The organism is Zoogloea sp., assembly GCF_030157465.1.
Classification (GTDB): domain Bacteria; phylum Pseudomonadota; class Gammaproteobacteria; order Burkholderiales; family Rhodocyclaceae; genus Zoogloea.
In genome coordinates, this window is the sequence record NZ_JAOAUU010000056.1 from 1 (window position 1) to 57671 (window position 57671).

The 57671-nt window shown below is 65.9% G+C and carries 42 protein-coding genes and 1 riboswitch (1 of these 43 running past the window's edge); of the genes, 25 read left to right on the top strand and 17 right to left on the bottom strand.

Annotation, left to right across the window (positions count from 1 at the left end; translation table 11 throughout):
- Positions 1–911, top strand: a 911-nt coding sequence (locus Q1W26_RS06295) for a phosphoglycerate kinase (RefSeq protein ID WP_300437325.1), incomplete at its 5' end; no start/stop codon positions are given.
- A 202-nt stretch (positions 912–1113) separates the two neighbouring features.
- Positions 1114–2286, top strand: coding sequence for a diguanylate cyclase (locus tag Q1W26_RS06300; RefSeq protein WP_300437327.1), 1173 nt, complete (start codon positions 1114–1116; stop codon positions 2284–2286).
- A gap of 31 nt (positions 2287–2317) precedes the next feature.
- Here Q1W26_RS06300 and Q1W26_RS06305 read toward each other — a convergent pair whose 3' ends face one another.
- From Q1W26_RS06305 to Q1W26_RS06315, 3 genes are all read right to left on the bottom strand, one after another.
- Entirely contained in the window at positions 2318–3988 is a 1671-nt protein-coding gene (locus Q1W26_RS06305) for a tetratricopeptide repeat protein (protein ID WP_300437329.1), read from the bottom strand.
- A gap of 276 nt (positions 3989–4264) precedes the next feature.
- The gene (locus Q1W26_RS06310; protein WP_300437332.1) at positions 4265–4951 is read right to left on the bottom strand and encodes a PEP-CTERM sorting domain-containing protein; all 687 of its coding nucleotides are present in this window, start codon (positions 4949–4951) and stop codon (positions 4265–4267) included.
- Positions 4952–5038: 87 nt separating this feature from the next.
- A complete protein-coding gene (locus tag Q1W26_RS06315; protein ID WP_300437335.1) occupies positions 5039–12217 on the bottom strand; it encodes an SdrD B-like domain-containing protein in 7179 nt (2392 codons plus the stop codon).
- Between the two features lie 824 nt (positions 12218–13041).
- On the opposite strand from Q1W26_RS06315, the gene Q1W26_RS06320 reads away from it, so the two are divergent.
- Genes Q1W26_RS06320 through Q1W26_RS06330 form a run of 3 tightly spaced genes read left to right on the top strand, consistent with a single transcriptional unit; the run spans position 13042 to position 18364 of the window.
- Complete coding sequence (locus Q1W26_RS06320) at positions 13042–15189, top strand: type I secretion system permease/ATPase (protein ID WP_300437338.1); 2148 nt, start codon at positions 13042–13044, stop codon at positions 15187–15189.
- Positions 15186–16523: an HlyD family type I secretion periplasmic adaptor subunit gene (locus tag Q1W26_RS06325; RefSeq protein WP_300437341.1), complete on the top strand. Its 1338-nt coding sequence runs from the start codon at positions 15186–15188 to the stop codon at positions 16521–16523. Before Q1W26_RS06320 ends, Q1W26_RS06325 begins: the two co-directional genes overlap by 4 nt.
- Positions 16523–18364 carry a TolC family protein gene (locus Q1W26_RS06330; RefSeq protein WP_300437344.1) on the top strand — a complete coding sequence of 614 codons (1842 nt, stop codon included), beginning with the start codon at positions 16523–16525 and terminating at the stop codon, positions 18362–18364. Before Q1W26_RS06325 ends, Q1W26_RS06330 begins: the two co-directional genes overlap by 1 nt.
- Positions 18365–18419: 55 nt before the next feature.
- On the opposite strand, the gene Q1W26_RS06335 is transcribed toward Q1W26_RS06330, so the two are convergent.
- Positions 18420–18587: a hypothetical protein gene (locus tag Q1W26_RS06335; protein ID WP_300437347.1), complete on the bottom strand. Its 168-nt coding sequence runs from the start codon at positions 18585–18587 to the stop codon at positions 18420–18422.
- Here Q1W26_RS06335 and Q1W26_RS06340 point away from each other — a divergent pair.
- Positions 18586–19236, top strand: coding sequence for a PEP-CTERM sorting domain-containing protein (locus tag Q1W26_RS06340; RefSeq protein WP_300437350.1), 651 nt, complete (start codon positions 18586–18588; stop codon positions 19234–19236). The genes Q1W26_RS06335 and Q1W26_RS06340 overlap by 2 nt on opposite strands.
- Before the next feature lie 68 nt (positions 19237–19304).
- Here the strand turns inward: Q1W26_RS06340 and ubiD are convergent, their stop codons facing one another.
- The 8 genes from ubiD to Q1W26_RS06380 all read right to left on the bottom strand — a co-directional run bounded on the left by ubiD (position 19305) and on the right by Q1W26_RS06380 (position 28723).
- Entirely contained in the window at positions 19305–20777 is a 1473-nt protein-coding gene (gene ubiD, locus Q1W26_RS06345) for a 4-hydroxy-3-polyprenylbenzoate decarboxylase (protein ID WP_300437352.1), read from the bottom strand.
- A gap of 72 nt (positions 20778–20849) precedes the next feature.
- Positions 20850–22172, bottom strand: coding sequence for a TolC family outer membrane protein (locus Q1W26_RS06350; protein ID WP_300437355.1), 1323 nt, complete (start codon positions 22170–22172; stop codon positions 20850–20852).
- 29 nt (positions 22173–22201) lie between these two features.
- On the bottom strand, positions 22202–22525 hold the full coding sequence (locus Q1W26_RS06355; RefSeq protein WP_300437357.1) for a rhodanese-like domain-containing protein: 324 nt from the start codon (positions 22523–22525) through the stop codon (positions 22202–22204).
- A 13-nt stretch (positions 22526–22538) separates the two neighbouring features.
- On the bottom strand, positions 22539–23192 hold the full coding sequence (locus tag Q1W26_RS06360) for a protein-L-isoaspartate O-methyltransferase (protein ID WP_300437360.1): 654 nt from the start codon (positions 23190–23192) through the stop codon (positions 22539–22541).
- A gap of 125 nt (positions 23193–23317) precedes the next feature.
- Positions 23318–26458 (bottom strand): efflux RND transporter permease subunit, encoded by a 3141-nt coding sequence (locus tag Q1W26_RS06365; protein ID WP_300437363.1) that lies wholly within the window; start codon positions 26456–26458, stop codon positions 23318–23320.
- A gap of 4 nt (positions 26459–26462) precedes the next feature.
- Entirely contained in the window at positions 26463–27572 is a 1110-nt protein-coding gene (locus tag Q1W26_RS06370) for an efflux RND transporter periplasmic adaptor subunit (protein ID WP_300437366.1), read from the bottom strand.
- Positions 27569–28216, bottom strand: a complete 648-nt coding sequence (locus Q1W26_RS06375; protein WP_300437370.1) for a TetR/AcrR family transcriptional regulator — start codon at positions 28214–28216, stop codon at positions 27569–27571. The genes Q1W26_RS06370 and Q1W26_RS06375 overlap by 4 nt, the downstream gene beginning before the upstream one ends.
- Before the next feature lie 60 nt (positions 28217–28276).
- The gene (locus Q1W26_RS06380) at positions 28277–28723 is read right to left on the bottom strand and encodes a DMT family transporter (protein WP_300437373.1); all 447 of its coding nucleotides are present in this window, start codon (positions 28721–28723) and stop codon (positions 28277–28279) included.
- A 280-nt stretch (positions 28724–29003) separates the two neighbouring features.
- On the opposite strand from Q1W26_RS06380, the gene Q1W26_RS06385 reads away from it, so the two are divergent.
- From Q1W26_RS06385 to Q1W26_RS06395, 3 genes are all read left to right on the top strand, one after another.
- A complete protein-coding gene (locus Q1W26_RS06385; RefSeq protein WP_300437376.1) occupies positions 29004–29732 on the top strand; it encodes a superoxide dismutase in 729 nt (242 codons plus the stop codon).
- Positions 29733–29800: 68 nt separating this feature from the next.
- Entirely contained in the window at positions 29801–30352 is a 552-nt protein-coding gene (locus tag Q1W26_RS06390; RefSeq protein ID WP_300437379.1) for a flavin reductase family protein, read from the top strand.
- 11 nt (positions 30353–30363) lie between these two features.
- Complete coding sequence (locus Q1W26_RS06395; protein ID WP_300437382.1) at positions 30364–31539, top strand: polysaccharide pyruvyl transferase family protein; 1176 nt, start codon at positions 30364–30366, stop codon at positions 31537–31539.
- 133 nt (positions 31540–31672) lie between these two features.
- On the opposite strand, the gene Q1W26_RS06400 is transcribed toward Q1W26_RS06395, so the two are convergent.
- Positions 31673–32131, bottom strand: coding sequence for a hypothetical protein (locus Q1W26_RS06400; RefSeq protein ID WP_300437386.1), 459 nt, complete (start codon positions 32129–32131; stop codon positions 31673–31675).
- Between the two features lie 154 nt (positions 32132–32285).
- Here Q1W26_RS06400 and Q1W26_RS06405 point away from each other — a divergent pair, with 154 nt between their 5' ends.
- The 6 genes from Q1W26_RS06405 to Q1W26_RS06430 all read left to right on the top strand — a co-directional run bounded on the left by Q1W26_RS06405 (position 32286) and on the right by Q1W26_RS06430 (position 42118).
- Positions 32286–33689 (top strand): PLP-dependent aminotransferase family protein, encoded by a 1404-nt coding sequence (locus tag Q1W26_RS06405; protein WP_300437389.1) that lies wholly within the window; start codon positions 32286–32288, stop codon positions 33687–33689.
- Between the two features lie 269 nt (positions 33690–33958).
- Positions 33959–34279, top strand: coding sequence for a transporter substrate-binding domain-containing protein (locus Q1W26_RS06410; protein ID WP_300437392.1), 321 nt, complete (start codon positions 33959–33961; stop codon positions 34277–34279).
- A gap of 14 nt (positions 34280–34293) precedes the next feature.
- A complete protein-coding gene (locus Q1W26_RS06415) occupies positions 34294–37221 on the top strand; it encodes a hybrid sensor histidine kinase/response regulator (protein ID WP_300437395.1) in 2928 nt (975 codons plus the stop codon).
- The gene (locus Q1W26_RS06420) at positions 37218–38219 is read left to right on the top strand and encodes an LLM class flavin-dependent oxidoreductase (RefSeq protein WP_300437398.1); all 1002 of its coding nucleotides are present in this window, start codon (positions 37218–37220) and stop codon (positions 38217–38219) included. Before Q1W26_RS06415 ends, Q1W26_RS06420 begins: the two co-directional genes overlap by 4 nt.
- A gap of 174 nt (positions 38220–38393) precedes the next feature.
- A complete protein-coding gene (locus Q1W26_RS06425) occupies positions 38394–39284 on the top strand; it encodes a transporter substrate-binding domain-containing protein (protein ID WP_300437401.1) in 891 nt (296 codons plus the stop codon).
- An 8-nt stretch (positions 39285–39292) separates the two neighbouring features.
- On the top strand, positions 39293–42118 hold the full coding sequence (locus Q1W26_RS06430; RefSeq protein ID WP_300437404.1) for a hybrid sensor histidine kinase/response regulator: 2826 nt from the start codon (positions 39293–39295) through the stop codon (positions 42116–42118).
- 8 nt (positions 42119–42126) lie between these two features.
- Here the strand turns inward: Q1W26_RS06430 and Q1W26_RS06435 are convergent, their stop codons facing one another.
- Both Q1W26_RS06435 and Q1W26_RS06440 read right to left on the bottom strand, forming a co-directional pair.
- Positions 42127–42618 (bottom strand): hypothetical protein, encoded by a 492-nt coding sequence (locus Q1W26_RS06435; RefSeq protein WP_300437406.1) that lies wholly within the window; start codon positions 42616–42618, stop codon positions 42127–42129.
- Between the two features lie 241 nt (positions 42619–42859).
- Positions 42860–44335, bottom strand: coding sequence for a carbonic anhydrase family protein (locus tag Q1W26_RS06440; RefSeq protein ID WP_300437408.1), 1476 nt, complete (start codon positions 44333–44335; stop codon positions 42860–42862).
- A 149-nt stretch (positions 44336–44484) separates the two neighbouring features.
- Positions 44485–44580, top strand: a riboswitch (TPP riboswitch).
- 37 nt (positions 44581–44617) lie between these two features.
- Here Q1W26_RS06440 and thiC point away from each other — a divergent pair.
- From thiC to Q1W26_RS06490, 10 genes are all read left to right on the top strand, one after another.
- A complete protein-coding gene (gene thiC / locus Q1W26_RS06445; RefSeq protein ID WP_300437410.1) occupies positions 44618–46534 on the top strand; it encodes a phosphomethylpyrimidine synthase ThiC in 1917 nt (638 codons plus the stop codon).
- 402 nt (positions 46535–46936) lie between these two features.
- On the top strand, positions 46937–47521 hold the full coding sequence (locus Q1W26_RS06450) for a GspH/FimT family pseudopilin (protein WP_300437412.1): 585 nt from the start codon (positions 46937–46939) through the stop codon (positions 47519–47521).
- Positions 47522–47540: 19 nt separating this feature from the next.
- Positions 47541–47999, top strand: a complete 459-nt coding sequence (gene pilV / locus Q1W26_RS06455; protein ID WP_300437414.1) for a type IV pilus modification protein PilV — start codon at positions 47541–47543, stop codon at positions 47997–47999.
- Positions 47996–49027, top strand: a complete 1032-nt coding sequence (locus tag Q1W26_RS06460) for a prepilin-type N-terminal cleavage/methylation domain-containing protein (protein ID WP_300437416.1) — start codon at positions 47996–47998, stop codon at positions 49025–49027. The genes pilV and Q1W26_RS06460 overlap by 4 nt, the downstream gene beginning before the upstream one ends.
- On the top strand, positions 49024–49527 hold the full coding sequence (locus Q1W26_RS06465; RefSeq protein ID WP_300437418.1) for a PilX N-terminal domain-containing pilus assembly protein: 504 nt from the start codon (positions 49024–49026) through the stop codon (positions 49525–49527). The genes Q1W26_RS06460 and Q1W26_RS06465 overlap by 4 nt, the downstream gene beginning before the upstream one ends.
- 14 nt (positions 49528–49541) lie before the next feature.
- Positions 49542–52892, top strand: a complete 3351-nt coding sequence (locus Q1W26_RS06470) for a PilC/PilY family type IV pilus protein (RefSeq protein ID WP_300437420.1) — start codon at positions 49542–49544, stop codon at positions 52890–52892.
- A gap of 49 nt (positions 52893–52941) precedes the next feature.
- Complete coding sequence (locus tag Q1W26_RS06475; RefSeq protein ID WP_300437422.1) at positions 52942–53391, top strand: type IV pilin protein; 450 nt, start codon at positions 52942–52944, stop codon at positions 53389–53391.
- Positions 53392–53539: 148 nt separating this feature from the next.
- Positions 53540–53923: a DUF6394 family protein gene (locus Q1W26_RS06480; protein WP_300437424.1), complete on the top strand. Its 384-nt coding sequence runs from the start codon at positions 53540–53542 to the stop codon at positions 53921–53923.
- 4 nt (positions 53924–53927) lie between these two features.
- Positions 53928–55655, top strand: coding sequence for a potassium channel protein (locus Q1W26_RS06485; protein ID WP_300437427.1), 1728 nt, complete (start codon positions 53928–53930; stop codon positions 55653–55655).
- Positions 55656–55704: 49 nt separating this feature from the next.
- Positions 55705–56067, top strand: a complete 363-nt coding sequence (locus Q1W26_RS06490) for a hypothetical protein (protein ID WP_300437430.1) — start codon at positions 55705–55707, stop codon at positions 56065–56067.
- Between the two features lie 54 nt (positions 56068–56121).
- Here the strand turns inward: Q1W26_RS06490 and Q1W26_RS06495 are convergent, their stop codons facing one another.
- A complete protein-coding gene (locus Q1W26_RS06495) occupies positions 56122–56439 on the bottom strand; it encodes a DUF2322 family protein (protein ID WP_300437433.1) in 318 nt (105 codons plus the stop codon).
- 12 nt (positions 56440–56451) lie between these two features.
- Positions 56452–57671, bottom strand: the 3' portion of a protein-coding gene (gene purB, locus Q1W26_RS06500) for an adenylosuccinate lyase (protein WP_300437435.1). Its footprint extends 148 nt past the window's final position; only the last 1220 of its 1368 coding nucleotides appear in the window; its start codon lies off the right edge, out of view; the stop codon is at positions 56452–56454.

Here is a 57671-nt window from a genome sequence, read left to right on the forward strand (position 1 = left end):
TGATCCAGAACTGGGTCGACGGTGGTTTCAGCGTCGCCCCGGGCGAAGTCGTGCTGCTTGAAAACTGCCGCTGCAACAAGGGCGAGAAAAAAGACAACGAAGAGCTCGCCAAAAAGATGGCCGCCCTGTGCGACGTCTACGTGAACGATGCCTTCGGCACCGCCCACCGCGCCGAAGCCACCACCCACGGCATCGCCCGCTTTGCCCCGGTGGCCTGCGCCGGCATCCTGATGGGCGCCGAAATCGATGCGCTGGGCAAGGCCCTGCACGCCCCCAAGCGCCCGCTGGTGGCCATCGTCGGCGGCTCCAAGGTGTCCTCCAAGCTCACGATCCTGCGCTCGCTGGCCGAAAAGGTTGACCAGCTGATCGTAGGCGGCGGCATCGCCAACACCTTCCTGCTGGCCTCCGGCAAGCGCATCGGCGAATCCCTGGCCGAGCCCGACCTGGTCAAGGAAGCCCACGCGATCATGGACATCATGAAGGCCCGCGGCGCCGAAGTGCCGCTGCCGACCGACGTGGTCGTGGCCGACGAAGTCTCTGCGCTGGCCCGCGCCAACAAGATCTCCGTCGACGACGTGTCGGCCCACGACCGCATTCTCGACATCGGCCCGAAGAGCGCCGCGCGCCTCGGCGAAATCATCGCCAATGCCGGCACCATCGTCTGGAACGGCCCGGTCGGCGTGTTCGAGCTGCCCCAGTTCGCCGGCGGCACCAAGATGATGGCCTCCGCCATCGCCCACTCCGAAGCCTTCTCCATCGCGGGCGGCGGCGACACCCTGGCAGCCATCGCCAAGTTCAACATCTCTGACGACGTGGGCTACATCTCCACGGGCGGCGGCGCCTTCCTCGAATTCCTCGAAGGCCGCACCCTGCCGGCCATTGCCGCCCTCGAAGAGCGCTTCAAGGACTGAACCGCACTGCGCTTCAGCGCCCCGACATGCGGCCTGCGGGCCGCATGTTTTTTATTGGCGCCCGGCAACCCGACCCCGCCGGCACCTCAGCACTTTCTTGATTTCAAAAACGTGAAAAAACGGCGCACCGCGCCGATAATCAGGTCATCGAATTATTGCGCTGCGCCCCCCGCGGGGTTTTCCCCTCCGGACGCACCCGGCCATGCCAATTCCTGTCAGCGCCCTGATTGGCTCCACCCGCAGGCTCGTCAGCGCCATCGTGCTGTTCGTGGCGCTGGACCTGAGCGTGCTGCTGATCAACCTGTGGCTGGCCGAGCAGATGGCCCAGGACGCGGTGGCAATCAACCTGGCCGGACGCCAGCGCATGCTGTCCCAGCAGACCACCAAGGCGCTGCTGCTGGCCACGAACGCCCCCACCGCCAACGGCTCCGACGCGGCGAACCTCGAGCTTGAAGCCGCCTTCGGGCTTCTCCTGCAAACCCAGAAGGCCTTCGCCCAGGGTGGCGAAACCCGCGGCGGCGACGGCAAGACGGTAACCCTGCAGGCCGTTCATGGCGAGGCGGCCCGTGTTGTTGCCCGGGCCCAGGAGATCATCGCACCCCTGGAGCAACTGCTCTCGGCGCCCGTCCCCGTAGGCGGGTCGCAGGCACCCAGGCTGAGCCAGGCGGCCGACTACATGGTGAATCACAACCAGGATCTCCTGTCGCTGATGAACACCCTGACCACCGCGCTGGAACATGACTCGGTGCGCCGCGCCCGCAACCTGCGGGCCATCCAGACAGGCGCTTTCGTACTTGCGCTGGGCAATTTCCTGGCCATCGTCATCGGCATGCTGAGCCAGTTTCGCCGGATCGAACACGACAGCCAGCAGTGGCGCGAGCTGGCGCGCCGGGACGCCCTGACCGGCCTGGCCAATCGCAAGGCCTTTACCGAAGCGGCCCAGGGCGTGCTGGCCCGTGCCCAGGGGGATGCCGGTCAAGGCGCACTGCTGATGCTGGATCTGGACGGTTTCAAGCCGATCAACGACACGCTGGGGCACGCCACCGGCGACCGGGTTCTGATCGCCCTCGCCCGCGCCCTGGAATCCACGGCCCGCGCCACCGACGTGGTGGCACGCCTCGGTGGCGACGAGTTCGCGGTGCTGTGCCCCAAGCTCCACGGCCAGGACGACATCACCCACTTCTGCAACCGCCTCCTCACCGCCATCACCGACCTTCCCGGGCAGGTCTGCCCCGGCAAGCGGCTCGGCGCCAGCATCGGCATCGCCCTCTACCCCGAGAGCGGCTACGAACTCGGCCACTTGCTGGGCCTGGCCGACAAGGCCATGTACGCCGCCAAGAACTCCGGCGGCAGCCACTGGGAGATCGCCGCCTGACCGGCCGCCCTCCGCGGCAAATCGCTGCGGCTTAGAGCTGGGCCTCCCGGCGAATCTTCCAGTCGCCGCCTTCCCGAACCCATTCGAGCTGCTTGCGCCCGGCATCGCTGTAGTTGCCGGAGCGGTAGCGCTGCTCGAAGCTGACCGATACCACGTCACCCTCCACCTTGTAGCTGGGCGTGCCAAGCTGCACCTGGATGTCACCCTTCTTGTCGAGCTTCACCCGGCGATCGGCCTCCCAGGCGCTGCGGGCGCGCTTGTCGGCGGGCACGAAGTTGCTGCCGTAGAAGGCCAGATAGCGACTGGCGTCCTTGGCCTCCCACGCCTGGCGCCAGGCTTCGAGACGGCTGGCGACGAGCGGGGTCGGGTCGGTCGCCGGCCGGGCTGCGGCGGGGGCAGGCGCAGGCGGCGTAACCGGAGCAGGAGCAGGAGCCGCGGCCGGCGGGGCCGTTTTCACCGCCACCGGTACAGCCGCGGCGGCAGCCACCTGCACGGGCGGGGCGGCCTGCGACGTTCCGAGCTGGGCGTGATGCTGGCGCAGGGCCACGTTGGCAGGCTCGAGCGCCAGGCCGCGTTCAAAGGCCTGGCGGGCCGCCGGCAGTTCGTTACGGGCCATCAGCACGACCCCGAGGGTGTCGTGATAGCTGGCCCGTTTTTCATCCTTGGCCACCGCTTTCCGGGCCAGCGCCAGGGCCTCGTCGAGCTTGATCCGCTGGCTGGCCAGCACGAAGGCCAGATTGTTGGCGAGACGCACGTCTTCCGGTTCGATCTTGATGCCGGCCCGGTAGGCGGCCTCGGCGTCTGCCAGGCGCTTCATGCGTTCGAAAGCCTGGCCGCGCAGCGCGTGGGGCAAGGCGCTGGTCGGGGCGAGGCTGGCCGCGCGGGCATAGGCCTCGACGGCCTGATCGCCCTTGCCGAGGGCCAGCAATGCATCGCCGCGGCCCAGCATTGCACCGGCAAAATCCTTGCGGACGGCCAGCGCCTTGTCGAAGGCGGCCAGCGCCCGGTCGGCCTGGCTCAACTTGAGGGCAATCAGGCCCTGGGCGTGCAATCCAAAGGGGTTGGCCGGATCACGCCGCACGGCTTCGTCGATGGAACGTCCGGCCTCTTCGATCTTGCCCTCGGCCGACAGGGCCAGCCCCAGGCCAAGGTGGGCCTGGGCCAGCTCGGGGTGCTGCTTGAGCACTTCGCGCAGCTGGGCAACGGCGAGGGCCGGCTTCTTGAGTTTTTCAAGATAAAGGGAGGCCAGATCGAGCTTGAGCTGGACGGTGCCCGGCTGGCTGGCGATCGCGGCGCGGTAGCTTGCCTCGGCCTCGGCCGGCAGGCCCTGCTCCACCAGCAAACGGGCCTGCGCCTGAAGCACGCCGGCCTGGCCGGGGGCCATGGCCACGGCACTGCTCATCCAGTCGCGGGCCAGCTTGCCCTGCCCCTGCCCCTGGGCCGCCGCGGCGAGCCCGACCATGGCCTCCACGGAGCGGGGATTGAGCTTGTAGGCCTCGCTGAAAGCCTTTTCGGCCTGCTCGAACTGCCGCAGCCGCAGCGCCAGTTGCCCCTTGTTGAGCGCGTCCAGGTCGGCGCGGGCCGGCTCGGCAGACAGGCTGGGCTGCGGTGTGCTGACCAGCGCCCCGGCGCAGGCGCCACCGGCCAGGAGGGCAAGGCCGATCCCGAGAATGCGGGCCGGAAGGAGACGGGTTCGATTCATGACAACCTCGATAACTAAAACGACTCGGGCCGCGGCAGCAGCCGGGCCGGCGCGCAGATGCGGGCAGCGCGTCGAAAGATAGCCCACGCCGGGGGCATCCGACGATCGCATATTTCACAGCCAGGGGCAGTCGGCCTGCCCATTCGGGTGCGGGCGCGATTTATTGCCGGGTCACGGCAGGATCGGGCGTGCGCCAAAATGGAAAAAAGGGGGCAAGCCCCCTTTTTCCTTGCCCAACAGGCTTGAACACGGACGCGATGAAGCGCCCGTTCAAACTCAGGCCTTGTTGCGGCGACGCACCACGGACAGGCCGGCCAGACCCAGCGCGCCCAGCATCAGGGTGGTGGGTTCAGGAACCTTCTGGCTCGGCGTGGCCGAGATCAGATCCTGGCTGGAGTTGCTGGACCAGGTCGTCAGCGAGAAGCTGCCGGTGGAGGGGGCGCCGCTACGCAGGTCTTCGAGGTAGACCCAGGCGATGTCCCAGGCTTCGGTGAGGTCGGCAGCGGTGTGGGTGGCATCGGGAATGCCCACCCAGTTCTTCAGACTGCCGGTGTCGAGGTTGCTGTCATCGAGGGCTTCCCACAGGGCGATCTGGAAGCCGGCGACTTCAACCGCGCTGTTCAGATGCACCTTGCTGTAGCTCTGGTTGAAGAGGGTCTGCACGGCGCCCGGAACGCTGGTGCCGGCGGTGAAGTCGGCGCCGGTGGTCAGGGCGGCGTTGGAGATGCCGGCCAGCAGCTCGTAGCAGAAGGCGGTGAAGCTGCCGCTGTTGATGTCGAAAACAGTGGTGTCGACCTGGTGGGTGGTGGTGCCGGCAACGCCAACGACATCGACGTTGAAGCCCAGCAGGACGTTCTGATCCGGTGCCATCACCAGCGAGTCGGCGTGGGCGGAGGCGCTGGCCAGCATGCCGGCAGCGGCGAGGGCCAGGGCGGCTTTCTTGAAGAGGGGGAAGTGATTCATTTGGGGCTCCTGCGTTAAAAAGTGGGGTGTTGCAAATCAAGTTCCGCCGCGCCGGCCGGAACAATCCGACCGGCGCGAGGGGGTCGCTTAGGCGGCCATCAGTGCGTATTGCTGCTCTTCGTAAAGGCTGGAGAGCTGACCCAGGGCGGCGACGGCGCTGTCGTTGCCGACGGCCGAAGCGGTCGTCACGGCAGCTTCGCCCACCGAGACGCTGGCACCCAGGACGAGGTCGAGGCTGCGGTCGTCACCCAGCAGGGATGCCAGGTTGGGCAGTTCGACGCCGGCTTCGTTGGCATCGGCCAGGGAGACGTTGAAATACACGTCGGCCATGTCGATGCTGCTGCCGTCGGCCATCACCGCGCTGGAGCGTTCCAGGTGCAGGTTGCCCTGGGCATCCACCGCCGGCAGATCGATGTGATCGACCTTCAGGCTGGCCACACCGGCTTCGGCGAGCGTGCGCAGTTCGCCGGCGTCGGTCTGGTGGTTGCCGTTGAGGTCCTGCCAGACGCGCAGGTCAGCGAAGTGGGCATCGCTGGCATCGACGAATCCGTCAGCGTTGCTGTCGAAAGCGCCCAGCTTGGCAAAACCGTCGCCCTTGCTGGTGCCGCCGAACAGTTCGGAGAGGCTGTCGATCTTGCCGTTGTGGTCGATGTCGATCGCCAGGAAGGCATCACCGGAGGAAATCCAGCCGCTGTCGATCGCCTTGCCGTTGCCGAACAGGTCGAACTTGCCGGTGGAGTCTTCACGGGCGATGGTCTGGATGCCGTTGCGATCCAGATCGAGGACGATCGGGGTGATCGCCGCGTCCCAGGTCATGTCGGCTTCGCCGGACACCAGGGTGGTGAAGGCCGTGTAGGCCTGGTCCGTGGTGCTGTAGGCATCGGAGTCCCGGCTGTTGTCGGTGCCCACGTCTTTGGTGCCCCAGAACCAGTTCGACATGTCGATGCCCTTGTAAACCGTGGCGCTCTTGTCGAAGCAGAGCTGGTACGAACCCGGGTTGAGGTTGGTGAACTTGTAGTTGCCGTAGGCATCCGTGTAGGTGCTGGTCCAGCTCTGGGTGGTCGCGCTCCACAGCCAGACCTTGACGTTGGCAATGCCTGCCTCGCCGGAGTCCTGCAGGTTGTTGTGGTTGATGTCGTCCCACACCTTGTCGCCAATGCTGGCCTTGCGATACAGGCCGCCATCCACCGAAAGGTCGTTCTCGCCCGCCGAAAGCGTGACGAGCGCGGTCTTGCCGGCGGCGTCGATGTCGGAATCGACGGCGTCGTTGGTGCCCTGGTTCTGCTTGGTGATGTAGTAGCCGGTCGGGGCAACCACCTGCACCTTGTAGTCGCCGGGGGCAAGGTTGCTGAACAGGTAGTTGCCGTTCGCGTCGGTCGTGGCGGTGGCCACCACGGTGCCGGCGGAGTTGAGCAGCTTGACGGTGACGCCCTTGATGCCGGCTTCACCCGCGTCCTGCAGGCCGTTGTAGTTCATGTCCTCCCACACCTTGTCACCGATGCTGGCGGTTACCGGCGGGCAGTACAGGCCGGCATCCACGGACAGGTTGTTGCTGCCCTGGGTGAGGGTGTAAATGCCGGTGGTGCCGGAGCTGTCGATGTCGCTGTCGAGCGCATCGTTGCCGCCCACATCCTTGCCGGTGATGACGTAGCCGTTCGGGGTGACGACCTGGATCTTGTAGTCGCCGGCCGCGAGCTGGCTGAACAGGTAGTTGCCGTTGGCGTCGGTGGTGGTGGTGGTGATCACCGAACCGGCGCTGTTGAGCAGCTTGACGGTGACGCCGGCAATACCGGCTTCGCCTGCATCCTGCACGCCGTTCATGTTGGCGTCGTTCCACACCTTGTCACCGATGCTGACATCGGTGGCGCAGAAGGCCGATGCGGTGCTGACAACCAGCTGATCGATCTTGAAGTTGTCGTTGCAATCACCACCCGTGGTGTTGGCTGCAATGACCAGCACGTTGCCGGCAAAGCCGTTGGCGTTCAGGTCGGCCCAGCGGGCGGAGCTCAGCGTGGTGCTGTTTACCTCGGTGAAGCCCATGCTGGAGAGCACGGCATCGGTGAGGGCGATGTGGCTGTCGAAGGCGCCATTCACGTTGCCGATCCACACCTTCACGTCGCTGTCGCCAACCACGTAGCCCAGGTAGGTCTTGTCGACCACCACGGTCTGGGAGAACTCGAACAGGACGTAGTTGTCACGGCCGACGTTATCCACCGTGTGCGAATCGCCGCTGCCGCTGCCTTCGCTGCTGTCGGTCACGCCGAGGCCGCCGCCGTAGGCGCCCAGGAAAGCCTTGGACCAGGAGCCGTAGGTCTTGTCGCGGCTCCAGGCACTGGCGTTCACCGAGATGCCGTTGTTGCTGTAGCCGTAGATGTTGCCGTCAGTGCCATCGGTGGCGGTGTTGCCACTGAAGTCGAAGGTAGCCGTCACCTTCTGCACGGTCAGGCCGGCATCCCAGCTCATGTCGTTCTCGCCGGACTCAAGCACGGTCTGCGCGGTCTTGCCGGCGCCGCTGGAGGCGGTGCTGACGAGGCTGACGTTGTCGATGATGCCGCCAACGCTGTCGTCGTCACCCGCCTGCTCGCGGAACTCGACACGGCTGCTGGCGTCGGCTGCCGTCACCGTGAAGCTGTACTTGGTGAGCGCGGTCGAGGTCGGATCGATGGTGGCGATCTTCGCGCCTTCCCACCAGACTTCCACGGTGTTGGTGGAAGCGGCATAACCGGCACGCTGGGCCAGATCGACGCTCAGCTGGTAAGTCTGGCCGGCCACCGTGGCCACGTTCTGGTAGAAGCCGGTGTTGGAGCCCACGCAGTTGGCATCCAGCTCGGCCACCATGGCGCCGGTCACGGCGGAGACGCCGTAAGCGCCAGCGGTGCCCACTTCGATGCTGTCGCCATAGCCGGTCCAGCCGGTCGTGCCGGACTCGAAGCTGCCATTGACGATCAGGTTGGTGCCGGACACGCTGCCTGCCCCCACGTCGGAGTCGATGGCGTCGTTGGTGCCCTGGTCCTGGCTGGTGAAGGTGTAGCCCGCGGGCGCCACCACCTGAACCGAGTAGGTTCCCGGCATCAGATCCTTGAACACGTAGTTGCCGCTACCGTCGGTCAGTGTGGTTGCAACCACGTTGCCGCTGGCGTCGAGCAGCTTGACGACCACGCCCGGCACGCCGGCTTCGGTGCCATCCTGCAGGCCGTTGTTGTTGCAGTCAGCCCACACCTTGTCGCCGATGGAAGCCTTCTGGTAGAGGCCCGCATCCCACGACAGGTCGTTTTCGTTGGCAACCAGCGTGGTGTTGATGGTCTTGCCGGTGGTCGGGTCGAAGTCGCTGTCGGTCGCGTCGTTGCCGCCCTGGTCTTTCGGGCTGACGAAGTAACCGGCAGGCGCCACCACCTGGGCCGCGTAATCGCCCGGGGTGAGGTTGTTGAACAGGTAGTTGCCGTTGGCATCGGTGGTGGTGCTTGCAACCACGCCGCCGGTGCTGTTGAGCAGCTTCACGGTAATGCCGGCCAGGCCGGTTTCACCTGCGTCCTGCACGCCGTTGGCGTTCTTGTCGAGCCACACCTTGTCGCCGTACGAAGCGGTTTGCTGGTACAGGCCGGCATCCCACGACAGATCGTTCTCGCCGGATTCCAGGGTCGTGGCGATGGTGCTGCCAGTGGCCGGATCGATGTCCGAATCCAGCGCATCGTTGCCGCCCAGATCCTTGCCGGTGATGCTGTAACCCGCCGGAGCAACGACCTGCACCGAGTAGCTGCCCGGGGTCAGGTTGCTGAACAGGTAGTTGCCGTTGGCATCCGTCGTGGCCGTGGCCGCAACACCGCCCGCCGCGTTGATCAGCTTCACGGTCACGCCGGCGATACCGGCTTCTCCCGTGTCCTGCACGCCGTTCTTGTTGGCATCCAGCCACACACGGTCACCGATGGAAGCCTTCTGGTAGAGGCCCGCATCCCAGCTCAGGTCGGTTTCGCCGGCGCTGAGGGTGGTCGTGATGGTCTTGCCGGTGGTCGGATCGATGTCGGAATCCAGCGCATCGTTGCCGCCCAGATCCTTGCCCGTCACCGTGTAACCGGCCGGTGCGACGACCTGCACCGCGTAGTTGCCCGGAACCAGGTTGCCGAACAGGTAGTTGCCGTTGGCGTCGGTGGTGGCGGTCGTCACCACGTTGCCGGCGCTGTCGAGCAGCTTCACGGTGACACCGGCAATGCCGGCTTCGCCCGCGTCCTGAACGCCGTTGGCGTTCTTGTCCAGCCACACCTTGTCACCGATGGCCGCAGTGCGCTCGTCGATGAAGTTGTTACCCGGATTGGTGGCGCCCGGGGTCACCGTCACGGCGATGCTGTTGGGGTTGCCGCCGTCGATGTCGCTGACGTCGGTGAAGCCCGGCTTGTTGGTTTGTTCGACCGTGTAGGTGCCGGCCGGCACGTTCGCGAAGCTGTAGTTGCCGTTGGCGTCGGTGGTGGTGGTGGCTACGGGAGCGCCGCTGGCGTCCTTCAGCACGACCGTGACGCCGGCGATCGGGGTGTCGCCCGTGCCGTTGTGGTCCAGGTCTTCCAGCACGGTGCCGGTGATGGCGCCCGGGTTGGCGACGATGCCGGCGTCCCAGGTCCGGTCGGATTCACCGGAGTCGAGCACGGTCTGGATGGTCTTGCCGTCCAGGCTGTTGGCGTCGGAGTCGGTCACGTCACTGCCGCTGTTGGCGGTGGTGAAGCTGTAGCCGGCCGGCAGCGTGGTCTTGTCGAACTGGACGCTGTAGGTGCCGGGGCGGAGGTTCGTGAAGAGGTAGTTGCCGTTGGCGTCGGTGGTGAGCGAGGCGCCCACCGGGTTGCCGCTGGCGTCCAGCAGGGTGACCTTGACGCCTTGTACGCCGGCTTCGCCCATGTCTTGCTGGCCGTTGCCGTTGGTGTCGAACCACACGCGATCGCCCAGTTCGGCCAGCTTGTAGAGGCCGGCGTCGACGTTCGGGTTGTTCTGGCCGGAGGTCAGGGTGACTTGCGCGCTTTGGCCGGCCGCGTTGATGTCGGAGTCCAGCGCTTCGTTGCCGCCCAGGTCCTGGCCGGTGACGACGTAGCCGCTCGGGGTTTGCACGGCGACCGAGTAGGTGCCGGCACTGACCGTGAAGCTGTAGTTGCCGTTGGCGTCGGTGGTGGCGGTCTGGGCCACGCTGCCGTCGGCGTTCTTCAGTTGCACGGTGACGCCGGCAAGGCCGGCTTCACCGGCGTCCTGCACGCCGTTGGCGTTGGTGTCGAGCCACACACGGTCGCCCAGGGTGGCGGGACGCTCGTCGACGAAGTCGTTGCCGGTGCTGCTCTGACCCGGTTGCAGGCTGACGGCGATGCTGTTGGGGTTGCCGCCGTCGATGTCGCTGACGTCGGTGTAGCCCGGCTTGTTGGTTTGTTCGACCGTGTAGGTGCCGGCCGGCACGTTCGCGAAGCTGTAGTTGCCGTTGGCGTCGGTGGTGGTGGTGGCTACGGGAGCGCCGCTGGCGTCCTTCAGCACGACCGTGACGCCGGCGATCGGGGTGTCACCCGTGTTGTTGTTGTCCAGGTCTTCCCGGACGGTGCCGCTGATGTTGCCCGGCAGGCGCTCGTCGATGAAGGTGTTGCCCGGATTGGTGGCGCCCGGGGTGACCGTCACGGCGATGCTGTTGGGGTTGCCGCCGTCGATGTCGCTGACGTCGGTGAAGCCCGGCTTGTTGGTTTGTTCGACCGTGTAGGTGCCGGCCGGCACGTTCGCGAAGCTGTAGTTGCCGTTGGCGTCGGTGGTGGTGGTGGCTACGGGAGCGCCGCTGGCGTCCTTCAGCACGACCGTGACGCCGGCGATCGGGGTGTCGCCCGTGCCGTTGTGGTCCAGGTCTTCCAGCACGGTGCCGGTGATGGCGCCCGGGTTGGCGACGATGCCGGCGTCCCAGGTCCGGTCGGATTCACCGGAGTCGAGCACGGTCTGGATGGTCTTGCCGTCCAGGCTGTTGGCGTCGGAGTCGGTCACGTCACTGCCGCTGTTGGCGGTGGTGAAGCTGTAGCCGGCCGGCAGCGTGGTCTTGTCGAACTGGACGCTGTAGGTGCCGGGGCGGAGGTTCGTGAAGAGGTAGTTGCCGTTGGCGTCGGTGGCGAGGGGGCCATCCACCAGGTCGCCCGCAGCGTTGTAGAGGCGCACGATAACGCCGGCGACACCGGCTTCGCCCGTGTCCTGCTGGCCGTTGCCATTGGTGTCGAGCCACACGCGGTCGCCGATTTCGGCAGTGCGGAACAGGCCGGCGTCGATGGTGGTGTTGTTGTCACCGGCGGCCACGGTTACCAGCGGGCTGTTGCCGGCGTCGTCGATGTCGCTGTCGGTGGCGTCGCTGGGGCCCATGTCGGCCTCGGTGACCTTGTAGCCGGCCGGGGCCACGATAGCCACCGAGTAGGTGCCGGCATTGACCGTGAAGCTGTAGTTGCCGTTGGCGTCGGTGGTGGTGGTGGCCACCGTGCTGCCCGCGATGTCCTTGAGCACGACGGTGACGCCGGCAAGGCCGGTTTCACCGGTGTCCTGCACGCCGTTGCCGTTGGTGTCTTCCCACACGCGGTCGCCGATGATGGCGGTGGCGGGGTAAGGCACGTTGAAGGTGATGGTGTTCGGGGTGAGATCGAGGTCGTTGCCGCCGCAGCCGTCGGTGCCGCCGGTGTCACGCACCTGGAAGTCGAAGCCGATCGGGCCGCCGGCATCCACCGGGGCGGTGTAGCTGAGCTTGCCGGCTTCGATGTCGGAAGCCAGGATTTCCTGGCCAGCCGTCACGGCCACGCCGTCGAGCAGCAGGGTGCCGTGGGCCGGCACGGTGGTGAAGACCACCGACTTGAAGGCGTCGCCTTCGACCGGGTCGTTGAAGCCGAAGTCGGCCAGGCCCAGCACGTAGCTGTCGCCGTTTGCCAGCGCAACGGTTTCGTCTTCGCCGGTGGGGGCGTCATTGACCGGCGTGACGTTGATCGTCAGGTTGAGGATGAAGGAGTTGCCGGAGCTGTCCGAGCCCAGCACACGCACCTGCTGGATGCCGTTGAAGTTCGGCAGGTAGGACATATCGACTTCGAACGTGTCCTTGTCGACCGCGGAGAAGAAGCCGGGCGCAGAGACCGTGACCCACGTGGAGCCATTGAAAACGTAGAGCGTGATGCGGGCGGGCTCAACGGCGCTGTAGTTGGGATCTGCCTGCTTGAGCAGGTCATACAGCTCAAAGGTCTGACGAGTGTCTTCGCAAAGGGTGACGCTTGTTCCGTAACGCGTAATAGCCATGAACGACCTCCATTTTTCTGTTTTTGGTTTCGCCGGGCACGAGCAAAACCGCGGCGAGTCGAGAAAATCGAGGTAATAACAGCAATTTGCGGGCCACCCCTGCGGAATTAATTGTCAAAAACATCAAATACCGTTCATCTCAATAACTTATGGGCTTCGTGCTCCATTTTTACGTGTGTCAAAAATCACAAATCATTATCCGGTGTAAAAAAAACCGACAGCCCCTTTTGCAAGAATGCATCGCACGACACACGACGCCACGTTTCAAAGGCCCTCCAGACGAGCCCAACAAAACAACCAAGTCATTGTTTAAAAACAACTAAATTACAAACAAAAGGCGCCTTACGAATAATTTCCGGGGCGCTGCCAAGCCTCGAAAAAGCCCCGCCGAACGGACAAAACCCCCGACAGGCAATAGTGCACACTCGGGCATCAAAAATAACACCCGCATTCCAGCACATATGATTATTGAATCGCCACGCAAATGGAGCCCTCAATAAGACACCGTAATTGTTAAATTCGTTTAATTTCTCGTGCAATCCATCACGCCGCATCCATGAAAATTATCACAAACAAATAAGCGTGAATTTTGCAAAAAGAATAATCGTGATTTTTTAACATTTGGCGAATGGACTGTTATGGCACCATCTCGGCCTGATCCATGCGGCCCCTGTCCGCCGGCCCTGCCACAACGTTAATAAGCGATTCGGCCCGGGCCAAATAGCCGCCGCAATGGCGTATTGCATTCGTCCCACAACCCGTGTGAATGAATCGATCGTCGAGCCCGACCGCCGCCACCAACCGTTCAACAGAGCACCCAGCCCATGCGCGAGACACCCTCATCACACCCCGGCGAGGCTTCGGTCGACGGGGTCATCGACCAACTCCTGTTCCTGGCTCATTTTTTCGGCAAGCGCGCCGACCCGGTCCAGTTGCTGGCCGACACTCCCGTTACCGACGGGCGGATCACCGAGGCGCAGATTCTCGAATGCGCCCAGCGCGGCGGGCTTTCCCTGAGCCGGGCCAAAAAGGGCGTGGCGGATTTCAAGGCGTCGGAACTGCCGGCGCTGGTGTTTGCGGCCGAAGGGGGCGATCCGCTGATCCTGCTGCGCCGCGACGGCGACAGCTTTGAATGCGTGCAGGCCGGCATCCGCGGCAGCGTGAAGCTCGAGCTGGCCGCGCTAACGGCCGATTACGCCGGCGTGGCGTACTTTGTGCGGCCGCTGGTGTTCTTCGACACCCGCAGCCTGCTCTACCACCTGCCGCGGCCGCGCCGCTGGTTCTGGGACACCCTGCTGGCCAACAAGGCGATCTACGGCTGGGCCCTGCTGGCCACCGTGCTGACCAACGTCTTTGCGGCGGTGATCCCCTTCTACACCATGTCGGTTTATGACCGCGTGCTGCCCAACAACGCCCTCGACAGCCTGTGGGTGCTGACCGGCGCAGTGGTGGTGGTGGCTCTGTTCGACCTTGTCGTGAAGATGCTGCGCAGCTACCTGCTGGAATCGGCCGCCCGCAAGGCCGACGTGGCCATGTCGTCCCACGTGTTCGCCCAGGCCCTGCGCCTGCGGGCCGCCAACCGCCCGGCCTCGGGCGGGGTGCTGGCCAACATCGTGCGCGACTTTGAATCGGTGCGCGAATTCGTCACCTCGTCCACGCTCACCGTGCTGGGCGACGTGCCCTTCATGCTGTTCTTCCTGGTTCTGATCGCCCTGATCGGGCACTGGCTGGTGCTCGTGCCGCTGGTGCTGATTCCGCTCACGGTGGCGGTGTCGATGCTGATCCGCCGCCCGCTCACGCGCATTCTCGGCAGCAGCATGCAGGAGTCGGCCCAGCGCACCGCCCACCTTTTCGAGGTGATGAACGGCGTCGACACCATCAAATCCCTCGGCGCCGAAGCCTGGGCCCGCCGCCAGTGGGAAATGCTGACCGTGAAGATCTCCGGGAACTCGGTGCAGATGCGCGAATGGACATCCTTCGGCACCTACATCTCGCTGCTCGTCACCAACCTCAGCTCGATTCTCATCGTGATGTTCGGCGCGCTGATGATCGGCGCTGGCGATCTCACCATGGGCCAGCTCATCGCCGTGTCGATGCTGGCCGGCCGCGCCATCACCCCGGCCACGCAGATTGCCGCGCTGATCGTGCGCTACGAACAGACCCGCCAGGCCCTCGACGCCCTCGACAAGATCATGGAGTCGCCCACCGACGAAACCACCGACAGCCTGCACCTGCCGCGCCTGGCCGGCCGCCTGGATTTCCGGGATGTGCATTTCGCCTACCCGGAAGGCGCGCCGCTGCTCAAGGGCCTCAACCTCACCATCCGCCCCGGCGAGCGGATCGGCTTCATCGGCCGCATCGGTTCCGGCAAGAGCACCCTGTTCAAGCTGCTCCTCAACCTCTACGGCCCCGACCAGGGCACCGTGATGGTGGACGGCATTGCGGTGAACCAGCTCGAACCCCAGAGCCTGCGCCGCCAGGTGGGCTACGTGCCGCAGGATGTCGTGCTCTTTCACGGCGACATCCGCGAGAACATCCTCCTGGGCGGCAGCCAGGCGGGCGACGAGCAACTGCTCGAAGCCCTGCGCCTGTCGTGCCTCGACGAAACCCTGACCCAGCTGCCCAAGGGCCTCGGCACCCAGGTCGGCGAGCGCGGCGAGCGCCTCTCCGGCGGCCAGCGCCAGGCGGTGTCCATCGCCCGCGCGCTGGTCCAGAAGCCCCGCATGCTGCTGCTGGACGAACCCTCCAGCATGATGGACCCGGCCACCGAGGCGCGGCTCATCGACAACCTGCGCAGCATCAAGGGCATCACCATGCTGCTGGTCACCCACCGCATGGCCATGCTGCCGCTGGTCGACCGCCTGGTCGTGCTCGACCAGGGCCGGGTGGTCATGGACGGCCCCCGTAACGAAGTCCTTCGCAAACTGCAGGGCGGGCCGGCAGCGGCCGCCCCGCGGGAGTTCGCCGCATGAAAACCAACGCCAGCCAGCCCCACCACCGCATCGAAGCGGAAGCCCTCAGCAGCCACCCGGATTTCGAGCGCGGCCCGCGCCGCGCCGTGCTGATCCTGCTCGGCACCACCGCCGCCTTCATCGTGCTGCTGTTTGCGTGGATGAGCTTCGCCCGCCTCGACATTTCGGTCACCGCCATGGGCGCCGTCATCCCGTCCAGCCGCGTGCAGCAGATCCAGAGCATGGAAGGCGGCATCCTGCAGGCGCTCAACGTCCGTGAAGGCGCCGTCGTCAAGAAAGGCGAAGTGCTCGCCAGCGTTCAGAACCTTCAGTTCAACGCCGAGCAGGGCGAAGCCCAGCAAGGCCTGTTCGGCGCCCAGGCCGCCCTCGTGCGCCTCGACGCGGAAGCCCGCGGCATCACCCCGGCCTTCCCGGCGGAACTCGAAAAAAGCGCCCCCGAGATCGTCCGCGAACAACGCACCCTGTGGCAGACCCGCCGGCAGGAACGCGAAAACAGCCTCGAAACCCTGGCCCGCCAGCTCACCCAGCGCCAGCAGGAGCTGGCCGAAGCCCGCGCCCGTCACCAGGCCCTGGGCGAGGCCATCGGCCCAGCCCGCGAAGCCCTCGCCATCGAAGAAAAACTCGCCGCCAACGGCGCCGGCGCCCGCGCCGACCTGCTCACCGCCCAGCAACGCTACACCAGCCAGAAAGGCGAACTCGAAACCACCCGCATCGCCATCGGCCGCATCCAGGCTTCAGTCGCCGAAGCCCAGGCCCGGCTCTCGGAAACCCGCGCGCGCTTTCTCACCGAAACCAGCAAGGAAAGATCCGAGGCCGAACTGCGAGCCGCCCAGCTCGGCGAACAACTCACCGGCCGCAACGACCGGGTGGCCCGCCGCGAACTGCGCGCGCCGCTCGACGGCGTGGTCAATCGACTGCTGGTCACCACCGTCGGCGGCGTGGTGAAGGCCGGCGAAACCATCATGGAAGTCGTCCCGGCCGAAGAGCGCCTGCTCATCACCGCCCGGGTGAAGCCCTCGGACATCGCCTTCCTCAAGCCCGGCCAGGACGCCCGCATCCGCATCAGCGCCTACGATTCGTCCATCTTCGGCACCCTGCCCGGCAAGGTTGTGCGAGTGGGCGCCGACGCGGTGGTGGATGCCGAACGCAAGGAAACCTTCTTCGAAGTGCTGCTCGAAGCGCAGAAAAACTTCCTCGGCGATCCTTCCGAACACCTCAGCATTTCCCCGGGCATGGCGGCCGACGCCAGCATCCAGACCGGCAAGCGCACGATGATGGAATACATGCTAAAACCCATCGTCAAAACCCTGGACAAATCCCTGCGCGAACGCTGATGAGCCCGACACCCGCCCCCCGCCCGAGCCGCCTCCGCGCCCCGCTCGCCCTTCTCGCCCTGGCCGGAATCGGCCTCGCCGCCGGCATCGCCCGCGCCGAACCCCTGCCCGCCGTGGTGGACAAGGTGCTGCTCCAGCAGCCCAGCGTGCGCTCCGCCCAGGCCCTGCTGCGCGCCGCCGACGCCCAGATCACCCAGGCCCGCTCCGACTTCCTGCCCAGCGTCGGGCTGAGCTACCGCAACGCCGACTCCCGCGACGAAACCCAGGGGCGGCCGCTCGACCGCAACATCCGGCGCAGCGACGCCAGCCTGCGCTGGAACATCTTCAACGGCGGCGCCGACACCGCCCGCCTGCAGGCCGGCAGCCTCAACCGCGACGCCGCCGACGCCGACCTCGACAACGTGCTCGAACAGGTCGCCTTCGAAATCACCGAGAACTACAGCGACGTGGTGCGCCTGCGCCAGCTGCAGGAAAGCCTGCAGGCCACCATCGCCCGCCAGGAAAGAGTCGAGGCCAACGTCGCCCACCGGGTCGAGGCCGGACGCATCGCGTCGGCCGAACTCGACCTGATGCGCGTGCGCCTGATCCAGAACCGCGCCCTGCTCGGCCAGTTGCGCGCGCAGCTTGGCACCGCCGAATACCGTTACCGCCTGCTCACCGGCCAGCCGCCCGAAAACCTGGTGCTGCCGGCGATCCAGCCCGCCGAGGGCGACGCCGACATCGACACCCTGGTCGAGCGCATCCACGAACGCAACCCGCGCCTGCGCGCAGCCCTCCAGCGCACCGCCGCCCGCCAGGCCGAAATCGGCGTGGCCCGCGGCAGCTTCTTCCCGGCGGTGGATCTCAGCTACAACAAGCGCCTCGACAACACCACCCGTCCGGTGCCGGTGTCCGACACCGACCGCTCCGGCCAGCTCCAGGTCAGCCTCGACATTCCCCTCGGCGGCAAGAACCTCGGCCGCCACACCGAAGCCGTCGAGCGCCACCAGGCCGCCCAGGCCGACGCCGACGACCTGCTGCTCAAGGTTTCCAAAGACATCACCGACCTCCAGCGCCAGTACGCCGAAGCCCGCCTGATCGCCCCCATGCTGGAACAGCGCGTCGCCGCCGCCCAGCGCGTGTCCAGCGCCTACGAACTGCACTTCGACGCCGGCCGCCGCTCGCTCAACGACCTGTCCATCGCCCAGGGCGATCTCTTCGAAGCCCAGCGCAGCCTGATCGAAAACCGCGCCCAGCAAACCACCCTGCAAGCCCAGCTCCTCGGCTTTGCCGGCGAACTGCGCGAGGCCCTGCGCAGCCGCTACCGCCCCGCCCCGATCGCCCCCGAACTGCTCGGCACCCAGTACGTCTCGCCGGCCCTCGCCGCCGCCCCGGTGCCCACCGTCGACGCGCCGCCGGCCCCGCAGGTGGACGTGGTTTCCCCGCCCCGCCCGCCTGCCGACAGCGCCGACACCTCGCTCAAGACCCGCACCGAAGCCTGGGCTGCGGCCTGGAGCGCGCAGGCTTTCGACACCTACCGCGCCTTCTACAGCGCCGACTTCCAGCCCGGCAAAGGCCGCAGCACCGCCGACTGGGAAGCCGAGCGCCGCCAGCGCATCAGCGGCGCCAGATCGCCACAGATCAGACTCGACGGCATCAAGCTGCGCCCACGCAGCATGGATCGCGTCAGCGTACGCTTCACCCAGCACTACAGCGCCGCCCAATACCACGACACCGTCAGAAAACAGCTCGACTGGGTGAAGGTGGACGGACAGTGGAAGATTGCCGCCGAAACCGTACTGTCGCCCCCCCGGCCCCCCAGCCCGGCCCCTGCCGCCAGCACAAGCCCGCAGGAACCCTGAAAACACACAACGGCCAGCAAATCGCTGGCCGTTTTGTTTTGCATGTCGGCTTTTTTTACAACCGGCCACAACCCGGAAGCTGACGTTTTTTTACTTGTGCGGGCATCACATTGACTTTCAAAACGTTTTTATCTTTTTTTGCATAAAAGACAAAACGGCCCGAAATTTGCAAGAAAAGGTCTAACTCACTAAAACCGTCTTGCGTCCCGAAAGGAAACATCATGCGCCTCGTTGCCGCCGCCCTCCTCGCAGCCCTCGCCGCCCCGTCGGCCTTCGCTTCCGCCTACTGGACCGACTGGACCAGTGCCGCAGCCTCCAGCGTCAGCGGCACCCTGAGCGTCGGCAGCAGCAACGTCAGCGTCGTGTATTCCGGCCCCTACTCCGGCGCCCAGACCGCCGGCGGCACCAATTACTGGGTGCCCAACGTCTACACCAGCGCCACCGTGCCCAATGGCCCCCCGGATAGCGACATCATCCAGTTCAGCACCGGCGGCACCAAGACCATCACCTTCTCCCAGAGCGTGAGCAACCCGCTCATCGGTCTGGTCAGCTGGAACGGCAACACGGTGGACTTCGGCGCCCCGATCAACGTGCTGAGCTACGGCCAAGGCTTCTGGGGTAATGGCACGCCCATCGTCAACGGCGCCGGCACCGGCTTCTTCGGCAACGGCGAAGTCCACGGCGTGATCCAGCTGGTGGGCGACTACACCTCGATCACCTTTACCGACACCAGCGAGGGCTGGCATGGCATCACCGTCGGCGTGCTCGGCGTCACCCCGGACCCGGTCACCGGAACGGTTCCCGAACCGACCTCCCTGGCCCTCATCGGCGGCGCCCTCGCCGCCCTCGCGGCAGCCCGCCGCAAGCGCTGAAAACCCCGCGCGCCGGCCAGTAAAAAAGCAGCCCGCGGGCTGCTTTTTAGCGCTGGGGCCGCCGGCGTTCAGAGCCCCAGCTCGCCCCACATTGCGTCCACGCGCGTCTTTACCGCCGCATCCATCACGATGGGCGTGCCCCATTCGCGGTTTGTTTCGCCCGGCCATTTGTTGGTGGCATCGAGGCCCATTTTGGAGCCCAGGCCGGCCACCGGGCTGGCAAAGTCGAGGTAGTCGATGGGCGTGTTATCCACCAGCGTGGTGTCGCGGGTGGCGTCCATGCGGGTGGTGAGCGCCCAGATCACTTCCTTCCAGTCGCGGATGTTCACGTCGTCATCCACCACGATGATGAACTTGGTGTACATGAACTGGCGCAGGAAGCTCCAGATGCCGAACATCACCCGCTTGGCATGGCCGGGGTACTGCTTCTTGATGCTGACCACCGCCAGCCGGTACGAACAGCCCTCCGGCGGCAGGTAGAAATCGACGATTTCGGTGAATTGTTTTTGCAGCAGCGGCACGAAGACTTCGTTGAGCGCCACGCCGAGCATGGCCGGCTCGTCGGGCGGTTTGCCGGTGTAGGTGCTGTGGTAAATCGGGTCACGCCGGCTGGTGATGCGCTCGATGGTGAACACCGGAAATTCCGACTGCTCGTTGTAATAGCCGGTGTGATCGCCATACGGGCCTTCGAGGGCCATCTCGCCCGGGTTGATCACACCTTCGAGCACGATCTCGCTTGATGCCGGCACCTGCAGATCGGAGCCAATGCACTTGACCAGCTCGGTCTTGGCGCCACGCAGCAGCCCGGCAAACTGGTATTCGGACAGCGAATCGGGCACCGGCGTCACGGCGCCCAGGATGGTTGCCGGATCGCAGCCCAGCACCACCGCCACCGGGAAGGGCTGGCCGGGGTGGGCCTTTTGATGCTCGAGAAAATCCAGCGCGCCGCCCCGGTGGGCCAGCCAGCGCATGATCACCTTGTTGGGGCCGAGCACCTGCTGCCGGTAAATGCCCAGGTTCTGGCGGGTCTTGTGGGGGCCGCGGGTCACGACGAGGCCCCAGGTGATCAGCGGCGCCGCGTCGCCGGGCCAGCAGTGCTGAATAGGCAGCTCGGCCAGATTCACGTCGCGCCCTTCTTTCACCACCTGCTGGCACGGCGCCGACGACACCACCTTCGGCGACATGTTGAGCACCTGGCGGAACACCGGCAGCTTGTCCCACGCATCCTTCAGGCCCTTGGGCGGCTCGGGTTCCTTGAGGAAGGCGAGCAGCTTGCCCACTTCGCGCAGGGCGTTCTGCCAGTCGTCGCCGCTCACGCCCATGCCCAGCGCCACCCGCTGCGGCGTGCCGAACAGGTTGGCCAGCACCGGCACGGAATGCCCTTTCGGGTTCTCGAAGAGGATCGCCGGCCCGCCGGCACGCAGCACCCGGTCACAGATCTCGGTCATCTCGAGGTGCGGATCGACCTCGGTCTTTATCCGCTTGAGTTCGCCGAGCTTTTCCAGCTGGGCGATGAAGTCACGCAGGTCGGTATAGCGCATGGTGGCAGGAGCGAGTAAGGAGAAATGGAAACGGCCGCACAGGCGGCCGTTGAGGGCAGGAGGTGCGAATACTCAGTCGAGCAAGGCGTTGATGGCCTTGATGTCGTCGTCGCCCAGCGTGCCGGCGGCGGCTTTGAGCTTGAGCTGGGCCAGCAGGGTGTCGTAGCGGGCCTTGGAGAGCTTTTGCAGGGTGTCGAAAAGCTGGCTCTGGGCGTTGAGCACGTCGATGTTGATGCGCACGCCCACTTCGTAGCCCAGCTTGTTGGCGTCGAGCGCCGAACGGGACGACACCTGGGCGGCCTCGAAGGCCTTGACCTGGGCCAGTCCGCTGCTGACGCCGAGATAGGCCTGGCGGGCGTTCTGGGCTGCGGTGCGGCGGGCGTTGTCGAGATCGGCACTGGCCTTGTCGCGCAAGGCGGCGGCTTCGCGCACACGGGAATTCACCGCGCCGCCCTGGAACAGCGGCAGCGCCAGTTGAACACCGACGACGGTGGAATCGGTATCGGTGCGGATCGGGCTCGGGCTGACGGCGGCCGTCGAACCGACCGCGTTGCCGTAGCTCGCCACCAGATCGACGGTGGGCAGGTGGGCGGAGCGATTGCGCTCGACCTCACGGTCGGAGATTTCGCGGCCGATCTGCGCGGCCTGCACCGCATAACTGCCGGTTTCGGCCGACGCGACCCACGACTGGATGTCGGCCGGCTCGGGACGACTCAAGGCGACGCCCTTGCGCAGGCCCTTGAGCGCGTCCGGCTCCTTGCCGGTGAGCACCAGCAGCGCGTGGCGCTTGACCGCCAGGTCGCTCTCGGCGGCAATCATCTGGGCCGACGACAGGTCGGCGCGGGACTGGGCTTCGTGCACGTCGGTGATGGTGACGGTGCCGACCTCGAAACTCTTCTTGCCCAACGCCAGTTGCTGGGTGTTGGCCTCGTGGAGCGCCGTTGCGGCAGCGAGCACGTCCTGGGCCACCAGCACGTCGAAATACCCCTGGGCGGCGCGCAGGGTCAGATCCTGACGGGCCAGCTGGTACTGGGCCTCGGACAGCGCGACCTGCATTTCGCCCTGCTTGTACTGCACCCAGTTCTGCCAGCGGAACAGCGGCTGGGTGAGCTGAACCTGCCAGCCGTTGCTGTTGTAGTTGCCGGTGCGGTTGAAGTGATTGACGTCGACCTGGTTCCAGTTGCTGTTACCGGTGAGGTTGACCGAAGGCAACAGCCCGGCACGGCCCTGGGGCAGCTTTTCACGGCCGGCTTCGAGGCTGGCCCGCGCACCGGCCAGCGTCGCATCGTAGGTCAGGGCATCGCGATAGACCTGTTCGAGGTCTGCCGCGCCCGCTCCGGCCGCCATCAGGCCTGCCGCCATTGCGACTGCCACACCTGCCGCACGCTGTTTCATTCGCTTCTCCGTCACGTGTCTTGCACGTTTCAATACTGGGGCATGGCCGGATCGACCTGCTGCGCCCACTGGGCCACTCCGCCGGCCAGGTTGATGAGGCTGGCGAAGCCCTGGCGCTCCAGGAACATCGCCACCTGCATGCTGCGCCCGCCGTGATGACAGATCACCACGATATCGACGTCGTCCGGGAGCTCCTGCGCGCGCGCCGGCACGCTGGCCATCGGCATCGGCACCGAGCCGGGAATGGCGCAGTAGGCAAACTCGGACGGCTCGCGAACATCCAGAAGGAAGGGCGCCGGACGGGATGCGTCCTGCAGCCATTCGGCCAGTTGCACGGGTGTGATCTGCTTCATCGCGTGGTGTTTTTCAGAACGAGAACGCGTTTTTCTGAGGTGCGTTGCGCATCATCGGCACCGCGTTTTCGAAGAGGGATTCAGTGCTGTACTTGCCCTCCGCCACGCAGGTGACCAGCTGGGCGGTCATCAGGTGCTGCTCGCCGACAAAGGCGAACAGGCGACCACCCACCTTGAGCTGCTGGAGCAGGGTTTCGGGGATCAAGGGCACGCCGCCGGAGACGACGATGAGGTCGTAGGGGGCGTTGCTGGGCCAACCGCGGATGGCATCGCCTTCCTCGACGATGACGTTCTCGACGCCGTAGCGCTTGAGATTGTCGTGGGCCATGTTGACCAGCGCCGGATCGATCTCGACGGTGCGTACCCAGTCGGCCTTGGCGGCCAGCAGCGCGGCGAAGTAGCCGGAACCGGCACCCACTTCGAGCACCTTGTCGGAAGCCTTGACCTGGACGGCCTGGAGAATCTTGCCCTCGATGACCGGAATCAGCATGGTGCTACCGTTGCCGAGGGGGATCTCGGCCTCGGACAGGGCGACGCCCTTGTAGGCTTCCGGCACAAACTCCTCGCGGCGGACGCTCATCAGCACGTCGAGCACGCCAAAATCCAGCACCTCCCAGGGGCGGATCTGCTGCTCGACCATGTTGAACCGTGCTTGTTCGAAATTCATTGTGTGACTCCCCGATAAATATTAGCACAAGCTAATATTAATGATCTGCATGCCTGAATATCAGCCAAAAACTCATCGATTTTAGCCTACTTGGGCGGCGTGCAGATCATCCGTGTATCAACGCCCTATCCGGCAGCCGGCTCCCGCTTCACCCGGTACCAGGCGGCATACAGGGCCGGTACAAAAAGCAGGGTCAGCAGCGTGGCGACGATCAGGCCGCCCATGATCGCCACCGCCATCGGCCCGAAGAAGGTGCTGCGGGTCAGCGGAATCATCGCCAGCACCGCGGCGGCGGCGGTCAGCGCGATGGGGCGCAGGCGGCGCACCGCTGATTCCACGATGGCATCCCAGATCGACAGGCCCTTGTCCACGTCCTGCTCGATCTGGTCCACGAGAATCACCGAGTTGCGCATGATCATGCCGAACAGCGCGATGGTGCCGAGCATGGCAACAAAGCCGAAGGGCTGGTTGAAGAGCAGCAGGAAGAGCACCACCCCGATCAGCCCGAGCGGTGCGGTCAGCACCACCATCGCGGTGCGCGAAAAGCTGCCGAGCTGCACCATCAGCGCCGTGAACACCACCGCCAGGAACAGCGGGAAGCCGGCGTTCACCGAGCTTTGCCCCTTGGCGCTCTCCTCCACCGCGCCGCCGGTCTCGATGCGGTAGCCAGCCGGAAGCTGCGCGCGGATTGGCGCAAGCAACGGCTCGACCTGGGCCGTGACGGTGGGCGCCTGGATGCGGCTGTCGTAGATCTGGGCCCGGGCGGTGATGGTCGGCTCGCGGTTGCGGCGCCACACCAGGCCCTGTTCGAAGGCGTAGCTGACGGTGGCCACCTGCCCCAGCGGCACCGACTTGCCGGCGCGGGTCGGAATCGACAGTTCGGCGACGAGCGACAGCTTGTCGCGCTCGACGGCATCGCCGCGCAGCATCACGTCGATGGACTCGATGCCCTCGCGATAGCTGGTGGCCACGAGGCCGCGCTGGGAGGTGTTGAGGAAGTTGGCCACGTCCTGGGTGGTGAGGCCGAGCAGGCGCGCCTTGTGCTGGTCCACGTCGACGCGCAGCACCTTGGATTGCTCGTCCCAGTCGAGCTGCACATCCGACAGGCTGGGGTTGGTGCGCATCACCGCGGCCACCTCGGCGGCGTACTTGCGCACCGTCGGAATGTCCGGCCCGCTCACCCGGAACTGCACCGGAAAGCCCACCGGCGGGCCGTTTTCCAGACGCGCGACGTTGGCACGCAGGTTGGGGAAGTCGTTGCGGAAGAGTTCGATCATCCGCTCGCGCAGCGCCTCCCGCGCCGGGATGTCGTTGGCGAGGATCACGAACTGGGCAAAATTGGGCGCCGGCAATTGCTGGTCGAGGGGCAGGTAAAAGCGCGGGCTGCCGGTGCCCACGTAGGCCACGTAATTGGCGATGCCTTTTTCCTGCTTCAGGATGGCTTCCAGCTTTTCAACCTCGGTTTGGGTGGCGCGCAGGCTCGAGCCTTCCGGCAGGCGCAGGTCGATGAGCAGTTCGATCCGCGTCGAGTTGGGGAAGAACTGCTGCTGAACGAACCCAAAACCGGCAATCGCCGCCGCGAAGAGTGCCAGCGTGGTGCCGATCACCACCCAGCGGCGGGCCACGCAGCCATCCACCAGCTTCCTGAAGCGGTTGTAGAAAGGCGTGCGGAAGACTTCGTCCTCATCGCCTTCGAAATGCGGCTCGCCCAGGCCGATGCGGTCCTTGAGACGCTCGAGGCGCGGAAAGTGGGTTGCGACCCAGCTGGTTTTCTTCTTGGCCCGGGGGTCGGGCAGCAGCACGTAGCCCAGGTAGGGCACCACGATCACCGCCGCCAGCCATGAGGCCAGCAGCGCAATGGCGTTCACCTGGAAGATCGAGCGGGTGTATTCGCCGGTGGAGGATTGCGCCGTGGCGATGGGCAGAAAGCCCGCCACCGTGACCAGCGTGCCGGACAGCATCGGCCCGGCGGTGCTGGTGTAGGCAAAGGCCGCGGCCTTCGAGCGATCCCAGCCCTGCTCCATTTTCACCAGCATCATCTCGACGGCGATGATCGCGTCGTCCACCAGCAGGCCGAGGGCGAGAATCAGCGCACCCAGCGAAATCTTGTGCAGGCCCACGTCAAAGAGGCGCATGCCGAAGAAGGTGACCGCCAGCACCAGCGGAATCGACAGCGCCACCACCAGCCCGGTGCGCAGCCCGAGCGAGAAGAAGCACACCACCAGCACGATGATCACCGCCTCGGCCAGCGAGTGGACGAACTCGTCGATCGAACGCCTGACGGCGTCCGGCTGGCTGGCCACCTCGGAGAGTTCCATGCCCACCGGCAACTGCGCCTGGATGCGCGCCAGGGTGTCCTTGAGGTTGGCGCCCAGCGCGATGATGTCGCCCCCCTTGGCCATCGACACGCCCAGGCCCAGCGCGTCCTGCCCCTGGAAGCGGAAGCGCGGCGCCGGCGGCTCGACGAAACCGCGGCTCACGGTGGCGATGTCGCCAATCCGCAGCTCGCGCCCGCCGGCCCGGATGGTCGTCGCGCGGATCGCCTCGACGGTGTCGTAGGCGCCGCTCGGGCGCAGGTAGATGCGTTCGTTACGGGTCTCGAAATAGCCGCCGGGCGCCACCGCGTTCTGCTCGGCGAGGGCGCGGGTCACCGTCTGCACGTCCAGCCCGAGGTTGGCCAGGCGGGCGTTGGAAAGCTCCACGTAGATGCGCTGCTCCTGCTCGCCGATCAGATCCACCTTGGCCACGCTCGGCACGCGCAGCAGCTCGGCGCGGATGCGGTCGCTCTCGGCCTTGAGCTGGGCGTAGTCAAAGCCGTCGCCCGTCAGCGCGTAGATGCTGCCAAATACATCACCAAACTCGTCGTTGAAAAACGGGCCGCGAATGCCGGCCGGCAGCGTGCCCTTGATGTCGCCGATCTTCTTGCGCACCTGGTAAAAAATGTCCGGCACGTCCTTCACCGGCGTCGAATCCTTGGCGATAAAAAGCACCACCGATTCACCGGGGCGCGAAAAGCTGCGCAGGGTGTCCAGGTAGGGCACTTCCTGGAGTTTTTTCTCGATGCGGTCGGTCAGCTGCTCCTCGACCTCCCGCGCGGAGGCGCCGGGCCAGTCGGTGCGCACCACCATCACCTTGAAGGTGAAGGGCGGATCTTCGGACTGGCCGAGTTTCTGGAAGGACATCGCACCCACGATGGCCAGCGCGATGATCAGGTAGCGCACCAGCGGCTGGTTACGCAGGGCCCATTCGGAGAGATTGAAACGCATCGTCTCAGCCCCCTGCCCGCACGCCGGCGGCCGCCGCGCGCGGCACCGGCCGCAGCAACTGGCCGGCCACGATCCGGTGCGCACCGGCCACCGCAATCGTTTCGCCCGGCTGCACGCCGGCGGCGATCACCACGCCGTCCTCCCGGTACTGGCGCACCGTAACCGGCCGCAGCACCGGCTTGACCAGCTCGCCCTCCGCAACCATCACCCACACGGCGCTGGCGCCCTGGTGCTCGAAGACCGCGGTGGAGGGCACCAACAGCGCGCCGGCCGCCGACGCCGCGTCGGGCAGGATCACGTTGGCGGTCATGCCGAGCTGCACCGAGGGCGCCGCATCGACAATGCTGACGCGCACCGCGTAGGTTCGCGTGGCGGCGTCGGCGCTCGGGGCGATCTCGCGCACACGGCCCTGCAGCGCCGTCTCCGGCTCGTTGAGCATGCGCACTTCCACCTGGCCGGCCTTGCGCAACGCGGCAATGCGGCGCTCGGGCACGGCGATCAGCACTTCCCGCTCGCCCTCGCGGGCCAGCTTCATGACCATCGCAGACTCCTTCACCACCTGCCCCACCTCGGCCGCCACCGCGGTGATCACGCCCGGCTGGTCGGCCACGAGGCGCGTGTAGCCGGCCTGGTTGCCGGCCACGGTAGCCTGGGCACGCGCCTGTTCGACACGCGCGGCAGCCGACTTGAAGCTCGTTTCCTTGGCTTCCAGCACGCTGCGGCTGACAAAGCCCCTGGCCACCAGATCCTGGTAGCGCGTCATCTCCGCCTTCGCAAAGGCCCGCTCGTTCTCTGCCGCCGCCAGCTGGGCGCGGGCCGCCTCGGCCGCCAGGCCCGCATCGCTTGGATCGAGCCGTGCCAGCAACTGGCCGGGCTTCACCACCGCGCCCACGTCCACCTGTCGCTCGACAATCTTGCCGCCGATGCGAAAGGCCAGATCCGACTCGTAGCGCGCGCGCACCTCGCCCGAATACAGCGCCCCGGCCACCACCGGCGACAGGGCCAGCTTCTGCACCACCACCGGCCGCGGCACCTCGGCCACCGGCTGGGGTTTCGAGCAGGCGGAAAGCAGCGCCACGGCAAGGGCGCCGGCCATAACAGTTCGGTTCATCATGGGTTTTCCTGCGAAGGCGCGGCCAGCAGGCCGCGGAAGATCACGTCGAAATAGGTATCGAAATAAGTGTCGGGCGCCGCCCGGCCGGCCACGCAGCCGGCCATCGAATGCAGCCACACCGAGCGCATCAGCAGCGGGTAGAACACCATCTGGCGCAAGGCCTCCGGATTGCCCTGACGAAACACGCCCTGCTCCATGCCAGCCTCGATGACCCGGTAGAGCAGCGCGGTCCAGCGCCCGATCACCACGTCGTTGAAATAGGCCGCCACTTCGGGAAAATTGCCGGCCTCGGAAATCATCAGCTTGCAGGTGCCGCCCAGTGGAGTGGAGCCGAAGCTCTCCCACCACTCCACCAGCAGCTCGCGCAGGAGCCGCTCCGGATCGGCGCCAAGGGCTTCGACCTTGATCTCGAAGGCATCGATCAGCGGCAACACCGACTCCTCGATCACCGCCCGGAACAAGGCTTCCTTGCTGTCGAAATACAGGTAGAGCGTGCCCTTGCTGACGCCGGCCCGCGCCGCCACGTCATCCAGACGCGTCGCCGCAAAGCCCTTTTCGACAAATAGCGCCAGGGCTGCCGCCGCAAGCTCGGCCGGGCGGGCCTCCTTGCGCCGCTGGCGGCGGGTGGGTTCGGTGGGATTCATGGGCCGGCATCTTACTACTGACTGACCAGTCAGTTATAAATTTACCCACGCACGACAGACTCAATTCCGGGTGATGAGCACCGCGCCCGCCAGCAGCAAGCCGGCCCCCAGAATGCGCATGGCGCCCACCTCGCGCCCCGGCAGGCCGATCCACCCAAAATGATCGAGCACCAAGGCCATGCACAACTGGCCGGCAACCACCAGCGCAATCATGCTCGCAGCGCCGATCCTGGGCGTCACGATGATCGCCGTCAGCACGAAAAGCGTCCCCAGCGGCCCGCCCAGCCACATCCACGGCGAGGTACGGGCCACGCTCGCGACAGACGGCAAGGAGCCCCCCTGCATGCCGAAGTGGACGGCCGCCAGCACCACGGTGCCCGCGAAAAAGGAAATCAGGCTGGTCAGCACCGGGCTGCCCACAAAACTCCGCAACTGCCCGTTGATCGCGGCCTGGATCGGCAGCGCCGCGCCGGCCAGTGCCGCCAGCGCCATCAGCATTTCACGCATGAATTCGTCCTTGTATCGAGTCGTCGCACACGGCGCCGGGCCGCAGACCGCCGGGCCAAAAAAACGGCTCATTATGATTATTCAAACCAGACACATAAACTCGTTTTCATGGAAACACTATTTCCACCTGAAGAACAATCTCCCAAAAACAGCGCCCCAAAAAAACAAATCAAAACCGTGCAAATTTCACATCGTTAAAATTTAATGAGTTGACATAAATACTCGCCGCGATGCGATAAGCTGAAAACCCATTTTGACCCCTCCCGCCAGAAGAGGCCACATGCATACAGCTACCCTGCACGGCGCAGCACCTGCACACAACCGGCGTGATTTTCTGCGGGCCACCGCCGCCACCGCCACCCTCGTCGCCCTCGGCGCCCCGGCCCGCGTCGCCCTGGGCGCCGCCCCGGAGCACAGCCTGCCGGCGCTCCCCTACGCCATGGACGCCCTCGACCCGGTGCTGTCGGCCAACACCCTCGGCTACCACCATGGCAAGCACCACAAAGCCTACGTAGACAACCTGAACCGCCTGGTTGCCGGCACCGAGCTGGCCGGCTTGTCGCTGGAGCAGGTCATCGCCGCCACGGCCGGCAAGGCCGCCCAGGCCGCCCAGGCCGCCGTATTCAACAACGCGGCCCAGGTGTGGAACCACACTTTTTACTGGCAGAGCCTGCGCCCGCAGGGCGGCGGAGAGCCCCCGGCCGAGCTCCGGCGGCGCATCGAAGCCTCGTTTGGCAGCCTTGCCGCATGCAAAAAGGAGCTTTCTGCCGCCGCGGTATCCCAGTTCGGCAGCGGCTGGGCCTGGCTGGTGGCCGATGGCGACCGGCTCAAAGTAGTCAAGACCGGCAACGCCGAGCTGCCCCTCACCCAGGGGCTCAAACCGCTGCTCGCCATCGACGTATGGGAGCACGCCTACTACCTCGACTACCAGAACCGCCGCGCCGACTACGTGAACGCCGTGCTCGATAAGCTGGCCAACTGGGAATTCGCACTGCAGAACCTCGGCTGAACAGCGCCATCGTCTATGCTGGTCGGAGCGGCCGCCGCGGGGGCGGCCGCTCCAGCGAAAGGCCTGCCATGTCGACAACGCCCGGCAACACCATCCCCTACCCCCTGGCCGAAGTCAATGGCCTGCTCGAACCCGGCCCGGTCGTGCTCCTGTCCACCCGCCACCACGGCCGGCCCAACGTGATGACCCTGTCGTGGCTCACCATGCTCGAATTCGAACCGCCGCTGGTCGGCTGCGTCATCAGCAAGCGCGACCACAGCTTTGCCGCCGTCGAGGCCAGCGGCGAATGCGTGATCAACATCCCCACCCTTGAACTGGCCGATGCCGTGGTGGGCTGCGGCAACACCTCCGGCACCGACACCGACAAGTTCGCCACCTTCGGCCTGACTCCCCTGCCCGCCAGCCAGGTCCAGGCGCCGCTGATCGCCGAATGCTTCGCCAACCTCGAATGCCGGGTCGTCGACCCGTCAATGGTGTCGCGCTACGGCCTCTTCGTGCTGGAAGTGGTCCGGGCCTGGATCAAGCCCGACATCAAGAATCACCCCACCCTGCACCACCGGGGCCACGGCGCCTTCATGCTGGCCGGCGAAACCATCGCCCTGCCCTCGAAGATGAAATAGGCCGCCCGTCGATGCCCGCCCCGACCATCCTGTTCGGCGCCTTCGACCGTCACAACTTCGGCGATCTGCTTTTTCCCCACATCGCGGCTGCGCTGCTGCCCGGCCGGCCGCTGATCTTCGCAGGCCTCGCCGGGCGCGACCTGCGCCCCTTCGGCGGCCACCGGGTGCGGGCCCTGGCGCAGCTGGCCGCCGAATGGCACGACCGGCCGGTGCGCCTCATCCACGTCGGCGGCGAACTGCTGACCTGCAATGCCTGGCAGGCCGCGCTGATGCTGCAATCCCCCGACGCCGCGCCGGCCCTCATCCGCCGCCTCGACACCCATCCCGAGGCACGCCAGAACTGGGCCCGGCAGCAACTCGGGCTCACCGCCCTCGCCCCCTACTGCGTGCCGCGCCGGCTGTTTCCCGCCGCGGAGCGAATCCTCTACTGCGGCGTGGGCGGTGTGGATCTGGCCGACAGCCCGGCCGCGCTGCGGCACGAAGTGCTGGCGAGCCTGCGCAGTGCCGACGCCATCGGCGTACGCGACGAGACCACCCTCGCCCACCTGGGCGCCGCCGGCATCGGCGCCACGCTGATGCCCGACCCGGCCGTACTGCTTGCCGAGCTTTTTACGCCACTCATCGAAACCCGCGGCCGCTGCGGTGAAGTGGCCGCACTCCGCAAGGCCAGCCCCGACTACCTTGCCGTGCAGCTCGGTGGCGATTTCGGCGACGACGCCACCCTCACCGAAATCGCCGCCCAACTGGATCAGGCCGCCGCGGCCAGTGGCTGCGCCATCGCCCTGTTTCGCGCCGGCAGCGCGCCCTGGCACGACGACCCCGACTGCCTCCGGCGCCTTGCTGCCCGCCTGCACACCCGGCCGGTGCACCTGTTCGGATCGCTCGACCTGTGGGACATCTGCGCCCTCATCGCCCACAGCCGCGCCTATTGCGGCAGCAGCCTGCACGGCCGCATCGCCGCCATGGCCTTCGGCCTGCCGCGCGTCAATGTCATCCACCCCGGCCAGGGCCACAAGCAGGCCGCCTTCGCCCGGACATGGGATGCCGGCCAGCCCGGAGCCGTTGAAGCAGGCCACATCGCCGAAGCCCTGGAATTCAGCCGCGCCACCCGACCCGCCGCACGGCAGCACACCGCCACCGAAACCGCCATGCGCTACCGCCAGGCCTTTGCGGCGCTCGAAGCCTGAACGACCACCCCGACGGGCGCAACATTGGTCGCTGAAACAATGACGCGCGGAGAAGGCTCGATGCGCAAGGGCTCGGTGTGCAAGCACGAATGGGGCGGCGCCCTGCCCCAGCGGCTGAACCCGGGAGATCCGCTCAGCGCAGGCTCAGGCGCGCCCCGAGCGGCGCCAGCACCGCCGCGCCCGTCACCGCCTCGAAGGCCCGGGCACCGCTCCACGCAGCCGGACGGCCGGACGCATCCACCTCCAGCCGGTCGAGCCGCACCCCCTCGGGCGCCGCCCAATGGCCAAGCAGGCGGCCGCTGAACCCATCGTGCACGTCCAGCCCGTTGCCGGCCAGCACCCACACCCGGCGGCCCGCCAGCTGCGCCCGCATCGCCACCACCTGGCCACGCGCCCGGCTGCGCAAAGTCGCCAGCGGCGTCACCCCGCGGCTCACGTCGAGCACCTGAACCACGCTCCCGCCGGGCGGCGCCAGCAGCACCCACTTCAACTCCGGGCTGTACGATTCGGCCCCCCGCTCGCCCGCTGTCGCCGGCACGGCAAGGCCCAGGGACAACACCCCTGACAACAGGCACAAAACTGGGCGATTCATGGCGGGCTCCTCGGCAATTCACTCAAGACAGCCTGACAATAGCGGACAATTTCAAAGCACCAAAGATACAATCACCCGAAAAATCACCCGCCCGTACCGGCTGCCGTCACCCATCCGGCCCGGTCGCCCGACCGATACACCGGACACGCCCCTCATGCTCCAGATCGCCCTCGCCCCCGACAGCGGCACCCCGCTGGTGGACCAGATCGTCGCCGCCATCCGCACCCGCATCGACGACCGCATCCTGCACCCCGGCGCGCGCCTGCCGCCGATCCGCCGGTTTGCCGAGGCCCACGACGTGTCGCGCTTCACCGTCGTCGAAGCCTACGACCGGCTGGTCGCCACCGGCCACCTGCAATCAAAGCGCGGATCGGGCTTCTACGTGGCCAGCCGGGCGCTGCCGGCGCGCGCGGCGGAATCGGGCGAAGCCATCGAGCGGGCCATCGACGCCGCCTGGCTGATGCGCGAAATGGCCGCGGACGACCCGGCGCGCATCCTCGCCGGCTCCGGCAGCCTGCCCGCCGCCTGGCTCGACGAAGCCGGCGTGCTGCGCGCGCTGCGGGCCCTGTCGCGGCGCGCCGACGTGCGCCCGGTGAGCTACGGCTCGCCCCAGGGCTACGCCCCGCTGCGCGCCCAGTTGCAGGTGCGCCTGGCCGAAATCGGCATCGGCGCCACGCCCGGCCAGATCGTCCTCACCTATGGCGTCCACCAGGCGCTCGACATCATCTGCCGCTACTTTCTGAAGCCCGGCGACTGCGTGCTGGTGGACGACCCCGGCTACTGGAACCTGTTCGGCAACCTGCGCCTTTACGGCGTGGCCCTGCTGGGCGTTCCGCGCACCCCCGACGGCCCCGACACCCAGGCCCTCGAAGCCTTGCTCGCCCATCACCAACCGCGCCTGTTCTTCACCCACTCGGTGCTGCACAACCCCACCGCCTGCAACCTCTCGCCGGCCACCGCCTTCCGGGTGCTGCAACTGGCCGAAAAGCACGATTTCATGATCGTCGAGGACGACATCTACGGCGACCTCGCCCCCGACGCAGCCACCCGTCTGGCCAGCCTCGACCAGCTCTCGCGGGTCATCTACACCTCGAGCTTCTCGAAGACGATCTCCGGCAACCTGCGCGTCGGTTTCATCGCCTGCAGGCCCGATCTCGCCCACCGCTTCACCGACGTCAAGATCGTCACGATGATGTCGTCCGCCGAGCTCTCGGAACAACTCATCCACCAGCTCCTCACCGACGGCCACTACCGCAAGCTGGTCGAACGCCTCAAGGGCCGCCTGTCGGAAGCCACCGGCCAGGCCCTGCGCATGCTCGAACGGGTCGGCCTGCAGCCCGACCCCGAGCCCCGCGGCGGCCCCTTCGTGTGGGCCCGCGTACCCGGCCTTGCCGACACCTCCGAACTGGCCCGCCGCGCCGCCCGCGACAACATCCTGCTGGCCCCCGGCAGCGTCTTCCGGCCACAGAGCCAGCCCTCCGGCTACCTCCGCCTCAACGTCGGCTTCTGCGCCGACCCGCGGCTCGAACGCTTCCTTGGCGATGCCCGGCAAAAATGACATACAGCTGAAGTCGCACCCGAACTCAAGTTTCAGAGCCCCTGTCCGCTAGTACTAAAGTACTATCGCTCCATGCTTGCCCCGGCCGTTTCGGGGCGGATCAGGACATTGACGATGCCAATAGCAAAAATATCAGCCGCGTTCCGCAGGCTGTGCCTCCTTGCTGCCGGCCTCATTGTTTCAGTCATCGGCGATCTCACCGGCAAGCAGATCCGCTAAAAGCCAACCCGCGACGACATCGAGGGCAAGGGCTCAAGCTCAAGCGCTTCATGGGCAGCCCCAACATCAATGACATCGTCCCGGCCATGCTCAAGCACGAAAGCGACATGACCCTGCTCGACGTACCCGACGTGCTGCTGGCGCTTGAAATCTGGCCGGGCCAGATCCGGGTCATCGGCCCCATCTCGGGCGAACAGCGCATGGCAGCCGGCTTCCGCAAGGATTCCCCCGAACTGCGCGCGGCCTTCAACAGCTTTCTCACCCAGATCAAACAAGACGGCACCTACATGAAACTGGTCAAGAAATACTTCCGTGCCGCCCCGCGCTACCTGCCCGAGTTCTTCAAGGATCTGCCGTCCGGGAAAAAATAGGCTCGGCCACCGGTATGTCGGTCGATCAAAACCTGCTGCGGCGCTACCGCAAGAGCCTCGTCGCCGTTCTGCTTTTCATCGCTTACGCGATAGGCCTGTTCGTCCATAACCTGAGCGTCCAGCAGCGCCTGGAGCAAAACCTGCTGGACGCCGCCAGCCTCGAACTCGCCAAGCAGGCGGACGCCTTTTCCAGCTATTTCGCGGAGCGCCACAACGCACTGGCCCACCTGGCCACCTCGGATGCCGTGGCCAACTATTTCGCCGGCCACGACCTCGGCATGACCGTCGAGTACGGCCTAGGCGTTCATACCCAGGCCATCGAGGACCGCTTCGAGCACCTCATCGACCAGGAACGTGTCGGCCAGACGCGCATCTACGAACGGATCGTGCTGATCGACCCCGCCGGGCAGCCGATCGCCGAAGCCGGCACGCTGCGCACCGACACCCGGGAAGACTACCCGGCCCTGGCGGCGCAGCTCGGCGACACCCGCGGCAACACTCGTGGCGTCATCCTGCTCGACACCCACGACCTGCTCCGCTTCAGCCAGCCGGTCAGGGTCAAGGATGCCCTGCGCGGCCACCTCATCGCCTACAGCCCGGTCGCCGCCCTCGAAGGCCGTGCCGCTGCAGCCAGCGCCCTGCGCCCCGAAGCCCTGGTGATCGCCAGCTCCGGCCATCCCGTGTCGGCCCCGGCCCCCGCGCAGTTCTCACGGCCCGAACTCATCCGGCTGCTGGCCGGAATGGGCGCCACGGGCACCCGGCGCACCGACACGCTCCCCTCGATCGACGGCGACAAGCCCATCGCCGCCATCAAGCAAGGCATCGCGGGCTCGCCCCTCGCCCTCGCCAGCCTGATCACCCAGCGCGAACTCGAAGCCCACGCCATTCCGTCCCTCTTCCTGGCCGCCGCCGGCGCCGTGCCCTTCGTCGTCCTCTTCATCGTCATGCTTGAAATGCGCGAGCGGCGGCAGGTTGAACGGGCCCTCGCCGCCGCCCGCGCCGAAGCCCGCGCCGAAGCCGAACGGCTGGCCCGCACGCGCAGCGAATTCATCGCCAACATGAGCCACGAAATCCGCACCCCGCTCAACGCCGTGCTCGGGCTCGCCCAGATCGGTCAGCGCGACCTCACCGGACGGCAGGCCAACCAGCAGTTCGTGCGCATCATCGACTCCGGCCAGCACCTGCTCGGCATCATCAACGACTTCCTCGACTGCGCGAAAATCGAGGCCGGCAAGCTGTCGGTCGAGCACATCACCATCGAACCGGGCCAGGTCATCGACAGCGCCGTCACCCTCACCGCCGAACGGGCCTTCGCCCGCGGGCTCAACTTCGAGGTCCGCGAAAACGGCCTGCCCGCCCGGTGCCAGGGCGACCCGCTGCGACTCTCGCAGGTGCTGGTCAACCTGCTGGGCAACGCCATCAAGTTCACACACCACGGCGACGTCACCCTGGAGGCCGGCGTCGACGGCGACATGCTGCACCTGCGGGTCAGCGACACCGGGGTCGGCATGAGCCCGGACGAGATCGCCCGCCTCTTCCTGCCCTTCGAGCAGGCCGACAGCTCCACCACCCGGCGTTTCGGCGGCACCGGCCTCGGCCTGTCGATCAGCGCCCACCTGGTCCACTCCATGGGCGGCACCATCGACGTCAGCAGCCACCCCGGCGAGGGCAGCCGCTTCGACGTAAGGATTCCACTCATCGCCCCTGAATTCGACAGTCCCCCAGCCACCTCCGGCCGCATCGTGCTGGCCGGATTCCCGCCCGACGAGGCGGCCCGCCTGTGCGCCGAACTCCTCACCTGCGGCATCCGCAGCACCTGCATCGACGCCCCCGCCGCCACGCCTCCCGACACCAAGCTGCTGGTGGTCGACGCCCGCCTCGCCGGCAACACCCGCGCCTGGCGAGAATGGCTGATCCGGCTGCATGAGCAGCGCTACCCCGTCGCCCTCGCCGGCCGGCTCGACGACGTGGACCGCGCAGCCCTGCCGGACGAACTCGGCGCCCACCTGCCGCTGATCGAACGCCCCCTGCGCAGCCGCCACTTCATACACTGCCTCCACACCAGCGCCACCCTGCCAACCCCCGGCACCCCGGCCGAAATGCGCCTCGCCGGCATCTCGGTGCTGGCCGTCGACGACAACCAGGTTAACCGGCTGGTGCTGGCCGACATGCTCGAGCAGGAAGGCGCACAGGTCGAATGCCTGCCCGGCGGCGCCGAAACCCTGGCCCGTCTCGAAGCAGGTGGCCCACAGGGTTTCGACATCGTGCTCACCGACATCCAGATGCCGGGCATGGACGGCTACGAACTCACCCGCGCCCTGCTCGCCACCCACCCCGGACTCCCGGTGCTCGGGCTGACCGCCCACGCGGGCGCCGAATCCCGCACCCAGTGCCTGGCCGCCGGCATGCTCGCCCACGTCACCAAGCCCATCGAACTCGACACCCTGGTGACCGAAATCCTGCGTCACCGCCGATCGTCGCCCCCCCGCGCCAGCGTTCCGGCACAGGCCGCAGCGGTGCTGCCCGCGGCCCCCGAAGCTGTCGCCGTCACGGCGGCCACGGCCAGCAGGCTGATCGACTGGCCGGCCCTCGACGCCCAGTTCAAGGGCAAGGCCAGCGTCGTCAGCCGCATCGCCGGCAAAGCCATCATCACCTACCGCAACGAAGCCACCCACCTGCGTGAACTGGCTGCGGGCCAGGGCGGGCTGGACGAACTGGCTTTCCTGGCCCACAACATCAAGGGCTCGGCCGGTGCGCTCAAAGCCCAAAGCATCCACGAACTCGCCGCCGCCACCGACCTGTCTGCCCGGGCCGGCCAGCCAGACAGCCGCGCCCTCGCCGCCACGCTAGCCGGGCAGCTGGACGAACTGATCGTCGAACTCGAAATCCACAGCGCCGAAGCGGGTCAAAAAGCGACAGCGCAACTACAATCAAACCCATGAACACACTCAAAGACACCAAGCTTTCCATGCTCGACCTCGTCGCCGTGCGCGAGGGCCGCAGCGTGGCCGACTCGCTGGCGGTGGCCCTGCGCACTGCACAGCACGCCGAAACCCTCGGCTTCGCCCGCTACTGGGTGGCCGAACATCACAACATGCCGGGCATCGCCAGTTCGGCCACCGCCGTGCTGGTCGGCCACATCGCCGGCGGCACGCGCACGATCCGGGTCGGCTCCGGCGGCATCATGCTGCCCAACCACGCTCCGCTGGTGGTCGCCGAAGCCTTTGGCACCCTCGGCGAGCTCTACCCTGGCCGTATCGACCTGGGCCTCGGCCGTGCCCCCGGCACCGACGGCATCACCATGCGCGCACTGCGCCGCGACCGCACCGAAACCGAAGACGACTTCCCCCGCGAAGTGGCCGAACTGCAACAGCTGCTCGGCCCCGTCCAGCCCGGCCAGCGCGTCGTTGCCATGCCCGGCGCCGGCACCCAGGTGCCGATCTGGATCCTCGGCTCCAGCACCTTCTCGGCCCGGCTCGCCGCCGAACGCGGCCTGCCCTACGCCTTCGCCTCGCACTTCGCGCCGCGCCAGGTGCTTCAGGCCATCGATATCTACCGCAGCAACTTCCGCCCCTCGGAAGCCCTCGACAAACCCTACGTGACCATCGGCGTGCCGCTGATCGCCGCCCCCACCGACGAAGAAGCCGAATACCTCGCCAGCAGCAACTACCAGCGCGTGCTCGGCATCCTCACCGGCAACCGGCGCCGCCTGCAGCCGCCCGTCGAAAACTTCATGGCCGGCCTGCGCTCCGAAGAACGCGCCGCCATCGGCGACTTCCTCGCCGCCGCCGTGGTGGGTGGCCCGGAACGCGTGCACGAAGGATTCAGCCGCCTCGCCGAACTCACCCAGGCCGACGAGTTCATGCTGGTCAGCGACATCTACGATCCCGAGCTGCGCCTGCGCGCCCTCGACATCGCCGCCGCAGCCGTGGCGGCCTGAGCACCGCTTGCCGGGCGGGCCGCGCGCGGTGCATGCCGTCGCCCCCCGCCCGGCATCTTTGCCGTCAGCATTTTCCGGTAAAGAATCCGCCGCAATTTCCGTTAGCGTCAATGAGTTGATCATTAACCGCGCGTGCCCGTCCAGCCCTCCCGGCCGGAAACACAAGGAGATGTCATGGCCCCGTTTTTCCGCCGCTGGCTGGCGCTTGCGCTGGCGCTGCTCACCCACTGCGCCTTCGCTGACGACCTCCAGGACATCCGCACCCGCGGCGTGCTGCGCCACCTTGGCGTGCCCTACGCCAATTTCGTCACCGGCAGCGGCGACGGCATGGACGTGGAAATCGTCCAGCTCTTCGCCCGCCACCTGGGCGTGCGCTACGAATTCGTGCCCTCCACCTGGGGTGACGTGATTGGCGATCTGACCGGCAAGGAAGTCCGCTTCAAGCCCACCTACCGTGAAGTCGGCACCCGTCCGGTGCGCGGCGACATCATCGCCAACGGGCTCACCATCCTGCCGCCGCGCAAAAAGATCATCGACTACTCCGACCCCACCTTTCCGTCGGCGGTCTGGTTGCTGGCCCGTCCGGAAGCCGGCGTGAGGCCGATCAAGCCCAGCGGCAACCGCGAGCAGGACATCAAGACCACCAAGGCCATGCTGAAGCTCGGCACCACCTTCGTGATGGACAACTCCTGCCTCGACCCCACCCTCTACGACCTCGAAGGCAAGGGCTACAAGCTCAAGCGCTTCACGGGCAGCACCAACCTCAACGACATCGTGCCGGCCCTGCTCAAGCACGAAAGCGACATGACCCTGCTCGACGTGCCCGACGTGATGGTGGCCATGGAACGCTGGTCCGGCCAGGTCATGGTGATCGGCCCGATCTCCGAGGAACAGCGCATGGCAGCGGCCTTCCGCAAGGACTCCCCCGAACTGCGCAAGGCCTTCAACACCTTCCTCGCCCAGATCAAGCAGGACGGCACCTACATGAAGCTGGTCAAGAAATACTTCCGCGCCGCCCCGCGCTATCTGCCCGAGTTCTTCAAAGACCTGCCGACCCGGCCCTGACCTTCGTCATGCCAGCCAACGCATCCCTGCTCAGGCGATACCGCAAAAGCCTGATCGCGGTGCTGATCTTCATCGCCTACGCAGCGGGGCTGTTCGTGCATAACCTGGACGTTCGCCAGCGCCTGCAGCAAAACCTGCTCGACTCCGTGCAACTCGAGCTGACCCGGCAGGCAGACGGCCTGGCCTACTACTTCACCGAACGTCACAACGACCTCGCCGATCTGGCCGCCTCGGAGCCGATAGCCAATTACTTCGGCGGCGTCGATCTGGGCATGAGCACCCAGTACGGCCTGGGCATCCACGTGATGGCCGTCGAGGAGAAGTTCGCCCACGTCATCGAGCAGAAACTGCGCGGCCCCCACCACATCTACACCCGCATCGTGCTGGTTGATGAACACGGGACCCTGATCGGCGAGTCGGGCAATTCCGAATGGCTGGAACACTACGCCGCGCTGCTGCCGGAACTGGGCGACAGTCGCGGCATCGCCCTCCTCGACTCGGGCCTGCTGCTGCGCCTCACCCGCCCGGTCACCGTCAAGGGGCAACTGCGCGGCTACCTGATCGCCTACGGCCCCACGCTCGTCCTTGAAGGCCACACGGGCGTACTGCGCCCCGAAGCCATCGTGTTGGCCGCCACCGGCAAACCCGTCACCCGTCAGGCGCCCCCCGAGTTCTCACTGCCGGAAGTTTCCCGGCTTCTCGCCGGACTGGGCTCCGACGGCCAGCACGCCGCCATCGACCAGCCGGCCATCGGCGACGACAGGCTCATCGCGACCCTCAAACAGAACGTGGACGGCACCCCCTTCGCCCTCGTCGCCCTGATCACCGAGCGGGAACTCAGCGCCCACTCCATCCCGTCACTGCTGCTGGCAGCAGTAGGCGCCGTTCCCTTCATCGTGATGTTCATCGTGATGCAGGAGATGCGCGAACGCAGCCGGGTCGAACAAGCCAACACCAGCGCCCGCATCGGGGCCGAGCGCCTGGCCCAGGCGCGCAGCGAGTTTCTCGCCAACATGAGCCACGAAATCCGCACGCCCCTCAACGCCATTCTCGGTCTCGCCCAGATGGGCCAGCGCGGCTCGGCCGGCCGCCAGGCCGAACACCAGTTCGTGCGCATCATCGAATCGGGCCAGCACCTGCTCGGCGTCATCAACGACATCCTCGACTGCGCCAAGATCGAAGCAGGCAAACTGAAGGTCGAGTTCATCCCCGTCGAACCCGGCAAGGTCATCGACAGCGTGATCACCCTCACCGCCGAACGCGCCTTCACCCGGGGCCTCACCTTCACCGTGCACGAAAGCGGCCTGCCGGCCAGCTTCCGCGGCGATGCGCTGCGCCTATCGCAGGTGCTGGTCAACCTGCTGGGCAACGCCATCAAGTTCACCGATACCGGCTCGGTCACCCTGGAGGCGCGGATCGAGAACGAGCAGCTCTGCCTGCGGATAAGCGACACCGGCATCGGCATGACCCCCGAACAGATCCAGCGCCTGTTCCTGCCCTTCGAGCAGGCCGACAGCTCGACCACCCGCCGCTTCGGCGGCACCGGCCTGGGCCTGTCGATCAGCGCCCACCTGGCCAAGGCCATGGGCGGCACCATCGAAGTCAGCAGCACCCCCGGGGTCGGCAGCAGCTTCGACGTCCGGCTGCCGCTGGTGGCCCCCGAACCCGAAGCCCCGCCGCCGCCCGGAAGGATCATGCTGGCGGGTTTTCCGGCCGACGAAGCCCGCGTGGCGCTCGCCGAACTGGCCGCCCGCGGCATTCCCGCCAGCACCATCGACAGCCCGGTCGGAATGGTTCCGGCCGATGCCCTCGTCGCCGTCGATGCCCGTTTTGCCGAACGTGGCTCCGCCTGGAGAAAATGGCTCGGCCGCCTGCGCGACGAGGGGCGCTGCGTGGCACTGGTCGGCCGTATTGATGAAATCGACATGTCCGGCCTGGCCGAAGGCCTGGAGGGCCGCCTGCCGCTGATCGAGCGGCCGCTGCGCACCCGCCACCTGGTAGACTGCCTGCGCAACACGGCCGGCCCGCGGCCGGTCTTCGCCCCGCCACACACCCGCCTGGACGGCCTGCTGGTGCTGGCGGTGGACGATAACGAGATCAACCGTCTCGTGCTGGCCGACCTGCTCGCCCAGGAGGGCGCCCGGGTAGACTGCGTGGCAAGCGGCAGCGAAGCACTGGCCCACATCCAGAGCGCAGGCTCCGCCGGATACAGCATCGTCCTGACCGACATCCAGATGCCCGGCATGGACGGCTACGAACTGACCCGCCACCTGCATGCCATCGATCCAAAGCTGCCAGTGCTGGGCCTGACGGCCCACGCAGGCGCCGAAGCGCGCGATCACTGCCTCGCCGCAGGCATGCTCGCCCACATAGCCAAGCCCATCGAGCTCGACCCGCTGATGAAAGAGATCCTGGATCATTGCCGCTCACCGGCCACCGAAACCCGCGGCAACACCGCGATGCCCGAAGCGCCCGCAGCCAAACCCGCCGACAGCACCGGCATCGTCGACTGGGCGGCACTCGAAGTGCAGTTCAAGGGCAAGACCAGCTTCGTCACCCGCATCGCCGGCAAGGCGCTCATCAGCTACCGAAGCAGCGTCACCCAGCTACGCGCACTCGCCGCGGGCGATGGCGAGTTGTCGGAACTATCCTTCGTGGCCCACGCCATCAAGGGCTCGGCGGGCACCCTCAAGGCCACGCAAATCTACGAGCTGGCCGCCACCACCGACATGGCCGCCCGCGCAGGCGACGCCAACAGCCGCGCCCTGGCTGGTGAGCTGGCCGACGCGCTGGACGGCCTCATCCGCGAACTGGAAATCCGGACCGGGGAGTAAGCCGCAAATCAGCCCGGGCGCCGACGCCCGCCACCCGGCCCGCGGTGGGGCCAGGGACGGCGCTTGTCGTCTTCTTCGACCTTGGGCTTCGGCATCAGCAGATTCTTGCCGCCCGCTTGCGCGGCAGCCCGCTGCGCCAGAATGGCAGCGCAAGCCTGCTGCGGCGTCACCACAACGGGCACGTTGCCGCCGCCCGGAATGTAGTCGCCGAGCCGCTCCCGGATCACCTGCATGCGTTCGACCGTATCGGCCTTTTTGGGAACACGGCCGCTCATCACCTTCTGGGCATCCGGCGTGAGCGTGTAGCCGCCCTCCACCTCACGGATCAGGCCATGCACCGACAGCCGGTGAAACGCCTCGACCAGGCGCGTTTCGGAAGGCACGGCAACCTGCAGCAGATCAACCGCCGCAACAACCTCGAGCAGCTCTGCCGGACGCCTCTTAGAGGCGATCGTGACGGCCAGCAGGATAAGAACATCAACTTCGTGGATCGGATACATGGAGTGAGCTTTGAAAACCTGTGAAAGTCGGGGCCGCCAACATCGGGCCCCGATGGGGAACAAGGAAACGGCGCAATCCGCCGTGAGGTCGGAAGTGTAAGCCCTTGACCTGACAAGTCGAAACCGGCTTTTTTGGAGGCCCGGCGGGCACACCCGGGCCACGGCCCGAAAACCCGCGGTGCCAGACAAGAAAAGCCGGCAGCCAGGCCGCGGGCCCGGGCTGCCGGATCGGCCGGTCAAATCAGCGGGATTCCTTGATCATCCGGCCACGGATCGACTGCACAGGGCGCGCATTCATCGGGTAGAGGCGCGCGAAAATCGCGATCTGCTCGTGCGAAAGCTGGGCCGGCTGCTTCATCACCATCCACATCACGCCCTCGCTGCACGGCGGCGTGGTGAGCGAACCCATGTAGGTGTAGTAACTACGGTCGGCCGGCAAAAGCTGGTTCAGGTCGATGCTCACGCCTTCCGGCGAGTAATCCACGTTTTTCTCCAGCGGCAGGTTATTCCACAGGGTTTGCACCACAGGATGAGCCAGCCCGCGTTCGAGCAGCACCGCCACCACCGCTAGGCGCCCGTCGAGATCCTTGTGCACCAGATGCACGACCATCTCGAAACCCTTGCCGTTGATGCGCTCCTCGGACGGCCGGTGAAAGTGGAACTGGACGAGATCGTAATAACGCCCCATCACCGCGATGCTGCTGCCCGGCCCGACGTTCACCTGAACCGTGTGGCCGTTATCGACGATGCGGAAGTTGGACAGCACGTAGTCGAACTTGATCGGCTCCAGCTGAACCTTGATCCCGTCCCGAATGTCGATGGGCGACTGCCGCTCACCCGTGCCGCACAGCTGCCATTCCGGCTTGAGCACGCCCCAGTTGGCCGGGGCACCCTCGCCGTCATAGCTCCAGTGGATCTCGTGGTGTTCCAGCGGCGTGCCGACGGCGGCCGGGCCGTGGCCGGCACGGGCCTCCACCTGCACCGGCGCCATGCGCACCACGCGGGGACGCGGACGCGGCGGCGGCACATAGGCCGGCACCCGGCGCACTTCCGGCGCCGCGGCTTCGGCCTGGGCCGGTTTTTCGACATGCTTGTCGACGACTTCGGCCCTTGGGGGCGGCGCCGGCTTGTCGATGAAATTCTTCTTGATCGGGGTGATCGGCTCGGCGGCGTGTTCGCCCTTGGCTTCGGAAACCTGCGTCACCGCAGCCTTGTCGGCCCCCTTTACCGGGCGGTAATCCGCCGCGCGCAGGTCGGGCTTGGCGCTTGCAGCCTGCGCGGCCTTCGAGGCGGTTTTGGCCAGCTGGGAAATATCCGCCATGCCCCCGGCAGGCTTGCAGACATCGCGCCACAGTTTTTCGTCCACGCTGCCGGCTGCAACCGGCACGTCCTTCTCGACCTTGACCTTCTCGTCCTTGACCACCGCAGAATCGGCGTCGAGATAAACGCGCTTGATGGTCGCGAAAGTCTGGTTCCTGCAGTCGTAGCGGTTGAGCGCCTTCACCGTCATGTAGCCGGCGGCGGCCGCTTCGGCGTCGGAAAGAACGATCCGCCCCCAGGCCACCTTGGTGCCGGGGTCGGACTGCAGGATGCTGGCCCGGTCGAGTTCGATCGTACGCTTCTTGTCGGACGCGACGGTCTGCCAGTCGGCAGCCAGCGCGGAGGTCGCGCCAGCAAGGACCAGCAGGGCTGCGAGGGGACGCATGCGGTAGCGCATGTTTGCTTCTCCGGGGAAATGTGCGGGCCGCATATGCGGCCGGATGCCTCTTATTTCGGCGCGGCAGCGGCAAAGCTTTAGCGCCCCCCGGCGAATGACAAAATTTCCCGCGAAATCTTGCGTTTAGCCCCCTCTTCCAGTAGTTTCAGGGGAAACGTTAGGGGTGCCGCCTTGCACGCGGCTGAGACATACCCTCCGAACCTGATCCGGGTCGTGCCGGCGTAGGGAAACGTGGCTCCAGCCGCGCTTTTCCTCTCCGGCGGCCCTCCCCATGGAGCCTTCATGAACGCCACTGACAAATTCATCGCTGCGTCCGCCCACGTGGACGAAGCCGCCGTTGCCCCCCTCCCCAATTCCCGCAAGATCTACGTTGAAGGCTCCCGCGCCGACATCCAGGTGCCCATGCGCGAAATCTCGCAAGCCGACACCCCCACCGGCATGGGCGGCGAGAAAAACCCGCCGATCTACGTCTACGACTGTTCGGGCCCCTACTCCGACCCGCAGGCAAAAATCGACATCCGCTCCGGCCTGCCGGCCCTGCGCCAGCGCTGGATCGAAGAGCGCGGCGACACCGAAGTGCTGCCCGACCTGTCCTCCGAATTCGGCCGCATCCGCGCCGCCGCCCCCGAGCTCGATGAACTGCGCTTCCCCGGCCTGCACCGCAAGCCCCGCCGCGCCGCGCCCGGCAAGAATGTCTCGCAGATGCACTACGCCCGTCAGGGCATCATCACCCCCGAGATGGAATACGTCGCCATTCGCGAAAACGTAAACCGCCAGCAATACCTCGAAAACCTGAAGAACACCGGCCCGATGGGCGAGCGCATGGTCAAGCTGCTCGGCCGCCAGCACAAGGGCCAGGATTTCGGCGCCAGCATCCCTGCCGAAATCACCCCCGAATTCGTGCGCTCCGAAGTGGCCCGCGGCCGCGCCATCATCCCGAACAACATCAACCACCCGGAAAGCGAGCCGATGATCATCGGCCGCAACTTCCTGACCAAGATCAACGCCAACATCGGCAACTCGGCGCTCGGCTCCAGCATTCAGGAAGAAGTCGAGAAAATGACCTGGTCGATCCGCTGGGGCGGCGACACCGTGATGGACCTGTCCACCGGCAAGAACATCCACGAAACGCGTGAGTGGATCATCCGCAACAGCCCGGTCGCCATCGGCACCGTGCCGATCTATCAGGCGCTCGAAAAGGTCAACGGCAAGGCCGAAGACCTGACCTGGGAAATCTTCCGCGACACGCTGATCGAGCAGGCCGAGCAGGGCGTGGACTACTTCACCATCCACGCCGGCGTGCTGCTGCGCTACGTGCCCATGACCGCCAACCGCATGACCGGCATCGTCAGCCGCGGCGGCTCGATCATGGCCAAGTGGTGCCTGGCCCACCATAAAGAGAGCTTCCTCTACACCCACTTCGAGGACATCTGCGAAATCATGAAGGCCTACGACGTGGCCTTCAGCCTTGGCGACGGCCTGCGTCCGGGCTCCATATACGACGCCAACGACGACGCCCAGCTGGGCGAACTCAAGACCCTCGGCGAGCTCACCCACATCGCCTGGAAGCACGACATCCAGACCATCATCGAAGGCCCCGGCCACGTGCCCATGCATCTGATCAAGGAGAACATGGACCTGCAGTTGGAGCACTGCCAGGAAGCCCCGTTCTACACCCTCGGACCGCTGACCACCGACATCGCCCCGGGTTACGACCACATCACCAGCGGCATCGGCGCCGCGATGATCGGCTGGTACGGCACCGCCATGCTCTGCTACGTGACGCCCAAGGAACACCTCGGCCTGCCCGACAAGGACGACGTCAAGGAAGGCATCATCACCTACAAGCTCGCCGCCCACGCCGCCGACCTCGCCAAGGGCCACCCCGGCGCGCAGATCCGCGACAACGCACTCTCCAAGGCCCGCTACGAGTTCCGCTGGGACGACCAGTTCAACCTCGGCCTCGACCCGGACAAGGCCAAGAGCTTCCACGACGAAACCCTGCCCAAGGAGTCCGCCAAGGTCGCCCACTTCTGCTCCATGTGCGGCCCCCACTTCTGCTCCATGAAGATCACCCAGGACGTCCGCGACTACGCCGCCGCCCAGGGCATCGCCGAAGCCGAAGCGCTGGAAAAAGGCATGGAAACCAAGGCCGTCGAATTCGTGAAGAGCGGCGCGGAGATTTACCGGAAGGTGTAAGCACGCACGAACCCTGCAGGTCGGGCTGAAACCCGACCCACACAAAAATCAGAACGGGCCGCGATTGCGGCCCGTTTTTCTTGAAGCTTCAGCACTGTTTCTCGCCACATCTTGTAGCCCCCTATTCCGAAGAACATCTTTTCAGAATAGATCATGTCCTCGGCGCAATGCCTTGGCGCGGGGCGGCCTTTCGACAATGACTCCGACATACCCGGCACGCCCCTCCCGGATATATTCCAAAGATGTTTTCCGGAGCGTGCTTTCCAGACCGATCGACCATCGTGAAGTAGTACCGAATCCCCGTTTAAGGTTTTATCAAATGTGTCGTTACCGACATTGTCAGCCGTCTTGGCGTAACAAATCCGACACGCCGGCGACACCGGGCAAGGTCTGAAGAACGACATGAAAAGACATAACCTACAAGGGATTACGCTGATTGAAGTGCTGGTGGGGATCACCATCGTAGCCATCCTCACGAGCATCGCCACGCCCTCCTTTACCGCTCTGCTCAACGTGAATCGCCTCGCCACCCAGGCGAACGACATACTCGGGGCATTGACGATTTCACGCAGCGAAGCCATTCGGCTGAACAAGCGGGTCGTGTTTTGCCGCAGCGACGACGGCACGAGCTGCGCGGCCGGCGGCGGCAACTGGCAGGGCTGGCTGGTATTCGCGGACAACAACGGCAACGACATGCCCGACGCCGGTGAAATCCTGCGCACCGGGACGATCGCCTCGAGTTCGATAGTCGTCCAGGGCAGCCCCGGAATCTCCGTCCAGAACAATCGCATCCAGACCGGCGCCGACGGTTTCGCCCGATCCGCACCCGGTTCATCGAATGCGCTGCTCCAGGCCCGCCTGTCGGTCTGCATCGCCACCTCTTCGCCAGAACAGAACACCCGTGAAATCAGAATCACCGCGGGCGGGCATGCCGTCATCGTTCCGGTCAACAACAGCGGTGAGTGCCCTTCCCCCTCGAACTCCTGATAAACAAAACCACGCATCCATGACCATGAGAAAAACGATTCCCCTCGCTCGACAAAAAGGTGTGGGCCTGATCGAGGCGCTCGTCTCGATGGTGATCCTGTCCCTGTGTCTGCTCGGCATGGCGGCGCTCCAGGGGGTGTCCCTGCGCGACAGCCAGAGCGCCCAGTCCCGCTCCATGGCGGCGATCATGAGCTACTCCATCGCCGATGCCATGCGCGCCAACATAACGGCCGCCCGCAACGGCGACTACACCCTCCTGAGCTGCCCGACCTCCGGCGCCGAGGTCGCCTTCGTCAATACCCTGGCCGCATCCGACCTGAACGCCTGGAGCCAGTCCCTGAAGAGCGCAATCGGTCAAACCGCCTGCGGCACCATCAACTGCAACGCCGGGCAATGCGATGTGAAGATCGAATGGGACGACTCCCGTGCCACGGCAGGCAACAGCACCCATGCGGTCACCACCAGGGTTCAGCTATGACGATGCCGGCACGCCGCCACATCGCCCTTTCCATGCGCGAGCGGGGTTATACGCTCGTCGAGCTCATGGTGTCCCTCGTGCTGGGGATGGTGCTGGTCGGCGGTGTGTTCGTGGTTTTCATGGGTAGCCGGGCAAGCTTCTCGACCACCGACAACCTATCCAGGATGCAGGACTCGGCCCGCATCGCCTTCACCCTCATCGATCGCGAGATCCGCGAAGCGAGCAGCACCGGCTGCGGCAACGGCAGCCGCTCGGACAACAACATCGGCAAGCGCAACGTCAGCATCCTGAATGCGGCACAAGCATCGCCCCCGGCATGGTGGAGCGTACTGGGCCTGGGCATTCAGGGCTTCGAAGCCAATATTGCGATGCCCGCCGTCGCAATCGGCGCCCTGCAGGGGCAGCGCACCGGCACCACCGACGCCATTCAGCTCACCGGCGCCTACGGCGCGGGTTTCAGCGTCGAAAAGCACGACAGCATCAAGAACGAATTCACGCTCAACTCCTCATCCCGCATCTCCGCAAACGACATCCTGATTGCCTGCGACTACAAGCAGTCGAGCGTTTTCAGCGCCTCCAGCGCCGCCGCGAACAAGGTCGGCTACGCCCCGGGCAGCAGCAGCGCCAGCAACTGCAGCACGCTTCTCGGCTTCGACGTGGGCACCACCTGCACCACCACGTCCTACCAGTACGACGCGCTGATTGCACGGCTGTCCCGCTTCGGCGCCAGCGCCTGGTACGTGGGCAACAACGCCAGCGGCCGCACCTCGCTCTACCGGGTTTTCATGAACGGCAGCCCGGAAGAAATCGCCCCCGGCGTCACCGACATGCAGATCCGCTACCTGCCGGTCGGTGGAGGTGCCTATGTCAACGCAAGTGCTGTGACCGACTGGGGATCCATCGTGGCCGTGCGGCTGACGCTGAACTTCGAAAGCAAGGATGCCGGTGTCTCCACCGCGAGCGCCGGCGACCGGCGCCTCGGCACGGTCGCAACCAGCACCATCCTGCTCAGAAACAGACTGCCATGATCCCGAACCGACACAGCGAAAGCGGCGTGGCGCTCATCGCGTCCCTGGTGATCCTGCTGATCATCACGCTCTTCGGCCTTTCCTCGATGCGCAGCGCCGGCCTGCAGGAAAGAATGAGCGGCAACCAGTACGACAAGAACCTTGTCCTCGAAGCCGCCGAGGCGGCCCTGCGCGAAGGCGAGGCCATCGCCGCCGCACCGCTCACGATCCCCGCCACATGCAACAACGGCCTGTGTCCGACCCTGCCCGCCGGCGGCACCGACCGCTGGCTCGACACCACGTTCACGGCCTGGCGGACAGCCAAGAGCACCAACGACAAACTGGTCTCCAGCCAGTTCATCATCGAGGACATGGGCGCGCAACCCGTCGATGGCACCTGTCATTTCCAGACCCCCATCGAACCGACATGCCTGATTCCCCTGTACCGCGTCACGGCCCGCGCCACTGCGACCAACGGGCGTGGAACGACGGTCACTCTTCAATCGAACATACGCCAATAAGCGCGGAGCCCCTCATGAGAAGCCCGTCCATCCGCAGATCCGGTTCGAAAGCCGCGCACCTCCTGACGCCGTCCGCCCTCGCCATCGCGCTTGCCATGGCCAGCCAGCCGGCCTGCGCCCTTGTGGATCTTCCTGCCGCGCCCCTGCAATCAGCCGCCGCCATTCCATCGAACATCCTGTTCCTGCTCGACGACTCGGGCAGCATGCAGTTCGAGATGATGCCGGACACGCTGACCTACACCAACGACCCTTATGGCAGAGACTGGGTCGTGTATCTCTTCCCCCCGAAGGATGTCTACGGAGGCGGCACTTACGAGCCGCGGATCCCATCCTTCGACGACAGCAACTACCACAACTACTTCAAGCGCTCGCCCTACAACAACTCGGTCTTTTACGACCCGACGATCACCTACAAGCCGTGGGTCAAGTACGACGGGACACCCTATGCCGCCGCCTCGACGACCGCCGCACTCTACAACCCCGTCACCCCGACCCTCGGCAGCCTCAACCTCACCGCCCAGCAGTCGGTGGATACCTACACTTACACCCTGGTCACGGAAAGCAGTTCGAACCGCACAATTCCCGTCGCCTGTGGCTACGGCGGGTGCTCGACCACCTACTGGCCGATCACCTTCTACATGTACAAGGGCACGGGCGACACCGCCCTCAAGACCAGCTACGTCAAATACCAGATCCGCGGCAGCGCAGGCTACCGCAAGGACCTGAGCGGCACCTCCGAGACCTCGGTGAGCACCTTCAACTGGGGCTCGGTGAGCCGCACCGTAGCCGAAGAAACCCAGAACTTCGCCAACTGGTTTACCTACTACCGCTCACGCGCACTGGCGGCAAAGGCCGGCGCCAGCATCGCGTTCTCCAAGCTCGGCACCAATTACCGGGTTGGCCACACCACGATCAACACGACGAACATCGGCAATCCGATTCCCACCTCGGGCACTTTCGAGACCACCAATCGCCAGAACTGGTTCAACGCGATGCTCGGCACCACCTTTCCGCCCCTGGGAACGCCGCTGAAAGAAGCCCTCACCCGGGCCGGGCAGTATTTCTCCCGCAGCGACGACGCGGGCCCCTACGGGCCGGCCCCGCATCTGTCCTGCCGCCGCAACTTCACGATCCTGACCACCGACGGCTACTACAACCCGGCCACCATCAGCGGCATCGACAACGAAGACAACATGTCCGGCTCGCTCATCACCGGCCCCGGCGGGCAGAGCTACCAATACACGCCGGCCCGGCCCTACCAGGACAGCTACAGCAACACCCTCGCCGACGTTTCCATGTACTACTGGAAACAGGATCTGCGGATCGACCTTCCCAACAACATCCGGGCCACCAGCACCAACCCCTCGTTCTGGCAGAACATGAACACCTTCACCCTGTCGCTCGGGGTGCAAGGCAAGCTCAACCCCTCGACCTCCCTGCCCGGCCTCAAGAGCGGCTCAATCAGCTGGCCCGACCCCCTGGCCGGCAGCGACCAGAAGGTCGACGATCTCTGGCACGCGGCAGAAAACGGCCGCGGAAAGTTCGTTGCCGCCAAGAACCCCACCGAATTCGCCGACGGCCTGGTTGCGGCGCTCAACACCATCGGCGAATCCGGCGGCGCGTGGAACATCGCCCTGACCTCCTACATGCTCGAGGCCGACGGCAAGGTCTTCGTGGCCCGTTACGACGGCAACTGGGGCGGCGATTTGTGGGCCATCGGCTACAACAGCTCGGGCTACATGAACACCACCTCGGACGGCACCCCGATCCCCGCCTGGAAGGCCTCCGAGAACCTGCCGGCCGCCGCCTCACGCAAAATCTTCACCTGGAAGGATTCGGGCGGCAACGGCACCACATTCGACTACACGAACCTCAGTTCAGCCAAAAAGACGGCCATCGGCAGCTCGGCCGTCGTCAACTACCTGCGCGGCGTCACGTCCGGTGAAGTCGCCAACGGCGGCAGCTTTCGCAACCGCAGCTCGCTGATCGGCGACATCGCCAACCCCGCGCCCGTCTACGTAAAGGCATCCAATACCGTTTTTGCCGCAGCCAACGACGGCATGCTGCACGCATTCAATGCGCAAACGGGCGTCGAGCATTTCGCCTACATCCCCGGCGGCGTCAATTTTGCCAACCTCAACGCGCTGTCGAGCCCGACCTACTCGCACAAGTTCCTCAACGATGGCGAGATCACCATCTCCGAGCTGGCCACCACCGGCAAGAACATCCTGGTTGGCAGCCTCGGGCGCGGCGGCAAAACGATCTACGCCCTCAACGTCACCACCCCCACCAGCTTCGGTACGAGCGACGTACTGTGGGAGTTCACCGACACCGACCTCGGGCAAACCCTCGGCAAGCCGGTGATCGTCAAGATGAACACCGGCGAGTGGGCCGTGATCATCGCCAACGGCTACAACAGCACCAACGAAAAGGCCTTCCTGTTCGTCCTCAACCTGAACACCGGCGCACTGATCAAAAAGATCGCCACGGGCGCAGGCTCGAGCACCGCCTCGAACGGGCTGGGGAGCCTGGTTGGCTTCGATCAGAACGGCGACGGGAAAGTCGACCTGATTTATGCCGGCGACCTTCTCGGCAACTTCTGGAAGTTCAGCGTCACGGGCGATGCGACCACCTGGAGCGCCTCTTCAATCTTCGTCGCCCGGGACGCCAGCAACAACGTCCAGCCCATCACCGGCGCATTCACCGTCGCCATCGACCCCAAGACCAACAAACGCTGGGTCTTCGGCGGAACAGGGCGCTACCTGAGCAACACCGACGTCTCCAGCAAGGCGGTCCAGAGCTGGTACGGCATCATCGACGACGGCACGGCGATCACCTCCCGCGCGCCCCTCATGCAGCGCACCGTCAGCGCCCCCGGCACCCAGAGCGCGTACATCACCCGAACCTTCTCGAACGCCACCACCGGCGACATGACCGGCAAGAAGGGCTGGTACGTGGACTTCCCGGCCGATGGCGAACGGATCATTTCCCGCAGCCAGTACTCCGCGGGCACTCTTTACGCCAGCAGCATCGTCCCCACGTCGGACGTGTGCGCCTCGGGCGGCAGCGGCTACCTCAACGCGCTGGACGCCTTTACCGGCGGCAGCCTCACCGTCCCCTTCTTCGACGTCAACAACGACAAGCTCTTCAACGAGAGCGACAAGAAACTCAGCGGCGGCAAGCTCGTTCCGGCCGGCTCGGTCAAAACGGGCGGCATGGTCGGCGAACTCAACATCAAGAAGACCACCGACTCCAAGTTCACCGCGCTGAGCTGCGACACCACCGGCGCCTGCCAGCAGCAACTGAACGTCAACCTCAGCCTGCTCAAGGGACGCATCTCGTGGCGGGAAATCCTCGCGGATTGAACGGCCCGGCCGGGCAGACAACATGGAACCAGACAGGAACGACCCAGCGATGACGAAGACACAATCCGGCGCATGGCGCCTCAAACGCCAGGCAGGTGTAACCCTTCTCGAGATCATGATCGTCGTCTGCATCGTCGGCATCCTGGCCATGATCGCCTACCCCAACTACACCAGCCACCTCGTCCGGAGCAAACGCACCCAGGCGGCGTCCTGCCTGCAGGAAGCCGCCCAGTACATGGAGCGTTTCTACACGACCAACCTGCGTTACGACCAGACCACCAACGGCGCCGCCGTCAGCCTGCCCGCCACCGCCTGCATCAAGGACATGAACGGAAACTATGTCGTTTCCATTTCGAGCGTCGTCGCCAACTCCTTCGTCCTGCAGGCAATTCCCCAGGGCAGCCAGGCCACCAGGGACACCGAGTGCGGCACCCTCACGCTCAGCCAGAACGGCACCAAGACCGTCTCGGGCACCGGCAAAGCCGCCACCTGCTGGTAAAGATCTGCACGGGCGGCGCGTCGCCCGTGACGCCCGGATACCGCTCAGCGCCAAGGTGGCAGACGGCATTCGCCTGACGTCACGCGCCCCGCCCCGCGCCCGCCGGTGCTAGCATTGACGCATCCCCAAAAACAACCGGCTCCCCGCGATGAACCTCGAGAAAGTCATCTTCGGTTTCTTCATTGTCTTTGCCGCAACCCTGAACTTCGGCTTTTTTATCGGCGAGATCGACAACCCGGTTCACCACGACATCTACGAGCTCTTCGCGGCGGTGGTGGTCAACCTGATCGCCACCGTGCTCAAGTTTGGCGACCGTACCCAGATCGGAGCCATTCACCTCGCCACCAGCCTCGTGGCCGACCTGCAGTTGCTGGCCGCGGCGATGGTGTGGGGCTATGCCGAACACGTGGCCAACACCGGACTGACCCCCTCCACCATGTCGAGCATCGTGTCGCTGTCGGGCGGTGCGCTGTTTGCCAACGTGATTTCAGTGGTGATCCTGATCGCCGAGACCATCATGCAGCGGCGCTGATGCCGTGAACGGCACCCCGACCAGCACGATTTTTCTGGTTCTGCGGCGGCTGCGCACGCCGCTGATCGTGCTCATCGTGATTTTTTCGGTGTCGGTGCTGGGGCTCACACTGATGCCCGGCCCGCTGGATCCGAACGGCGGCAGCATGCCGCGGCTGAGTTTTTTCCACGCCACCTATTTCATCAGCTACACCGCAACCACCATCGGTTTTGGCGAAATACCCTACGCCTTCTCCGAACAGCAGCGCCTGTGGGTCACGTTCTGCATTTACCTGTCGGTAATCGGCTGGGCCTACACGCTGGGCACGGTATTCGCGATGCTGCAGGACAAAAACTTCCTCAACGCCGTGGCGGCACAGCGCTTTGCCCGCCAGGTGCGTCACCTGCGCGAACCCTTCTACCTGATCTGCGGCTATGGCGAAGCCGGGCACCTGATCTGCCAGGCGCTGGACGAACTGGGCTACCGGGCGGTGGTGATCGAAAAAGATGAAGCCAAGGTGGGCGACCTCGAACTGCAAAGCTACTCGGCCGACATGCCGGCCCTGTGCGCCGACGCCGGCCAGCCCGATACGCTGATCCTTGCCGGGCTCACCAGCCGGTATTGCCGCGGCGTGATCGCCCTCACCAACGACGACAGCACCAACCTCGCGGTGGCCATCGCCGCCCGCCTGCTGGCCCCGTCGCTGCACGCGCTATGCCGCGCCGAGCATGCCGAAACAGCCGCCAACATGGCCTCCTTCGGCACCCGCCACATCATCAATCCCTTTGAAAAATTCGGCGAATACATGGCCCTGGCCCTGCACTCGCCGGCGGCCTACCACCTGCTGCTGTGGCTTACCGGCCTGCCGGGCACCACGGTCACCCGCCACCGGGAGCCCCCCGAAGGCAAATGGGTGCTGTGCGGTTATGGCACCTTCGGCAAGGTCATGACCGAGGCGCTGGAGAACGCCGGACTGCCGGTCACCATCATCGACCGGGCCGCACCGCTCGCTGCGGCGCACAGCTGGATCAAGGGCGACGGCACCGGCGGCGAGGCCCTCCGGGCGGCGGGCATCGCCGAGGCCGTCGGCATCGTTGCCGCCACCGCCAGCGACGTCAACAATCTTTCAACCGTGGTCACCGCCCGGGAACTCAACCCGAAGCTCTTTACCGTACTGCGCCAGAACCATGTCGCCAACCGGGCGCTGTTCGACGCCTTCGAATCGGATTTCGCGATGGTGCCCGCCGAGATCGTCGCCCACGAATGCCTCGCCATTCTGACCACCCCGCTGCTCGCGCCCTTCCTGGCCTTCGTGCGCCAGGCCGACGACGCCTGGGCCGAGACGCTGCTGGGCGATCTCACCGGCCGCTTCGGCTGGGACGTGCCCACCGTATGGAGCGTAAGCCTCAACATCTCGCAGGCACCGTCGGTGTATCGCCTGCTGATGCGCAACGAGGCAGAACTCAAACTCGGCGAGCTGCTGCGCACCCCGGTCACCGACCGCCCGCCACTGGCCTGCGCCCCGCTGCTGCTGCTGCGCGAAGGGGATCCACCGCGCCTGCTCCCCGGCCTCGAAGAGCCCATCCGACTCGGCGACCAACTGCTGCTGGTTGGCAGCGAAACAGCGCGCAAGGATCTGGGGCTGACCCTCTTCAACGGCCACACGCTCAAGTTCGTGCTGACCGGGCAGGATTTTCCGAGCGGGCTGGTGTGGGAATGGCTGGCCGCCCGGCGGCAGGTGCGCGACGCCTGAACGGCGCGGCCCGCAGCTACAATGCGGCACCGCAACAACCAACATCGACATGTTTCTCCGCCTGCCCCAGCCCCTGTTTCGCGCCGCCTTTGTCGTCGCGGTCATCCTGGTCTTCGTGCTGACGATGATGCCCCTGCCCGCCCAGATCAGCGTCGTTTCCAACCAGGACAAGTTCGAACACGCCATCGCCTTCTGCGTGCTCATGCTCACGGGCTGGAGCGGCTGGCCCGCGCGGGCGCACCGGATCGCAGCCGGGCTGGTGGCCTATGGCCTGCTGATCGAAATCTGCCAGCAAACCCTCACCACCAACCGCTACGGCGAAGCCCTCGACTGGCTGGCCGATTCGGTTGGCATCGCCATCGGCCTCGGCCTGATCCGGCTGCTGGCCGTGCGCCAGCGCGCAGCCCACTGACAAAAAAAGGGCAGCCAAGCGGCTGCCCTTTGAGTTGCGGCCGGACGCGATGCGTCAGGCGGCAAACACGTGCTTCACACGCAGCGTTTCACCCCGCTCGAGCAGCCCGATCAGGCGGTCGATGTTGGGGTGCTTGCCGGGATTCAGGCGCGCATCCTCGCCATGCTCGGCAAAGATCTCGATGCCCTGCGTGGCGGCGTCCGGCGTGATGGCGCCGTGGATCTGGGCCAGGTGGTTGTACACCGCCAGCGAGCCGGCCTGGCCGGGCTTGTTCTCGATGGTGGCGACGACCTCGTCGGCCGCGTTGAGCAGCTGGATCGACGCCAGGTGGGAGACGCCCGGCAGGGTCTTGAGCTTGTCTGCAAAAGCCATGCTGTCAGCCCCTCAGATGCGCTTGGCCAGCTCGGCGGCCTTGCCGATGTAGCTGCCCGGCGTCATGTCCATCAGGCGGGCCTTTTCGGCTTCGGGGATGGCCAGCGTGCCGATGAACTCCTGCAGCGCAGCCTTGGTGATGCCCTTGCCGCGGGTCAGTTCCTTGAGCTGTTCGTAGGGGTTTTCGATGCCGTAACGGCGCATCACGGTTTGAATCGGCTCGGCGAGCACTTCCCAGCAGGCGTCGAGGTCGGCCGCCAGACGGGCCGGCTCGGCTTCCAGCTTGCCGAGACCGCGCAGACAGGAATCGTAGGCCAGCACGGCGTAACCGAAGGCCACGCCCATGTTGCGCAGCACGGTGGAATCGGTGAGGTCGCGCTGCATGCGGGACACCGGCAGCTTGTCGGCCAGGTGGCGCAGCACGCCGTTGGCGAGGCCCAGGTTGCCTTCGGCGTTCTCGAAGTCGATCGGGTTGACCTTGTGCGGCATCGTGGACGAGCCGATTTCGCCGGCCTTGAGCTTTTGCTTGAAGTAGCCCAGGGAGATGTACATCCAGATGTCGCGGCAGATATCGAGGACGATGGTGTTGGCGCGCGCGGTGGCGTCGAACAGCTCGGCCATCGCGTCGTGGGGTTCGATCTGGATGGTGTAGGGGTTGAAGGTGAGGCCCAGGGATTCGATGAAACGGCCATTGAAGCCTTCCCAGTCGAAGTCGGGGTAGGCCGACAGGTGGGCGTTGTAGTTGCCCACGGCGCCGTTGAACTTGGCGGTGAGTTCGACCGCGGCGATCGATGCGCGCACGCGGCGCAGGCGATACACCACGTTGGCCATTTCCTTGCCGAGGGTGGTCGGGCTGGCGGGCTGGCCGTGGGTGCGCGAGAGCATCGGCAGGTCGGCGTGCTGGTGGGCCAGTTCGACCAGGCGGGCGATGATCTTGTCCAGCGCCGGCAGCAGCACGGTGTTGCGGCCGTCGCGCAGCATCAGGGCGTGGGAGACGTTGTTGATGTCTTCGGAAGTGCAGCCGAAGTGGATGAATTCGGTGACGCGGGTGACTTCGGGGTTGTGGCCGAGGCGCTCCTTGAGCCAATACTCCATGGCCTTCACGTCATGGTTGGTGGTGGCCTCGATGGCTTTCACGGCTTCGCCGTCGGCCACCGAGAAACCGGCGATGACGGCATCGAGCTCGGCCACGGTGGCGGCGGAGAACGGTGCGATCTCGGCCAGCTCCGGCG

Bases quoted from the DNA above. Each gene is read 5' to 3' on its own strand.
- Q1W26_RS06300 (WP_300437327.1), top strand. From the start codon at position 1,114: ATGCCAATTCCTGTCAGCGCCCTGATTGGCTCCACCCGCAGGCTCGTC.
- Q1W26_RS06305 (WP_300437329.1), bottom strand. From the start codon at position 3,988: ATGAATCGAACCCGTCTCCTTCCGGCCCGCATTCTCGGGATCGGCCTT.
- Q1W26_RS06310 (WP_300437332.1), bottom strand. From the start codon at position 4,951: ATGAATCACTTCCCCCTCTTCAAGAAAGCCGCCCTGGCCCTCGCCGCT.
- Q1W26_RS06315 (WP_300437335.1), bottom strand. From the start codon at position 12,217: ATGGCTATTACGCGTTACGGAACAAGCGTCACCCTTTGCGAAGACACT.
- Q1W26_RS06320 (WP_300437338.1), top strand. From the start codon at position 13,042: ATGCGCGAGACACCCTCATCACACCCCGGCGAGGCTTCGGTCGACGGG.
- Q1W26_RS06325 (WP_300437341.1), top strand. From the start codon at position 15,186: ATGAAAACCAACGCCAGCCAGCCCCACCACCGCATCGAAGCGGAAGCC.
- Q1W26_RS06330 (WP_300437344.1), top strand. From the start codon at position 16,523: ATGAGCCCGACACCCGCCCCCCGCCCGAGCCGCCTCCGCGCCCCGCTC.
- Q1W26_RS06340 (WP_300437350.1), top strand. From the start codon at position 18,586: ATGCGCCTCGTTGCCGCCGCCCTCCTCGCAGCCCTCGCCGCCCCGTCG.
- Q1W26_RS06335 (WP_300437347.1), bottom strand. From the start codon at position 18,587: ATGATGTTTCCTTTCGGGACGCAAGACGGTTTTAGTGAGTTAGACCTT.
- ubiD (WP_300437352.1), bottom strand. From the start codon at position 20,777: ATGCGCTATACCGACCTGCGTGACTTCATCGCCCAGCTGGAAAAGCTC.
- Q1W26_RS06350 (WP_300437355.1), bottom strand. From the start codon at position 22,172: ATGAAACAGCGTGCGGCAGGTGTGGCAGTCGCAATGGCGGCAGGCCTG.
- Q1W26_RS06355 (WP_300437357.1), bottom strand. From the start codon at position 22,525: ATGAAGCAGATCACACCCGTGCAACTGGCCGAATGGCTGCAGGACGCA.
- Q1W26_RS06360 (WP_300437360.1), bottom strand. From the start codon at position 23,192: ATGAATTTCGAACAAGCACGGTTCAACATGGTCGAGCAGCAGATCCGC.
- Q1W26_RS06365 (WP_300437363.1), bottom strand. From the start codon at position 26,458: ATGCGTTTCAATCTCTCCGAATGGGCCCTGCGTAACCAGCCGCTGGTG.
- Q1W26_RS06370 (WP_300437366.1), bottom strand. From the start codon at position 27,572: ATGATGAACCGAACTGTTATGGCCGGCGCCCTTGCCGTGGCGCTGCTT.
- Q1W26_RS06375 (WP_300437370.1), bottom strand. From the start codon at position 28,216: ATGAATCCCACCGAACCCACCCGCCGCCAGCGGCGCAAGGAGGCCCGC.
- Q1W26_RS06380 (WP_300437373.1), bottom strand. From the start codon at position 28,723: ATGCGTGAAATGCTGATGGCGCTGGCGGCACTGGCCGGCGCGGCGCTG.
- Q1W26_RS06385 (WP_300437376.1), top strand. From the start codon at position 29,004: ATGCATACAGCTACCCTGCACGGCGCAGCACCTGCACACAACCGGCGT.
- Q1W26_RS06390 (WP_300437379.1), top strand. From the start codon at position 29,801: ATGTCGACAACGCCCGGCAACACCATCCCCTACCCCCTGGCCGAAGTC.
- Q1W26_RS06395 (WP_300437382.1), top strand. From the start codon at position 30,364: ATGCCCGCCCCGACCATCCTGTTCGGCGCCTTCGACCGTCACAACTTC.
- Q1W26_RS06400 (WP_300437386.1), bottom strand. From the start codon at position 32,131: ATGAATCGCCCAGTTTTGTGCCTGTTGTCAGGGGTGTTGTCCCTGGGC.
- Q1W26_RS06405 (WP_300437389.1), top strand. From the start codon at position 32,286: ATGCTCCAGATCGCCCTCGCCCCCGACAGCGGCACCCCGCTGGTGGAC.
- Q1W26_RS06410 (WP_300437392.1), top strand. From the start codon at position 33,959: ATGGGCAGCCCCAACATCAATGACATCGTCCCGGCCATGCTCAAGCAC.
- Q1W26_RS06415 (WP_300437395.1), top strand. From the start codon at position 34,294: ATGTCGGTCGATCAAAACCTGCTGCGGCGCTACCGCAAGAGCCTCGTC.
- Q1W26_RS06420 (WP_300437398.1), top strand. From the start codon at position 37,218: ATGAACACACTCAAAGACACCAAGCTTTCCATGCTCGACCTCGTCGCC.
- Q1W26_RS06425 (WP_300437401.1), top strand. From the start codon at position 38,394: ATGGCCCCGTTTTTCCGCCGCTGGCTGGCGCTTGCGCTGGCGCTGCTC.
- Q1W26_RS06430 (WP_300437404.1), top strand. From the start codon at position 39,293: ATGCCAGCCAACGCATCCCTGCTCAGGCGATACCGCAAAAGCCTGATC.
- Q1W26_RS06435 (WP_300437406.1), bottom strand. From the start codon at position 42,618: ATGTATCCGATCCACGAAGTTGATGTTCTTATCCTGCTGGCCGTCACG.
- Q1W26_RS06440 (WP_300437408.1), bottom strand. From the start codon at position 44,335: ATGCGCTACCGCATGCGTCCCCTCGCAGCCCTGCTGGTCCTTGCTGGC.
- thiC (WP_300437410.1), top strand. From the start codon at position 44,618: ATGAACGCCACTGACAAATTCATCGCTGCGTCCGCCCACGTGGACGAA.
- Q1W26_RS06450 (WP_300437412.1), top strand. From the start codon at position 46,937: ATGAAAAGACATAACCTACAAGGGATTACGCTGATTGAAGTGCTGGTG.
- pilV (WP_300437414.1), top strand. From the start codon at position 47,541: ATGACCATGAGAAAAACGATTCCCCTCGCTCGACAAAAAGGTGTGGGC.
- Q1W26_RS06460 (WP_300437416.1), top strand. From the start codon at position 47,996: ATGACGATGCCGGCACGCCGCCACATCGCCCTTTCCATGCGCGAGCGG.
- Q1W26_RS06465 (WP_300437418.1), top strand. From the start codon at position 49,024: ATGATCCCGAACCGACACAGCGAAAGCGGCGTGGCGCTCATCGCGTCC.
- Q1W26_RS06470 (WP_300437420.1), top strand. From the start codon at position 49,542: ATGAGAAGCCCGTCCATCCGCAGATCCGGTTCGAAAGCCGCGCACCTC.
- Q1W26_RS06475 (WP_300437422.1), top strand. From the start codon at position 52,942: ATGACGAAGACACAATCCGGCGCATGGCGCCTCAAACGCCAGGCAGGT.
- Q1W26_RS06480 (WP_300437424.1), top strand. From the start codon at position 53,540: ATGAACCTCGAGAAAGTCATCTTCGGTTTCTTCATTGTCTTTGCCGCA.
- Q1W26_RS06490 (WP_300437430.1), top strand. From the start codon at position 55,705: ATGTTTCTCCGCCTGCCCCAGCCCCTGTTTCGCGCCGCCTTTGTCGTC.
- Q1W26_RS06495 (WP_300437433.1), bottom strand. From the start codon at position 56,439: ATGGCTTTTGCAGACAAGCTCAAGACCCTGCCGGGCGTCTCCCACCTG.